The organism is Candidatus Scalindua japonica (assembly GCF_002443295.1).
GTDB lineage: Bacteria > Planctomycetota > Brocadiia > Brocadiales > Scalinduaceae > Scalindua > Scalindua japonica.
Window position 1 is genome coordinate 1 of record NZ_BAOS01000014.1, and the last position, 57,671, is coordinate 57,671.

A 57,671-nucleotide genomic window follows, 5' to 3' on the forward strand; every position below is an offset into this window, starting at 1 on the left:
GGGCGCAGTTGTGGAGTTGGCCTGAACCCCGCACACGTTGATGACAACACAAACTGCCTGCTGTGTGGACAGTGCGTAAAGTCATGCGAACATAATAACCCCGACGCTGAAGGACGTCCTAATCCGGGCTTGTTTGTACGACCATGGTTCAAGGATATTTTTGCACTCAGGCCAATGTCTGCCGCACAGACAGCATTCTGTCTTGTTGTGTCAGGGTTTGTAGTTTACGAAGTATTTACCGAATGGAAAGTTACAAAGGAGCTACTGATCTGGATGCCTGAAAATACAAATATGTTGCTGAGTACAGAGAACACCTGGTCACATGGACTGATCAAATCATTGACACTTTTTATAGTCCTGCCGATACTGGTCTGGCTCCTTCCATACGGCCTGTTCAGGTTGGCAGGAGGAAAACTGTCTATAGCAAAATATCTCTGCATTTTCGGTACAGCATTCATCCCGATCATGGCTGCAGCACACACAGTTAAAGCACTACTCAAAACAACATCACGTATCCCCTACTGGGAAAACGCCTTCACTGACCCGATTGGCATAGAGTCTGCGAGAGGCATCATTAACAAATCCATCCAACTGGCGCCATTACCTGTCTGGCGCGATCCTGTTATAACTGCGCTGTCTCTGGTTTTAATATGCGGTGGTATTGCGGTCAGTGCTGTTGTCATTAGGAAACTTACCGTAACCCATGTTAGTCAATCCTGGAGTCGTGCATGGACACTCTATCTCATTCCAGGCATCTATGGCGGTGCTTTTGCCGTTATGATCATCATATGGCGTCTTTTCTGATTTCTTAAACAATCCAACATCAAACAGATCTCAGCTGCTGAGAGAAGCAGGAAATAAAGGAGTAAAATCTTATTTATTTTAATTACAAATATTCGGAAGCATCCGGTTAGGTTTTTGCAAATACCACTTTTGTCATACCCGAATTCTTTTTCGGTTATCCAGGTAACTCGTTTAATCTGGATTCCCGTTTAAAGCATACCTGCCCGAATATGTATCCGTCCCCCCCCAGAATGACATTGTCGGGCTGGCGAACAGTGGAGCCGGGTGGGCAGGAATGACAGTTTTGGAGCATTAGTGTGTAATATGCAAAAACTTAACCTGACGTTACTGAGTAAATCTAAAATCTATCCAGAAATTCTTTACTTTTCTTGATAGATTCAACGGGATTCTGCATCGTTTTGGAATTGATAACGTAGAATCCATAATATCCTGTGGAGTCAAGTGAAGAGGCGAACTCTTCTACCGGTATAATGCCGTCTCCAATGGGCACCTCGATCTGTCGACCTTCTTCCGTTTGTCTGGTGTCCCATAGATTTGTATGGACTATATATTCGTGTAATTCATATACACCCTTTATCGGGTCCAGATTGTTTGTCATTAAAGAGGCCGGATCATATATTACTTTTACCCCATCAGTGTGCAGGGACTTCAGAAAGTCTTTCAGTGTTGAATAATTAACATATGAAGCTTTGACAGCAAGTCTGCATCCGTAATTTTCAGCATGCTGTCCAATCTCACTGAGGGCGGTATTTAGGGCATGCCAGTGTGTAGTGCCTTGATCTGTTGGTATGCTGCCTATCTGTACGGTTATAATAGCGGTTTGTAAATCCAGTGCAAGATTAATAATCTCTTTTGTCCTCTGGATAATATAATCAAATTCATTGTGATTGGTAAAGCCAGCACCGAGTTCTCCTCTCAGAGCGCAGATACATAATCTGTTCATATCTAAAATACGTTTCAACTCACGCCTGCCTGTCTGAGATATGTTCTCAGGCGCTATCTCTCTCTGTGTAGCATCGATTTGAATGCCTTTAAAACCAAGGGTAGAAGCAACGTTGATACCATCCTTAATCCTTAAACGAAAAGATTCCAACACAATACCGGTTCTTTGTTTTATCATATTATAAAAGAGCTCAGCCGTAACATAGTTTAAAGTGCTTAAGCGAATTCTTTGAGTTCTCTCTAAAGGATATGCAGGAAATAAGCCAGGATTTAGATTTATAGTAATAATTTCGGGTTTCGCTTCATGCCTCATTAGGAACAAGAACAATCTTACCAAACTGTTTTCTCTCCAACATCTTTGTTTGAGCGGCAACCGCATCTTTAAGAGGAAAAACAGAATCTAAGACCGATTTCAATCTGCCTGATTCAATAAGTTCCATAACTTTCATCAATTCGCCTCTGCTCCCCATATAACAGCCTGAAACCGAGAGCTGTTTAGCAAATAAAAATCTTAGATCAAAATTTACTGTTGGTCCGCTTGTGGCACCGCAGGTAACAATTCTACCGCCCCGCTTAAGACATAACATACTCTTTTCCCATGTTTCCGGACCAATATGTTCAAAAATCAGGTCAACCCCTCTTCCACCCGTAATCTCATTAACTTTTTCTGCAAAGTCCTCCCTGGAATAATTTATTACATGGTCGGCACCAAGCTCTCTTGCTTTCTCCATTTTTCCATCACTACCAACTGTTGTAATAACATCCGCTCCACTGAGCCTTGCTATCTGTATGGCAGCACTACCTATACCGCTACCTGCAGCATGAATAAGAACCGCTTCTCCTGTTGTCAAATCTCCACGCGTCTTCAACATATTCCACGCTGTCAAGAATACCAGTGGCACTGCAGCCCATTCATTAAAAGACAACTTATCCGTTACAGGAATAATGTTTACCGCCGGGGTTTTTGCATATTCTGCATAGCCGCCATTTACCTGAAAACCCATAATCCTGAATTCATGGCAGAGACTATCATGAGAATTAAGACAGTATTCACACTTACCACAATTTATACCAGGTGCGACAAGAACACGCTGCCCAATATTTAAGCCTTCAACCGCACTACCAATTCCTGCTATTTCTCCGGCAATTTCGCAACCGAGTATATGTGGCAGCGGTATCGTGATACCCGGCAATCCCTGCCTTACCCAGATATCCAGGTGATTTAATCCACATGCCTTTACTTTAACCAGGACTTCTGAAGAAGAAACCTCTGGTTCCTCAATTTCGGTGTATATTAATTTATCAACGCCACCATGTTCTTTAAAAAGAGTTGCCTTCATTACTCAACTTTCTCAAATGCATCTTTGCCGGCGCCACATGCAGGACATACCCAATCATCCGGCAGGTCTTCAAATGGAGTACCTGGTGCTATATCGTTAACACTGTCTCCTTTTTCCGGGTCATATATATAACCGCAAACTGTACATTCCCATTTTGTCATTTTAATTACCTCCTAGATTATATAATGCCCGTTTCCCAAACGGGCTTACTCCCAGTTATCGGCCCGTTTGGGAAACGGGCGCTACATAGAATTACAGATGGCTGTTGGTGTTAGAAACACACAGCTCATTTTCTTCAAAATATTCTCTTACTCCTGATATTATGTTCCCAATAGCAGTATCAACAGGTTCGTTTATTGACGCACCGGCAGCACGCACGTGCCCGCCACCTCCAAAGTCTGAGGCGAGTTTAGCAACATCTACCGTATGTTTTGATCGAAAACTTACCTTTGTTTTTCTCTCACCAATTTCTCTGAAAATAATTACAACCTCCACCTCTTTTACAGCACGAACAAGATCAATAATAACATCCGTATCCACAAATTTTACTCCTGATGATTTTATCATATCTTTTGTCAACTTGGTCCATACCACTTTCCCATCACATTCCGGACGCAGTATACCAAGCGCAAGGTTCAACAACTTCAAATAGCTCATGTGTTTATTATTAAAAAGTTGCTCATATATTACCTCAGATTTAACCCCGACCTTAATCAGGTCAGAGCAGGCTTTTAACGCTTTTACACTTGTATTACTGAATTTGAACCAACCGGTATCAGTTGCAATTGAGAGATATAGTGGTGTTGCGATCTCCAGACTAATGTCTCCATTCATAAAAGTGATCAAGTCAAATATCAGTTCTCCTGCAGAAGATGCCTCTTTGTCTATTATATTAATGTCTGCATAGCCAGGATTAGACGCATGGTGATCGATGCATATCTTAGTAATTGGACTTGTCTTAATCATATCTGCAAAATCACCCAACTGTCCCCAATCAGCAACGTCAACAATAAATATAGCATCAAAATCATTAAGATTTACATTTATATCCCTGTTTTTTAAAAACTTAACATCGCTATCTGTATCAAAACAATGGTATACGGCAGGAAGTGCCTCATTGTTTACTATTACCGCCTCCTTATCTATACTACAAAGAAATCGTTTTAGCGCAAGTTCAGAGCCGATCGCATCTCCCTCAGAAAAGAGATGTGTGGTTATTATGAACTTCTTACCGTCATTTATAATATCTACAATTTCCTGCCACATTAAAATAATTTAGAGCCTTTCACTCGCCAGATTTATTGAATTCACATTATCAAAAGGAAACGTCTGGTTGAGGCATGATCGGTTACGGAAGGACAATTCACATATCCGGGCTTAAAAGCGCAATGGTCTATCTTAATAGTATTTAGATAACTGATACAAACTTCTTACCAAACTCTTCACATCCGTTCAGCGCTTCTTCAGAAGGGGTCATCCTTAACTTACAACCTTCAACAACTATTTTGAAACGTAAACTTTTTAAGATATCTTCAATTATCTGTACCGCTTCACCACTCCATCCGTAACATCCAAAGACCGCCGCCGCCTTACCCCTGATATTTAGTGTTACCAGGCTTGAAATAATATCAAATATTGGCTTTGGAGCTTTTGCGTTCAGCGTAGGTGTCCCAAGGATAATACCATCAGAAGCATCAATTTCGTCAAGCAAGGAGTCCATATCAACTTCTGCGGCATTTAAAAGTGAAACATCTGTATCTGGAAGGCATGCCCCTCTATAAATAGATTCCGCCATCTTTTTTGTGCTGCCATATGATGATACATATATAATTACTATCTTTTTTTTGTCAGGATATTTTTTTGTCTTTCCTGCCCATTCTCTATAAGCTTCAATATATTTGTCCAGATTTTCCCTTAGTATAGGTCCATGAGACGGAGCAATAATATCTAAATCAATATCCTTTATGTTGTCCAGAGCATCGATAACGTGTTTTTTAAAAGGCCTTAATATAGTATCGTAGTAAAATTCATACGCATTAAATGCTTCTTCCTTGGAATCCAATTCATCGTTAAATCTTTTATCACTGCAATAATGTGAACCAAATGCGTCACAGGGAAAAAGTATTTTATCAGTTTCGAGATAGGTAAACATGGTATCTGGCCAATGGAGAAATGGTGCGGATATGAACTTCAGAACCTTACCACCAAGATCAATAGTGTCACCCGCCTTCACCTCTTTGTAGTCAAATTCTTTGTGCAGAATATTCTTCACAAAAGATCTAGCACCTCTGGAAAACACTGGGATTGCTTTAGGTGCCAACTCCATCAATCTGATCAAACCTCCCGAATGGTCAGGTTCTGTGTGATTGATAATAATATAATCAATGTCTTCCGGTCTAACTAACGATCTTATTTTCGAAATAAAGCCGTCAACACAATAGGATTTCACCGTCTCTATGACAGCGATCTTCTCTCCCCGAACCAGGTAGGAATTATAAGTTGTTCCGTGTTTTGTTGGTATAACAATGTCAAATACTACGAGGCCTGGATCCAGAGCGCCGATCCAGTAGACGTCTTCCTTAATCTTAACCGGTTGATCCATTTATTCTTTCTCCATTTGAAGATGTTTGATTTCTAATCTACGCGGAGAACTGCCGGTGCTTACAGACCAGTTTTTCGGTGGTCTGATATCATCCATACAATGCACCATCTCCTGCTTGTCAAGCTGTACAAAAATTTGATTCCAGACACACGGCACATCTTCCGCGACTTCACACTTACCTTCCATCGACCCGCCACATGGACCGTTAAGCAAACTTTTCGAGCACCTGCTTACAGGACAAAAGCCGCCTGTCTTGTCAAGCACACAATCACCACAACCGGCACATCTCTCCAGAAACAAGCCCGGTTCTACCGGTGCACCCATAAAAGTAGTATTTAATCCAGGCAACACCCTTGCCGGGGTATATTTTTCAGCTAATGTCTGCACTCCCACGCCACATGCTATGGAAACCACTGCATCATAATCATTAATATAATTTCCTATTGGCGTAACATACTCCTGCTCACACTGCCTCAAAACGGTCTCTTCCTTTACCTCAAGCGTGCGGCCATCTCTCTTCGCCGCAATGCGTAATTTAATTGCAAGCTCCTCTACCTGTTTTTGACCACCAGTATGACAAACAGTTACACAATCTCCACAACCAATTACGCAAATTTTACTGAAGTCTTTAACCAATTCATAAATTTCTTTAAACGGTTTTGACTCAGCCACTATCATAATTTTTCTCCCTGGAAATATTGAGACTCATACATATTATCTATTTCCGAATAATAACATAAAATCAATGAAAATGAAGTAAAAAAACACTGTTTATATACAAAATAAATGACCGACAGTAAGAAGCTAATTTATTTGTTGAACAAGAACGGCATTTATGCTTAAAATAAATATCATTATTTTTTCAGAACTTTCAAGAGAGCGCTTTAATGATCAATAAGAATATTGTAGTAGGCCCTTTGGAGGTAAATTGTTATATAATAGGATGTGAGGATACAAAGGAGGCCGCCATTATCGACCCTGGAGATAACGCAGATGCAATTATCAGAACGATTGAAGCAGAAGGGCTCAAGCCAGAATTTATCATCAATACACATGCGCACTTTGATCATATAGGAGGAGTGAAAGAGATACAGGACTATTTCAAGATAGAGTTCTTTCTCCACAAAGAGGACCTGTTTCTTGTTTCAAATGCGAGTGAACAAGCTGCATCGTTTGGACTTAAGCCTATTCCCAAACCTGAGGTTAATAAATATATCAATAACGGTGACACAATTTCTTTAGGTAATAAGACTATTACGGTTATTCATACTCCCGGGCATTCACCAGGATGTGTCTGCTATAACGTAGATAGTAGTGTCTTCGTTGGAGATACTCTGTTCGCAAGCTCTATTGGCAGAACGGACTTGCCGGGTGGTTCTTATGAAACACTAATTAATTCAATAAAGGAGAGGCTTTTCCCTCTGGGTGACTCTACCACTGTATATCCCGGACACGGTCCTTCTACAACAATAGGAAATGAAAAAGAGCACAATCCGTTTCTGAAATAATTAAAAAAAAGAGAGAGGAAATTATTTATGAAAAAGATAGGTATCTTAACAGGAGGAGGAGACTGTCCCGGATTAAACGCGACAATCCGCGCAGTTGTTAGAAAAGGGATCAAAGATAACAACTACAAAATGTATGGCATATTGGAAGGATGGAAAGGTTTAATTGAAGGAAATATAAAAGAACTTGATATGTTTAGTGTTTCCGGAATTCTTCCCAGAGGAGGCACCATACTTGGAACAAGCAGGACAAACCCCTTTGGGGAAGGCAAAGAAAAGGACCAAGAACGAATTCTGGATAATATTAAAGCACTCGGCCTGTATGCCATTGTCGCTATTGGAGGTGATGATACCCAGGGCGTGGCATACAAGTTATCAGAAATGGGCGTCAATGTTATTGGCATCCCCAAGACAATAGATAATGATATTTTGTGTACCGATTACACATTTGGCTTTGATACGGCCGTAAATATTGTAATGGATGCAATTGACAGGCTGCATACTACTGCTGAATCACACAACAGAGTGATGGTAGTAGAGGTCATGGGAAGGCATGCTGGATGGATTGCAACATTTGCAGGTATTGCCGGTGGTGCGGATATCATAATGATACCGGAAAAACCGTTAGATATGGAAGACGTCTATAAATCAATAATTAGAAGGCATAAGAGTGGCAAAAATTTCAGTATAGTCGTTGTGTCAGAAGGAGTAAAGATATCTGTAGCAGATAGAGAAAAAGAAGGGTTTGCACTTCAAAGTAACAATAAAGATGATTTTGGGCATGTTATGCTGGGTGGTATCGGATCAGTACTGGCAAATTTAATTGAGAAAAGAACCGGGTTTGAGACCCGAAATACCGTTTTGGGCCATACTCAAAGGGGTGGCTCTCCCACAGCATTCGACCGTATTTTATCCACCCGCTTTGGAGTAGCTGCCATGGAATCAATAGACAAGGGTGAATTTGGAAAAATTGTTGTTTTAAAGGGAAATGAAATTATATCCGTAGACCTTAAGGATGTAATTGGACAAAACAAAATAGTTGATGACTACTGGTATGACATTGCAAAAGTGTTTTTTGGCTGACAAAATAATTTTATTTAATAAAGGGCTAAACCTATGAATGCAGTAATTCTTGCTGGCGGCAAGAGCAGCAGAATGGGATCCAATAAGGCATTTCTCAAATTAAAAGGCAAAACGTTCATAGAACTGCAGATAGAATTACTCAGAGAGATATTTGATAAAATTTCTATTTCAGCTAATACACCATCAGAATATGAGTATTTGAATTTGCCGGTTTACAAGGACATCGATCCCGGTAGAGGCCCATTGGGAGGAATATATACCAGCCTGATAAGCTCTAGCAGTTTTCATACATTTATGCTTGCTTGTGATATGCCATTTGTAGAGACGGAGCTGATAAAACATCTTAAATCTCTTACAAAAGAGTATGATGTCGTTATTCCAAAGAGTGAAAGAGGATTGGAACCATTACACGCATTTTATTCAAAAAACTGTATTGATCCAATCAAGAGAGAACTTGACGCGAACAATCTCCGTATAATCAGTTTCTTTCCACAAGTTAATGTTAAAATAGTAGAGTTGGACAACCTGGCATCATCGAATAATTTCAAAAGTGCAATTAAAAACCTGAATACCAGGGATGAATATGAAGATGTAATAAAAAAGTAATTGTATCCGCTGATGAATACAGGAAACTCAGGAAGAAGTGTATCTTTTTGCAGAATTTGAAAAGTTTAATCAATTAAAAACTTTATTATTTGCCAAAAGCCAAGATCGAGCCGAACCACCACAAGAAAATGCTAAGGCATATACCCTCTTTTATTCATTTCCTGCTTCATGATTGTTAATCTATCTTCTATTTTTTTTATCTTGTCAGCATCATTGCTGCTATAATCGCTTTCTGTGCTGCCGGACGCACGTTTCACCATATAGAGATTAAGGTCGGTTTTATAGTATCTATCTATCAACTCCTCGTCAGTCAGCTTATCTACAGGCTTTAATGCGGTACAGGCAAAAAGTAATAACGGTATTAAGATTAATAATATATTTCTTAACTTCATTATCGAAAATGGTACATTATTGACCTGTTTTTTTCAAGCAGAAATAAGATATAAGGGTTATAAAAATGGGTTTAGAATCTGTTTATCCATTTCAGGGAATTAATAAAATATTTGAATATAATCTGTTAATACATACACTGTTCGGTATAGACATTCCTTAATCCAGCCATAACAGCTTTCGGAGAAATGATGTTTTTCTCGCTTCTGATTTTAGCTCACGTACGGCAACATCTATTTTCTTTTCTAAACTATCGATTCTACCGTTAATTTCATCTATTTTAGATATTAAATCCCTATGTTTGCCTGCAACCACTACCTCCGTTGCCGTAATTTGAGAAGTCATTTCTGTGATTATTTTCCTTGCTCCTTCTTCTAATTTTTTAATTGTACCATCCTGCTCTTTTACGGACGAAACAACTGTATTCATCACTGCTTCTACATCTTTAAGGCGTCTGATTTCATCATTCAACCTGCGCAGGTCATCCACTATTGTAACAGGCAGACTTGTATCTATTTTCTCCTCAAGACGCTTTAACTCACAATCCAGGCTCCCAACCAAATCATTACTATCGTGTAATAACTCCATTCCGCATACCTCCTGGAATACCGGAAAAAAAACTAAAGCCATAATCCACGTATAGGTGTTCGCAATAAATATGCCATGATCCAGGCAATACCACATATTGCCTTAAGCCCTTTCATTATCCGATGATAGAAAACAACTGGAAACATTCAAAACGAATTGGTTTTTGCAACACAATTCCCCATATCTGACAATTTGTCCATATTTATGATAGGAACTATTTTGCAAGCAGACACAATGTCAGAATAAGTTGAAACTGCTTAAGTTTGAAGTGAGCTAAAGTAGCCAGCCTGTGCATGGCACACAAAGCTTAAGGATTTATTAGCTTATAAAAGATTTCTGGTTTCATGACGTTCTTGACTATGCGGCAGGTGAACTTTCTTTTTACCAGGATCTTAAAATCCAAAAACCCTCTTCACCCACATTCCAAAGTCGTCAATCAACGAATAGATTGTAGGCATAATTACCAGAGTTAATATTGTAGACGTAACTAAACCTGAAATCATAACAAGCCCTACCGGCGCCCAGATGCTCTCCCTACCCTCAAACGGCCCAAACAGAAAAGGTAAAAAAAGCGGAAGTACCATTGGCAAAAGCCCAAGGATAGTTGTAAACGTTGTCATCAGGACAGGCCTCATCCTGTCCCTCCCAGCCTTGACAATTGCTTTACTCTTCTCCATACCTCCTCTTCGTAAACGGTTAACATAGTCTATGAGAACAATCGCGTTATTCACTGCAAGACCACATAAAAGCAATAATCCCAGACGGGAAACACTGTCAAGAGGCACTCTCAAAAAATAAAAGACAATTGCCACACCAGTAAATGCAAATGGTATTGTAAGCAGGATTGCCAGTGGATGAATGTATGATTCAAACAGTGACGCCATTATCAGATAAATCAGTATAATAGCCAGTATCAATCCAAACCTGGTTTCTGCCTCTTCACTCTCAAATCTTCTAAATTCCTCTCCCAGACTCCACTCATATCCGGCAGGAAGGTTAAATCCTGCCATCTTCTCCATAATATCATCTCTAATCTTTTTGAGTCCTGTTTTCTTATACTGAGCAGTGATTATCACTATTGGTTTTCTATCTTTTCTTTCAATAGCCTCTGGGCCCCTCCTCTGTTCAAAGTCAACCACTCTCCCTAACACAACACTCTTTTTTTCACTATTTTCTGACTCAAGGTTCTGTAACTGGTCAAGACGCTGTCGATCTTTCTCCTTAAGCTGAAGTACTATGTCAATTTCATTATCTTCTACTTTGAACTTACTCACAGCCCTGTTTCCCAGAGAGCCAGCAATACCATACGCGACTCTCTCAGATGTCAATCCATATCTCCTTACTTTATCTCTATCAATTGATACAATGATTTCGTCTTTACCCTTTTCCAGATTCGTTTGAACATCATACAGATCGGACATATCTGCTAGCCTGTCCTTTATATCGTCTGACAACCTGGTCAGCGTATTAATATTTCTCCCTTTTATTTCAATACTTACCTCTCTTCCGCTACCACTACGACCGTGTCCAAACATCTTCCTGTATTTAACACCGGGAATTACCGGAAACAGAGATCTCATCTCTTTTTCCAAGACAGAAACCGCCTTTTTTGCCACTTCCTGTTTTGCAAAGTAGACTGCAAGAGAACCTCCACTCCTCTGGAAATTGCTGGAAACAGTTTCGATCTCCAATTCCTCTTTGTTCTCCCGGAGAATTCCTTCTAACCGCTCAAAGAGTTCTTTTGTGTCGTCAATGCTGTAACTCTTCGGCACATCCACCTGCACACGTGACTCTCTATAAATACCTCGCCTGACAACCTCCGTCTCAAGTCTTCCAAACAGATAGAGTGCTAAAACCACAATGAATATCGTGGCTACAACCGTGATCCACCTGGAGCGCAACGTCAACTCAACAAATTTTGTATAACAGATAGTCAGTTTCCTTATTAGAGAAGACTCTGATTTCCTGACAGGTTTACTATGTTCTCTCACCAGACCGGATAACTCAGTCAAATTGAGAAATCTTGACGCGACCAATGGTATCAGGGTCAATGCTACAAATAACGAAGAGACCAACGCAGAGCATATTGATACTCCAAAGTCATGCATAAAGACACCCATCCTGGATTTTGAAAGAAACACCAGCGGTATAAAAACACATATGGTCGTGGCTGTTGCGGCTATGATCGCCACACCGACCTCCCTGCTCCCTAAAACAGCCGCCTCCCTTAAACTCAGACACCTCTCCTGTTTATGCCTGAAAATGTTCTCAAGGACTACAACTGCGGGATCAACCATCATTCCTATTGCCAGCATCAATCCCGTAAGTGAAATAATGTTCAGGGTCACCCCTGAACCGACAAATCTTCTCATCAGAAACATCAGACAAAATGTACATAATACTGAAATCGGAATTGCCGCAGTTATTAACAACGCGCTTCTAACGTTGTGAAGAAAAAAGAACAGTATGGCAACAACAAGCGCACCACCCAATAATCCGGCATTCCTTAAACTCTTCAGTCTCTCCAGTATTGCCTGGGACCGGTCACGATATACATGTATAGCCAGATTTTTCATTCTGGGGTCTGCCTTGATCCCGTTAACGGTATTAATAATTTCTCTGGCCACAGCCACCATATTCGCGTCAGACGCTTTCATTACTCTCACCTTAACTGCTTCCCGGCTGTTGAGCCTCTGATAACTCTCCTTGACAGCATATCCATATCTGATATCAGCAACATCAGAAAGCTTTATACCTTTTCTGTTAACCGGTAAAGATGCTACTTCATTTACATTCTGAAACTCCCCTATTACACGCACTAAATACTTTGACGACCCCTCAATTAAGTCACCCGCTGATACATTTATATTATTTGTTCTCAAATATCTTCTTAAAGAAAACGTATCAATGTTATGAGATTTGAGCCTGGCGAGGTCCAGTTCTACTAACAACTTCTTCTTTTCAATACCACGGACATCTACGCTCGCAACACCATCTATCCTCTGGATCTTCGGCTTAATAACATCTTCAACAATATCGTATAATTCACCGATATCACCATGTACAGACACACTAAACTCCACAACCGGCAGATCTCCGGACTTGAAGCGAAAGATGCGTATATTATCAACTTCATCCGGTAGATTATTCCTTATCTGTTCTATCTTGTCTCTCACCTCCAGAGTGGCGATATCCATATCGGTACCCATCTTAAACTCTAAAGACACCTCCGAGTTCACATCTGTTGACCTTGATTCAATTATTTCAATGTGCTTGACAGTCCCGAGAGCGTCCTCTACCTGCAGCGTAATCAAATCCTCAACCTCCTGCGGAGAAGACGACTTATAAGGTACGTTTACTCTCAGGGAATGGCCTGTAATCTCCGGTATGTATAAAAGAGGTATTCTGTATAATGATATCCAGCCAATAACCAAAACACTAAGGATTATCATTAATGTCGTTATCGGCCGTTTAACAGCAAATTCAGGTATATTCATGATGCTGGTATTATTGGAAAACAAAATTAAGTCGCTATCGCTACAAGAACCATCATTCGACTCCCCGTCCGTACCGGCCCGGGCCGGTACGGACGGGGAGTCGAAGTGTTATCAAACATTGCTCTGTACACCAAGTTACTTTTAAGAGAGGACAACAGGTTACAATATCTGTAGGGTTGTTCCCCGAACAACCTTAAAGACTTTACAAATTCTACATCTAATAACTTTAGATAGCTACGGGTTTTTTCGACTGAAAAGAATCGTATGGAATCAGGGAAAAGCAGGTGTACATTTTTACTGTCGAACACGAGGACGTCAGAGTTTTACTCTCTTAACATACTCTGCTCAATCAGGTAATTTGTGAAAATCACGGACAAACAAGTTCCCGCCGGGCCTTGCCGTTCGCCAACCCGACAAGACTGTTCTGGCGCGAAGGGGTATCCATGCCACCCATTTACACTGTAAAGGCTATTACCTGACAGATGCTTAATGTATCTACTCTTTAAAAACTTTACATAAACTTTCCCTTGATTTTATTGTTACAATCTATTAAAAGAGAGAGCTTCATAAACACACATTATTCTCAATTGCCAGGTTATGACAAATAATTCCTTGGAACACTCTATTAAGATAAATTTGTTACGTAAGAAAAGATGGCGGTTCTGGCTTGGAACACCTATCTGCTTTGCCATATTCTGCATAGTTTTTACAATATGTCTGTATCTGGACGTCCCACATCTGGAATTTATACTGGTAGTGCCATATCTTATATCCTGCATATACTGCCTGTGGGGTGTCATTAGCGGTCGGTGCCCTGAATGCGACAGAAGGCTACCGGCACTATGGCACTGGTCAGTTAAACCCAAATGCCGGGTGTGCGGTCCCTTTTCTTTAACAGATAAATCTTCAACTCATAAAGTCCGACATACCTTAAATCAATAATTATCTATTTTCTTTGACTCGAAAACCCATTTTCGTTACTATTTGTTTGTTTAGTACGCATATATAAACGATTAAAACTAAAATTGGTTATGCCTTAATTGAGTTTACAGAACATTAAAAGTGTTGCCAGGTATTTGTTATTATTATTTTGTTAATAACCTGGTTTAATTCAGTTAAGCTCTGACAATCTATTGTTTTAAAACAACTACTAATAATCTCAACAACAGATAATTTAGGAGAATTTGTCATGAAAATTCTGATAGTAATTCTTGCAACATTATTACTACTTACAATTCCGACTGCTGTCTTCGCTCAGTCTGATGAAGACCATGATGGTATTCCAGACTGGGTGGAGCTGGGTTGTGTCGATGAGACCATGACCGATTGCCCTCCGGCACAGCCTGACAATGATAATGACGGAATTCCGGATTATCAAGACGTAGACGATGATGGTGACGGAATCCCCACCATACTTGAGGGAGATATTGATACAGATGGCGATGGTATACCTAATTATCTGGACGAGGATTCCGACGGTGACGGTAAGCTTGATATCGATGAAGGTTTAAATGACGATGACGGAGATCTCATACCAAATTTTCTTGATGCCCATGACGAATCTCCATGCCCGGATGAACTATTTGAACTCGACTCTGATGGTGACGGGCTATCAGATGCTGCTGAAATGGGACCTGATTGCGAAGAGCTGGACACTGATAATGATGGTATCCCAAACCACCTTGACACAGATGACGATGGCGACGGCATTCGTACATCTGATGAAATAATAGATGATATCTTTGCTGGTTACTTTGATTTGGATACTGGTGAATTCATTTTATATAATGATGTTGATGGTGACGGCATCCCAAATTATCTAGATACAGATTCTGATGGTGATGGGAAATCAGACGAAGAAGAACATAATCCCGCTTTAGGTACTCACGGCACAGACTCAGATTACGATGGTATTCCAAACTTCCTTGACCCTGATGATCATGATGGTCCGCATGGAGATCCGGATGGTGACGGATTGAGCAATGGACTTGAGATATCTATCGGGAGCAATCCTTTTTCATCAGATACTGATGGTGATGGTATTGGAGATGGTACAGAATTTGGTAATGAAAACCCCAATAAACCGAAAGATACTGACAAGGACGGGGTGATTGATATCCTGGACACTGACGACGATGGAGATGGTATCCTGACTGAAGACGAGGGCAGTGTTGATAGTGATAGAGACGGTATTCCTAATTATCTTGATACAGATTCTGATGGCGATGGTATTTCTGATGCCGATGAAGGTTTTGGTGATAAAGACTGCGACGGCATTCCAGACTATGTAGACCCTGATCAAACTGATGGGCCTTGCTATGATCCTTGTGAATTTATATTTCCCGATTCCGTTTGGATGCAGGAGTGGTGTCGTGACCATTTAAATTTTTCTGACGAAAGAGTCATACACCATAAAAACAGTAAAAATAAGCGTAGAAATTCAGCCAGAAAAGTTAAGAAAAACTGAAAGAGCGCAAGATATTTAAAGATTGCCAATGAATAAGCGCTTGTGGCAGATTTTTGGTTTACAGGCTAACCCTTAGCCGTAAAGTTTTAACCATTTCAGGCAACCTGTTTCAGGTTGCCTGAAATACACCATTCCATGTTTCTTCTTTTTCCTTAACATGAGAAGCAGCAATAGTATAAATCTATAAATCGGGCGGACACAAAACCTATCGAAAGTGAAGAAATGTTCTTACTTTTGCCTGACTTAATTTTACTTATACTTCTCATTCAACAGTTTCTGGTGCTCTTCTCTGTTTTTTATAAGCCCTGCTTCGTATAAGAACAGTGACGGGTAAAACCTCAGCTTTTTTACTTTGTCTACTTTTGCGTAAGAGAGCCATAAGCCATCTTTTGCTCTTGTTACTGCCACGTAGAAAAGCCTTCTCTCTTCGTCTATGCTACCACCTTTATTAGCTAATTTCCTATTGGGAAAACGACCGTCCATTAAATCGAGAATATAGACGTCTTTAAACTCCAGGCCCTTACTTGCATGAACGGTTAAGAGGTTGACACCCTCACCTTTTGTAAGTTCATTTGAGCCGAGTATCATGGAGTTGAGGAAGCGTTGGTTGTCTGTATAATTTTTTGTAAGGTCTTTAATGAGAGAAACTTTTCTTTTAATATTTAAGATAGCCCTCTCTTTTACCTCTTCATTGATTTTCTTGTTTCTGTCTAAAGCCCTTTGATCAGCTAAAATATTGGTAATATATTTATAGATCTTCGATTCACTTATTGCTTCAACCATGGAGATTGGTTTTTTGGTCCTGACTATCCTTTTATACAATAGATAAAAATCATTCAAAAACCGGACACTCTCATCTGTTAATTTTGGATGTTTGAGTATCGGACTATTCGCAATCTTATCATCTAACTCCAGGTGTGAAAATTTGGACCCACTTTCCAGATGGACAAAATCATCAAACAGGGCCAGTTGATAATTCACTTTTCTTTTTTCAAATGGGTTTCTGATACTAGTGTCAGGATGGAGGATACCCTGGTAAGCGGAGCCACGTCCCAATCTTTTCAAAGCTTCAAAAATGTCTTTCGCTGTCGCGCTGCCGATGCCCTTCGCGTATTCGAAGATATGAATAAAGGCCATCATGTCTTTGGGGTTTACAAAAAACGAGTACATATCAAAAAGTATTTTTACCTCTTTCGCGTCGAAAAAGCTTTTTCCACCTCTCCTTTTACAGGGTATACCAAGTTCTCTTAAACTTGCCTCTATTCCATCTGCCGAAGAGTTGTTCCTGAATATCACAGCCACATCTTCATAATTTGAGGGGTTCCCTTTTATCATATAAGAAACTTTACTGTACTGCTCAAAAAGCTCATTAAATTCCAATAGTGATGGACTTACCGGATCGTCCTTTCTCACCACTATCAGCTCTTTCGGATATATCCTGTCATTAAAGTTTATCACTCTGTCCGCCAGAGAGAGGATCAATGCAGTTGATCTATAATTCTTTTTAAGAGAAAACACTTTTGCGCCTGGAAACTTTTTAGAGAAAGAACCTATCAGATTTATATTGGCGCCATTGAACGCGAAAATACTCTGATCATAATCTCCAACACAGAAAAGCGAAGAGGGGTCCATTTTATCTATCAGTGAGCCTTGCAGAGAGTTTGTATCCTGATACTCATCCACTAAAACTTCTTTATAATTTACAAACAGGTCCGCGTTTAAGAGGTCTCTCGTCTTGATCAGCAGATCGTTAAAATTTATGTAGCCGTAGCTCTCCTTCATCAATTCATATTCATTAGATATGTCTTCATATATATCAGAGTAGAAGTCATGATCAGGATAGTTGTCACGCATCCAGTCTCCAAAGCCAAGCTCCAGTTCTGTGTTCTGGTAAAACGAATATATATCATAAAGATAGTTAGCTGAGTATTCAGCTACCTTGTACGCAAGTTTTTTAAACTCACGTTTTTCATAAATGCTTCTAAAAAGTGTTTTAAGTTCTGTCTGTTGTTTCAGCAAAAGACCGGGATTGTGCTTTTTCAAAAGCTTATAACAGATTGCATGAAAAGTACCAGCTTCTATTCTTGAAGTAACTTCATTAGGAAAAAAGCGTGTCAGCCTCTCCACCATTTCAGTAGCTGCTTTATTGGTAAACGTGAGTAGTAAAATTTCCTGAGGTGCCACATTAGAATTGAGAAGATGGGCAATCCTTCCAACTATTGTTGAAGTCTTTCCCGTTCCGGCAGACGCAATAACGATATTACGTCCGGTTTCAGCAGTAGCAGCGTTTAACTGTTCTTCGTTTAAGAGGCTTAATGGCATTTCTATCTTTAAGAGTCCAGATCTGGAAATCTTGTTTCATTGAGAAACAATGCGTTTTGGTGACAGGCGACTATTTTCAAGAGGGGGAATGGTAAAGCAAAAAGCGGCAGAATGCAACAGGTTTTTGTAACTCAGTTGAGAAGAAGAACATACATCGTCCCACAATTATTATGTTAGTACAATATTATTATTGCAATATCATTTATAATCAATAGTTATACAAAAATTTATACTATCCATTAAATGAATCACAAATTGCATGGCACGTTTTTCCACCTGAATGACAAATCGGGCAGGCCAGACGGGCCGTGTGAAAAAGGTTTTTGACCGCCCGGATGAATCCGTTCGCCAGCCCGACAAAGCGGTTCTGGCGGGGACGAGCGAAACATCCCCCTTACATTTCTGGTCAAGAATCGCCCAATTTTGGTATTAATTTTACGGTTTAGTCTGGTGTTTGAATCTAACTTTCAAGAAACACCCTCCCAATACAGCCAGACCAATAATCAAAAGTACAACAGTCTGAGGTTCCGGGACTGCAGCAATTCCAAGCGTCACAGTGAACTCATCAAAGCTGAATCCATTACCTGTGTTATAAGCCAGCATGACTGATTGCCCGATAGGAATAGTGTTAGTTACCGGAAAGTTATACACGTCTGCTAAAGGGACGGTGCCAACCAGCGTAATTGGTGGCCCACCGGCAATAGTCAGAATTGCATCTTCCGCATTGGTAAACGATGACAGGATCAGTTGGTCGAACGTGACAAGTTGATCAAATGTGATGGTAATCAATTCGGTAACACCGGAGCCGTTATCAATTGTATCGGTGTCATCACCAGCTCCCAAAGCGTTAATTCCGAATCCACCCGCAGTCTGGTTTAATACGCCGTCATTGGATGACAATGTTGCGGTCAATCCATTCTTTGTTATAGGACCTGTAACTAAACCATCCACAAAAGTACCCTCTGCTCCGCGCAAGTCAAATGTAATGGAAAACGCGTTTGCCGGTACAGACAAAGCACAAACTGAGGTCAGAACCATAGACATGAAAAGCAAATATTGAATTGTTTTATACCGTAACACTAGAGCAGCCTCCTCATCCATAAGGTTTAAAATAGAAACAAAAACGAACTAATTTACGTTAATAAAGTTTCTATTCAGAAAGTCCGGCCTCCATGCCAGACTGCCACTTTGTTTCTTACATTTTAGTGAAACTCGTGGCATTTGTTAGATATCTCAACATCGGTGAGAATAATCAAACCATATTTTTCTTATCAGGTCAAACAAATATTCAAAAAACTACGATTTCTTTTTCTGTGAAACAGCGACTTTTTACTCTGAAAAAAAACTAGACAATTGAAGGCATAAGTTGTAAATTCTTTTGAGTTCAATAAATCATCATACGTAAGGTACGTTGTCCTCTGTCCTATAGAATAACTTTTTCAGTTTGAGGAGAATATCTATGTTTGTTTCGATAAAAACCCATGTCATAGTATTACTGATTTTTGCTACGATGACTCCTTTTGTTTTACTAAGAATTTTCGCGTATCCAATAATACAATCGGATCTCAAAACAGTGATTATGGATAACCTGGAAGCAATCGGACACAAACAGGCAGAGTTGGTGACCACCTGGATGCATGAGAGAATGAAGGACGTCATTGTTGCAGCAAGCAATCCTAATGTGGCCAATAGCATTATATTTACAAAAGAGGAGAAGGAGTATAGAGACACCGTCAAATATCTGGAAACATTTGTGACTGAGTATGGCTACAAAGGAGCATTTGTAAGTGATAATAAAGGTACAATCATACTTGCAACATCAGAAGAACGTATTGGCATGGATATTTCAAAAATGAATTTTTTTAAACAGGCAATTCTGGGAAAGACTTTTACGTCAAGTATCATGCCTTCAAAAATCCCTCTTACAAATGAGTTTGAAGAGAAAGAATTGGGATTACCTACAATGTTTATTGCATCACCCCTGAAGGATGAAAACGATGTCATAACAGGCATTATCACATTAAGGATTCATGTAGGCATACTGAGTAATTTAATGCATAGCTACGCATATGGAAAGACTGGAGAATCTTATCTTGTTAGCAAAAAAGGATACATGCTCACAGAATCGAGGTTTACTGAACATTTAAAAAAAACCGGTGCGGTTAGTAAGAGGAGTGCTATGGAAGTCAGGTTGATTGACCCGGAAACAGGCAAATTAACCTTAGGTGCCAGGCAGTGTATTGCAGGTAAGAACGGTTCTAATGGAGTCGGCTATAACGACTATGGGGGTATCTCTGTACTGGGAGTATGGGAGTGGGTACCTGAGTTTAATTGGGGAGTTATTACGGAAATAGATAGAGCCGAAGCTTATGGGCCTGTTTACAACCTTAAATACATTGTCCTTGCTTTGATACTGTCGATAGCATTTCCATTCTTATTAGTAGCTTATTTTCTTGGCAGCAGATTTTCCACTCCTATCATCCGGCTTAAAGAATTTACCGAAGAGATAACTTCAGGAGATTTAACCAAAAAAGTGGAAATTAAAAACCATAATGAGATAGGTGAATTGGCAACTGCCTTCAACATTATGACAAAAGCCCTACATGAGAAGACAAAAGAGACAAAGGAATCTGAGGAACGCTACAGAAAAATGTTTGATTCTCTCAAGGAAGGTGTATATCAATGTGAACCAGAAATCGAAGGAGTGTTTACATGGGTAAATCAGGCCTGTGCGGAAATGTTTGGCTACAATTCTCCGGAAGAGATGGCTGGTACAAAGGTCAAGAATATCTACGTAGACCCTGGAGATAGATGGCGGCTTCTGGAAATACTGGAAAACCACGGAATATGGAGAAACTTTGTCTCTAATTGTAAAAAAAGAGATGGTGAACCTCTTTATACAGAACGTACAACAAATATGATCAGAAACGAAGCAAATGAGCCTGTCCTGATTGAAGGGATAATCAGGGATATCACTGAGCGAAAAAGGCTGGAGGATGAGTTACATGAGTCTGTTGAACGCGACAGAGAGCTGTTTAATTCTCTTAGAGAAGGCATTTATCAATGTGAACCAGGATCTGAAGGAGCATTTACATGGGTAAATCAAGCCTGTGCTGAAATGTTTGGTTTCGAATCTCCAGAGGAGATGATGGGTACAAAAACAAAGGATATTTTTGCTGATCCTGAAGATAGATGGAAATATCTTGAAAAGCTGGAAAAATATGGATTTTTGAGAAACTTTGTTTCTAATTGTAAAAAGAAAAATAATGAATGTTTTTTTACCGAACGCACTGCCAATTTAATCAGAAATGAAGATGGTGAACCTGTCACTATTGAAGGTATAATCAGGGATATCTCTAAACAGAAGATGCTGGAGGAAAGACTGAAAAACTCCGAAAAATATCAAAATGATAAGGGTTGATATTTCTCAAACAGACAGATAATATTCTATAAAAATTGATAACCCCCAATCCTCTTTTCCGTTGACTTTAACAGTTAAAAGACTAAAATTTAAATTTCAAACCGTCTATTTTAAATCAACGTTTTTGAAAGGGAAAAATTGTGAAGCGAACTGTAACCTCTATAGTACTTATTGTTTTTATCGGTTTGGTAATTGGATTTTGTACGAACAGTGTAACTACCTTCGCCAATGACCATGCAACTGGCAACTGCGCACAATGTGGAGAACCGAATGACGGTCATGTCGGTGCGATAACAGTTGAATATGATGGTGAGCATCAGACTTTCTGTTGTCCAAGTTGTGCCACTAAGTACGCAAATGCGCATCAAGAAGGAATACACCATCAAGGCAAAGGCCATCACGAGCACGATGACCATGGTAAACACAAAGGACATGATGAGCACCAAGACCATGGTAAACACAAAGGACATGATCATTAGAACGAATTAGTTATATATTGCGTAATATAAAAAGACATTCTTGTTTTAGCAAAAAGCAAGAATGTCTTTTTTTGTAAAGTAAGGGGACAAAATGATTCATAAAACTGCTATTATTGATTCGGGCGCTGAGCTGGCAAGTGATGTAGAAGTTGGCCCATATACCTTTATTGAATCGGATGTAACTATTGGGGAAGGCACTGTTATTGGCCCTAATGTCAATATCAAATCATACACTTCAATAGGTCCACGCTGCCATATCCATACCGGAGCTGTCCTGGGTGGAACACCTCAGGACTTAAACTTCGATGGCGGAAAATCATATGTTACTATCGGAGCAAATTGTCAGATACGCGAAGGCGTAACGATCAATCGCGGAACCCAGCCAGATTCGACAACAGAGATTGGTGATGACTGCTTTCTAATGGCGTTATCGCATTTTGGCCACAATGTCAAACTCGGCAACAAAGTTATAGTAGCAAACGGTGCATTATTAGGAGGTTATGTTGAAGTTGGAGATCAGGCTTTCATCAGTGGAAATTGTATTTTACATCAGTTTGTAACAATAGGTCGATTGGCCATGCTGGGTGGCGGTTGTGGCGCATCCAAAGACGTTCCTCCTTTCTGCCTGATGAAACCGTTAGAGGCAAATAAAATCATAGGCTTAAACTCAGTTGGCCTGCGCAGATCAGAATTATCAAAAGATGATCGGCAGGAAATCAAAGAGGCATTCAAGATCCTTTTTCTATCAGGTTTGAATATAAGACCCGCTGTCGAAAAAATCAAATCAGCATATCCCTCAGGTCCGGCTTATGAGCTTGCAATATTTATAGATGAGTCAGAACGTGGTATCTGTGTGATGTAAGTATTTAAAAAAAGGATGACCTTGCTTTGATGATGCTTCGTAATTTTTCTGAATTAAGTGATACATCACCAATACGAGGCGGCCCATTGTCCTCCTCATGACGCATTCTACCATGTAATAAACCGGGAGAGTACCCTCCCCTATCCAACACATACTTACCTATTTCAAAAAGGCTCCATCTCCTTTCTCCTCCTAAATGGAATAGACCTCTCAACTCAAGTGTAAGCGCGGATATCACTACCCGGCCAACCTCTTCACATTCAACACAGCTTCTGTATTCATCATAAAAGAGCGTTACCGGCAGGTCTCTCCTGAACCTGTTCTCTATCCAATCAATCGCTCCTTTTTTGCCAACAATTGAATCTCCAAGTGGCAAAGCCAGTCTGATAATACAATAGTCTCTGCATTTCTGAATATATCTCTCCGCGCTGACAAACGTCTTTCCTACAACGTTAATAGGACCAGGCGCGTCATCTTCGGTATAACCGTTTGTGGGTGCATTGTAACCGGAAAATACCAGATCAGTGCTCATATAAACAACAGGTACGTTTTTGCCAAACACATCTACCACCGCCTTTGTTCCCAGTACATTCAGTGAATGTGCCCATTCCGGTCTCTCTTCACATACATCCAGATCACAGACACCCGCACAATGGATTATGTGAGTTGGTTTGAATTCATCTCTTATTTCTTCCAGTTTTACCCGTTCTGTAATACAGAATGATTCAACATTTTTCGCATCGGGAACAACGGAATTTGGAGGCTTTAAACCAAATAATTGATTATCCGGCAACAGATTACGTAATTGCGTGAATATAGGCCATCCATGTATTGATGTGACTCCTGTGACCAATATTCTCCAAGAATCAGGAATTATCATTATGTAAAGATTAAAGCCTTGAAACCTCGTGCATTAAGTGTAAGTTGAATATTGGCTATACTCAGGAGTTGTCAAGTCTAAGCTGTATAAAAGAACTACTCATTCGTTGGATTAGCACGGACAAACGAGTTCCCGCCCGGCCTTGCCGTTCGCCAGCCCGACAAAAATGTTCTGACGGAGACGGGTATTCATACAACCCGGTCTGGCAATCTCTCTCTGCGATTTTTTTCTGAAGTTATTTATACGGAATCGTAACCAAAAAATAGCAAGCCTCTCGAAAGAGAGGCTTGCTATCTGGCAACCGAGTTTGGAGTATCTGAAGTCAAATATATTTATCACTAACTTTAGTCCACTTCAAACTTAAGGCACTTTTACACTTCTCTACTTAGAAACCTGACCAAACTCAACAATCGCGTTGTATTTGTAGCCACTACCAAAGTCTTTATCAGAAAACAGTACACCCTTTATAGTTACTGTGTCTCCAACCGATGGAAGGTCCATAGTAGTGACAACCATATCATTGTCCCCACTCTGTGCGCTACCAGTCCCATCCTGGATATGCAGCCAGTTTTTGTTCATGATCCGCGGAGTAACCTTGACTACTTCTCCCGTAAGAATAATATCTTTATTATCAAGCTCTTTTCTCTTCGCAAAAAGCTCTGAAACCGTATATGAGTTAGCCCCATCTACCTTTTCGACCTTTATGTCCTTATGAGCAGAAGGCTTGGCTCCACTACTGCCTAAAGTCTTCTTTTGAGGTTTTGCATCTTCTGGTGCTGACCCTCCCTGTGAAATCAGCCCCTCAGAGAAGAGAATTGAATCAAAAGTACGGTTCAGGGACGGGCTCTTGTACTCAATCATTTCAAAACCGGCTGCCAGGACTACATCCTCTCCAACAGAGACCTTGCTTTCAGGTATTGCAACCCATACCATATCTTTCTTAGTTTGAAGAAGGATATAGGTGTAACCGGCGCTGTTCATCGTCTCTGCTACTGAACCCACAAGCGGGTCCTTTGACATAGCCTGAGGTGACACAGACTGAGGACTTTTATGTGTATCCTCATTAGATAATGAATACTGAGAAGCATAAGTTAAATTAACAAACGCAATAGTTGCAAACAGCAAAATAAGAGACAAAACAGCTACTGATCTTTTCATTTCTTAATACACCTTTCTGATTTTATAGTTTATTACAAAATAAATTTAACAGGGTTTATAAATAGTTTAACAAAAAGAGAGTTATCAATTGTTCCCATTGTAAAATAAAAGTAAAATATAGTACTTTTATATAAAAAGAAGTGGATTATTCAAAGTAAATTTTTTTTAATGCAAGATATTATCCATAACATGAAAACGTTCCTGATATGTCATCGTGGCGCACTTGGTGATTTTATACTTACATGGCCGGCACTCCTTTGCTTGAGAAAGACATTATCTGATTATCATTTTCTTGGCATTGGAAGACCAGAATATATGCGACTAGCCATAACCCTTGACTTGTTAGACACTTATCTTGACAATGAATCATCTGAACTACTTGATTTTTTTTGTGGAAAGCGTATTCCTGAAGAGATTGGAACTCCACAGGGAGCCGTACTCTGGCTGACAAACGGACAGGAAACAGTAAATATATTAAAAAAATCGGCTTCACTACCGGTTATCTGTATACCCCCCTTTCCGACAAAACAGATACACTTGTCACACTATTACAGATCAGTCATTCAAACTCATTTTAACATGATAATACCTCCAGGTCACTCAGATTATCTACCTACCAGGACTACGGAAAATCAATATGCACTTATTCATCCAGGAAGTGGAAGTTTAAAAAAAAATTATAATACACTCCTTTATAGAGATTTGGCGAAGCTATTGAGACAAACCGGTTATCAAAAAGTTAGTTTTATTTTTGGACCGGTTGAAGATGAAAAAATGAATAAAGAAGACTTTGCCGGAGAGTGTATAGAACGTCCAAAGGATGTAGAGGCGCTGGCAGATTTATTATCATGCGCGTCACTTTATATTGGAAACGATTCGGGTGTAAGCCATCTTTCCGGATTCCTGGGAATACCAACAATTGCCCTCTACAAATCTACAGATCCAGAGGTATGGGGTGTTTTAGGTAAAAAAGTTGTTTATATTCGGTCTAATGAAGAGAAATCAGCCTTGCATATGATAAAGGAGTGTTTGAGATCTTTATGACTGTTGACTATTAGATTTGTGAGTCAGAATAAGGGTTTCAGTAGTAAAAAGAATGCAATAAGAATCATTAACCCTTTTTATTCATCAGTTCTTTTCTTTATCTTGTCATATACATTTTTTCTATGAATAATGCCCAATACCAATACTTCACTTTTCGCCACTTTGAAATCAACTCTATAATCTCCTACCCTTAGTTTCCAATAACCTTTGAGGGTTTTTCTTAAAGGTTCCCCGTATTGATGTGGAGCGGTCATGAGGCGTGTTTCTATTGCTTTTTTAATACGCATTCTCGATCGCAGATCAATTAATGGTATGTCCGTTTCCTTTACATAAGGATGATTGATAAGGAACTGATATCCATCTTCTTGCTCCTTAAGATATAGATGCTATAAATATGGAGAAATAATATCCGCTCTAAGACCTTCGCTTGGATCGACGTTACAGTAGAATTGCCACTCACCGGTTGTATTCGGTTGTTTGAGTTCCTCTTCCAGCCAGGCAATACTTTCCTTGTTAATCCGCCCAAAGCTGAATACTCTCTTCTCTTTTTTACTTATAAAAAAATCTCTATCATCCTCTACATAACTATTATCTTTAAGAAGCTGATGCTTGTTCATCTCAACAAAATCAAACTCTATCACTTTAAGATCTCCTCATATTCATCTATTCTGTTAGTTTTTTATTAATAAAAAACTAACAGAATAGTATAGAATGTCAACTAATTTCGATGACTCAGTGACTCCAGGACATGAAAATATATCTCCCTTTTATAGAGCACAGCGGCCATGTCACTGCTTATAAACACATCATCACGGCCGTCTGCCATTAGTCGGGCGGGGATGATGCACTCCATATTACCCTTTTGAAATAAGCGGGATATACCTGTTTTCCAAAAACTGTACTGAAATCCTACAACAAGAGCAGCGAAGGCGGGCAAACGTCTTAATCTACAATAGCGCCTTATCGAGATCATCAATTAAGTCATCAACATTTTCAATTCCAACAGAGATTCGGATAAGTTCGTCTGATATTCCCAGTTTTTCTCTGACCTCTTGCGGAAGTGATGAATGCGTCATTATTGCCGGATGTTCTATGAGCGACTCCACACCGCCAAGACTTTCCGCCAATGAAAATATCTCTACCCTTTCAAGGAAACTCCTTGCCGACTCCAACCCTCCTTTTATAAAGAATGTAATCATTCCTCCAAAACCTGACATCTGCCTCTTTGCGAGTTCATGTTGAGGATGAGATTCCAAGCCGGGGTAGATAACGTTTGTTACGTTGGAATGTTTTTCCAGAAATTGCGCTATCTTCATTGCATTGTCTGCATGTCTCTCCATCCTGACGGCAAGGGTCTTAATTCCCCGTAAGGCCAGAAAACAGTCAAAGGGGCCCGGTGCCGCGCCTGTTGCGTTCTGAAAGAAATGAACTTGATCATATATCTTTCTGTCATCAGTTACCACAGCACCTCCAATCATATCACTATGCCCGTTCAGGTACTTAGTAGTGCTGTGCACTACAATATCAACTCCGAGGTCCAGGGGATTCTGGAAGAAAGGGGTCGCAAATGTATTATCAGCAACGGTTAATATATTATTACTCTTTGCAATGTTTGTAATTGTTTCAATATCCGTAATCTTAAGCAACGGGTTTGAAGGGGTCTCAATCCAGATTATTTTTGTGTTGTCTTTTATATGTTTTTCTATGAATTCCGGTCTGCTTAAGTCTACAAAATCAAATTCAAGGTTCTGTTTTGATAAAATCTTTTCAAACATCCTGAACGTACCGCTGTAGACATCATCACAGCATATTACGTGATCACCTGTGCCCAGAATGCGGATAACCGTAGAAATGGCAGACATTCCGGAAGGGAACGCCAGACCATATTTTCCCTCTTCCAGAGACGCGATATTTGTCTCCAGTGCAGTTCGGGTAGGATTATGACTTCTGGCATAAACATATCCTTTTTTCTGGCCTGGAGATTCCTGCACAAATGTACTTGTCTGGAATATCGGAGTCATCACTGCACCGGTAAATGGTTCAGGTTCACATCCGGCGTGAATTGCCCGTGTTTCAAATTTTTTCTTCATATATTTCTGAAAAATTATCAGAGTTAGATAAGAGTTACAAATCCTGACATCGGCAGGGAATATATGCTTAAATCAAAACGCCCATCAGTTCTGTATTAGAAGAACTGATGGGCGTTTTGATACTTTGCTTATCCTTGTGAAACTTTAAATCCAATATGTTTCAATGCATCTATACGAAAGCACAATGAGAGAGCCTACAACTACAAAAACAAAACTACTAAATTTGAAAAAGTTAAACATCTTGAAAGCCTTCATTAAAAGCTAATTTTTTGAAGAGAAATTTTTCCAGATTGCAATTGTTTACCCATCCACACCACTTTAACGGTGTGAATGGGTTTTTTAGAGTTCTCATTATCCTTCAGTAACGTTATATCCTAACTTTTTTACTGCTTTTATGAGATCACCAACACTTGTCTTTCCTTCTTCCAGATGTAATTCTGCCTTACCATCTTTATGGCTTACGTTAACATCACTGACACCACTGCATGCAGACAAAACTTTTTTTACCTTGCCTTCGCAACCACCACATGTCATACCCTTAACATTTAACGTTACATCTTTTTTCTTCGGATGTTTTTCAACATCTTCGCAAACGGTACAGGAAGCCTGCACAACTGTATAAGAAAATGCAAAGGTAAACATCACAGCAGCGAAGATTATACAACTCAATTTTAAAGGTTTATTCATAACTTATTCCTCCTTTTAAAAAAACACATAAAAGTAAAAAACCCTTTTACCAGGGCAAAACTTCCAACTCTACTTTTCGTTTAATATATTTGATATTTCTTCCAAATCATTATCCGGAATTCCCCAACCTACAGCGCCTATATTTTGTTCAACCTGATCCGGGTTTTTCACCCCGACAATTGCCGTAGTCACTCCTTTTTGATGAAGCAACCAGTTAATGGCCAGCTGGGCCAACGTCTTACCATGTTTCTGCGCAATCTTTTCAACTCGCCTGACTTTTTTAATATGTGAAATATATACATCACCGGTAAAATTACCGATAATTTTCTGTCCACGCCAGTCATCAAATCTGGTGTTTTCATCGTATTTACCAGTTAATACTCCGGATGCAAGCGGGCTGTAGCAGATTACTCCTATATTATTCTCGATACAAAAAGGAAGACCTTCTTCCTCAATATCTCTCTCCAGCATACTGTACATAGGTTGAAGTGATATTATCTGTCCGCATTTAAGACTCTCCTGTATTTGACCGACTGAATAATTGCTCACACCTATATAGCGGATCTTCCCTTCCTTCTGTATCTGCATGAGAGTACTCATCGTCTCTTCAACAGGCGTATTTTCATCCGGCCAGTGAATCTGGTATAAATCTATATAATCTGTTTGCAGTCTTTTCAGGCTCAGATCTATCTCTTCTAAAATAGATTCTCTTGTAGAAATTTTCTCTATAGCCTTTAACTTTTCTTTTTTCCATTTTAGACCGCATTTTGTTGCAATTATGACATCTCTACGTTTTGATTTCAGACAACTGCCTAATAACTTTTCAGAAAACCCAAACCCATATACCGGAGCAGTATCAAAAAAATTAATGCCAAGATCAATTGCCTTTTCAATGGAACGAATAGAGTTCTCTTCACCTTCTGTACTCCAGAATGGTTTGCCCCCTATCCCCCATGCACCGTAGCCTATGGTGGAGACCTTTAAATCACTTTTTCCAAGTTGTCTGTATTCCATTTTTTTAAGACCTGCTAAATTAATTTCTAAACTGTAATTATTACTCTTTATTTATTCTAATAAAAACACATCTAAATGAAAGGATATTTTACAAAATTTACGGTAAGGGCAATGCCATAAGGTTCTTATTTCAGATGTGTTTTGCAAACTTAAATACTGTATTAGTAGAGAGTTTAAGTTTTTGTTAAAGATAAAAATCTATTTTTCTCTCTAATCTCCTTCTACTAGAGGAACAAATCGAACGGGAATAGTATTTTTTGTTTCGATGTTTCCGTCTTCATCTTTTTCCACAATCAGCAGATCCTGACTAAGATAGTCATTATCAACAGGGATAACCATCCTCCCTCCCGGTTTGAGTTGTTTTATTAATGGATCGGGAATCTCTGGTGCAGCGGCTGTAACTATTATTGCATCAAATGGTGCTTTTTCCGGCCAGCCGAGTCTGCCATCTGATATCCTCACTTTTACATTATCATATCCAAGATTTTTCAAACGTTCAGATACCTGAACCCCTAATTCTTCAACTATTTCTATAGTATATAATTCCTTAACAATTGAAGACAGGACAGCGGCCTGATAACCCGAACCGGTTCCTATTTCCAGAACAACATCCTCACTATCAACTTCGAGCATTTCAGTCATCAGCGCCACAATATATGGCTGAGAAATTGTCTGTCCTGATCCTATCGGTAGCGGCTGGTCAAAGTAGCTACCTCGCCTGTATCTTTCAGGGACAAACAGATGCCGCGGAACGCTATTCATTGCATCGAGAACTCTTTTGTTTTTTACTCCTCGCGCCGCTATCTGCTGCTCGACCATCATCGCTCTTTTTCGAGCGAAATCCTTATCTGGAGATTCTACTTCCTTACCGTTTGCAATTGAAAGATCTCCTTTCTGTATAAAAGGACGGAAACTGTAAAAGATGCATAATATAATAACTACTATCGTTATAAAGGCTAAAAATTTCATTTTTTCCCATAGGTTGAAAATGCTTATACTTCAATTATAACACCACAGTAAACCATGTCAAGAAAGGTATGCGCTTCTCAATACACAGGTTTTACTTGCATCAGGGTCATTTAGAAATTATACTCACAGCCGGAATATCATTAAGCCAGATACCCTTCAATTAAAAATGGAAAAAAACAAGAAAACAAAGAGCCTGAAAGAAGAATGTTTTGTTATAGACACAAGCATTTTTACTAATCCGGATGTATATATTACTTTCGGTAGAACACCAACTACCGCTCTGAAAAATTTCTTGAAACTCATAACGAAACTGGATGTCCCTAATTTTTATATGCCTCCATCAATTTATGAAGAACTCATGAATTTTGTAGATATTGACAAGGTACCTAAGGATCTTCAGATCAGGATTTTTCAGAAACCTCCAAAAAAGTATCAGATGAATGTACCCTCTTTTCTGCTCTATGAATTAATAGAAGATGTGCGCCATCGAATAGATAAGGGGCTAAGAGTCGCCGAGCAGGCGGTGAGAGAAGTAATAACCGATAACGAACCGGACACGATAAATAATCTCAGGAAAAAATATCGCGCCGCGTTAAGAGAGGGAATAATTGACAGCAAGGAGGACGTCGACTTAATTTTGTTGGCAAAGGAATTAGATGGTATTCTTGTTACTGCTGACAAAGGAATAATGACATGGGCAGATAAGTTGGGAATTCGTTATGTTGAATCACGTAATCTTCGTGGGATTATAAACAGTTTAGGGTCCGAGAAAAAATAATCTTACACTCTCACACCCCATCTTCAGGCCATCTTTGTCCTAACTTCATTCACCGAATCCTCAACGCAGCTTAGGCTGGGCTTGCGGTTTGACTCATTAAGATCGACCAAATCTGACCTAAAAGTGAGTGCGACAGTTTATAAAGTTATTTTTTTATCGGACCCTAGTCAAAGTGTGAACTACCGTCCCAGTGTTTCCGTATCACTTCATATGAAGGAAAACACCTCCTGACAATTTCTACATGCCATTGTCGTCCAACTTTATCCTGCCGGACCAGATTGGCGTCTACTTTACATTTATGAAAATGCTCAAACAATTTCTTGATGTTCTGCTCTTTATTGAATCTTACTTTAAATCTTTCAGTTATCATTTTTCCTTCCGCTGCCTTCTTCAGATTTTCAAAAAGCGGCAGCAGCAGGGCCTCTCCTGTTTTTTTAAGAAATTCATCATTCAGAGGTAAGTCATTCTCCAAAAGATAAAAAAGCGACCTTAACATTCTATGCGTAAAAAATTCTGCCTGGTACTCTATCATTAGTGGAGAAGTTATCTTCATATCCCTCAAACACGATCCAACGGTAACATATTTCACGGTTTTTCCAGATGGATCTATTGGTTTAAAGACAAGGCCCTCACAACCTTTTTCGTTCAAACCCTGAATGTGTCTCTTTAAATCTATTATGTCAGAAGGTGCATAACTGCCAAATCTGGTAACTGTTGGTATTCCATATCTATCGAAAAACTCATATCTCTTTTCGATAGGCATTTGATGCTCACTATTCATCTCTTTAATGTCAAATGCAAAAAAACTAACATCCTCGGTCACATAAGGAGGTGATTCTCCATTGTATGGATTTTCCGGCCCTGCTATTTCACCACATACAATCAGTTCAGGGTTTTTTGTAAAAAAACTTTCATAGTTAAAAAAATCTCCCAATCTATCGGTACTGAAAGGACAGACATAACTACCTCTGGTGAAAGCAAATACCTTGCCCTGGACCTTAGCAATTCTAACATTATAGCCGTCCACCTTTTCCTCTACGTAAAAAGAATTTCCAAAAGCCAGTTTGATACCATTTTCCAAATGCATAATTCTTGCTATACGCGGAAAGTCATAGATTATTCCCGAATAAGTTACCACCGTACCCTTTCTTAACTGTCCGGTTCTTTTCACTACCCTGTAGTAAGTAATTCCGTCAAACTCATCGGGTATTATACTGTGATCCTCTAAAGACTCATTCCATAAGTCTTCTGTCATATTTACCTTTGAAACAATTTGCGGAATTCTCATAATTTAAAATCATTTTTGAAAAAATATTTTTGTTATTATACTGCTCTTATTATATTATTAAACTTGTAACCTTCAACTTTTTTAATATTGACAGTATTGCCAATCAAAAGTATAATTCTAAAAAATTCTTAATATATTGCATTTCTTAAAAAAACACATACGTAAAAGTATTTTACATATAGAGCAAGTCATATTATCCCAGTCTCCATATATATTAAATAAATTAGCATAATAGCTAGTTTGTTTTGTCATATTTCAAAATAACTGTAAAAGAATAGAATGAGATTACCATACTACACATGGAAATAATGTCTGGTATGGCATAATATATGCGGTTACAATTTACATTGGCATATTAAGTTTTTCGTAGTCGGAGATATTTTATGTACATTATTTTTGGTTGTGGTGTAACAGGAAGTGCAGTTGTCGACTCATTACACAAGTCCGGAAAAAAGTTGTTAATTGTTGATAAGGACGAGAATGCCTTGGCTCCGTGGAGGGAACAACAGGTTAATGTAGCTGTATCAGACATGGAATCCTTTGATGTGGACTCACCGATCTACAAAAACTCTAATATATTTGCAATCCTCACGGGTGATACCGATGGCAACCTGTCAATGGTAAAAAGGATAAAGGAGAAGACGCCTGATAATTTTATCATTGTAAAAGCGTCTAATAAGGAAGAAGCAGAAGCACTGGAATCAAATGGCGCTGATGAAATATTGCATACAGGTAATGTTCTGGCTAAAACGGTATTATCTACTTTCGATACTTTCGAAATGGACCATTCCGCTTTTACATTAGTTAACACGATAAAGGAATTGAACGGTAAAGAGATGGCAATCTTCCTGCAGGACAATCCGGACCCTGATGCAATAGCATCGGGACTTACCCTTAAATACATATGCAAGTACTGTGACGTCGAAAGCACACTCTATTATGGAGGAAATATCAGTCACCAGAAGAACAAGGCATTGATTAATTTGTTAAATATGGATTTAATAAGCATAAAGACGAAAGAAGCCGTTATGGAGGTAGTACGGTCTGCAGGCAAAATAGCACTGATAGAAGCATCAATTCCCTCAAGAAACAATGTCTTACCTGAAGATGTTACGCCCAATTTAATATTTGATCATCACCAGGTAGATATTAGTGCAGTTAAGGGAGATTTTGTTGATATCCAAACTAACATAGGCGCAACCTCCACAATTATGACTAAATACATTCGGCAACTAAACCTTAAACCCGATACATCGCTTGCTACGGCTTTATTATATGGAATTCGCACGGACACAAAAGAGTTTACCAGAAATACTTCTCCAGATGATCTGAACGCAGCATCATATCTATCACCATTGGTAGATAACCATATTATGAGCCTGTTAGAACACCCCCCTATGAGCCTGGAAACACTGGATATCATCGGCAGAGCTATTAGAAATAAAGAAATCAGGGGTTCATACCTTGCATCATTTGTAGAATTTATTAATGACCGGGATGCTTTGCCACAGGCAGCAGAAATGATGCTGCAGTTAGAGGGTGTATACACTGTTCTTGTTTTCGGGATAAATGATGATAAGGTTCAGTTATCAGCAAGAAGCAGGGATTCAAGAGTAAACCTGGGACTGATTCTGCAAAGCGCATTTGGCGAATTAAATTCAGGTGGTCACGCGACAATGGCAGCCGGAGCAATCAATCTTGGAATCCTTGGTGATGCGAACGACAGAACATCTCTTTTAAAAGTAACTTCTGATGCGGTCAAAAAAAGATTTTTTTCCTCAGTTGGAACCGAGTTTGAAGCGGAAACAATGCCAACAGATGAAGAATCTCAGGTGAACTTAGTCTGATCGAAAATAGCAAAACTCAAATCACAAACTATCTTCTTCACTCCAATTTGTCGACTGGCGGTTCGAATAGTATTGAAATTGACCGGACTTAAACTTCCGTCTCAAAATATTCTTTAACCGTTTTTTCAACCAACTTCTAAAAAGCGGGACCATTAAGACAAAACCAGATACATCTGTTATCATTCCAGGTGTGATTAACAGTGCACCGGCAATGAGAATAAAAAAACCGTCGATAAGGCTATCTGTCGGAATTATACCATTTTGCAAGTCTGCTCTTATTTGTCTTTGAACACTTAAACCCTGACTTCTGGCGAGCAAACCCCCTATTATACCGGTTATAAGCACTATAATTATCGTCTGGAAAGATCCCAGATATCTTCCGACCTGTATTAAAAGATACAGTTCTATTAAGGGTATAACCGTAAATAGTAAAATAAGTCTGAATAGCATATTATTTTATATATACATACATAATTACTGAATAAATTCGAAAAAAGCTTGACTTAAAGTTTTTATATCACATAACATAGCAGCATACAATAATTCAGCAAAACTCAGTCTCACTTTGTAAAACAATCTTTTTTAGAAATATTATGACAAACTTTGTAAACAAAACCGGGAAAAAACTGATAATCAGGGAGTTAGACCCAGCTACTGACTTGTTGAAAATATTTCGCCAGACCCAGGGTAACTCTAAAAACTTTTTTCTTGATAGCGCTGACAACAATGAAAAGACCGGAAGGTACTCATTTATAGGCTATGATCCATTTCTTACCGTCATGTCAAAAGGCTGTAATATATTAACACAAAACGGCCATAGTATTACCAGAAAAACCGGAAATCCATTTGATGAACTGAGGCGTCTGTTAAGCAGCTTTCATATGGAGAACAGTTTTGAGTTTGTCCCGTTTACGTGTGGCGCTGTCGGATACTTTGCCTACGATCTGTGCCATTTCATTGAAAAGCTACCTGATACTACCATTGATGATATTGAATTTCCGGAAATGTGTTTCAGCTTTTATGACACAATTATAGGTGTTGATCATCTTGAGAACCGATATTTTTTACTATCTGTAAATATTAATCAGAATTCCCAAAAAAGTACAGCGAAAAGAATTGACCATGTGTTAAGAATGATTCGTAATGGATTGAACTTACCTTATGAAGAAGAGTCGCGAATTAAAGGAAACAAGATAAAACGAAAAATAATAAGTAACTACTCTAAAGAAAACTATTTAAAGGCTGTAGACCGTGCAAAGCAATATATCAGTGCGGGAGACATTTATCAGGTTAATCTTTCACAGCGTTTTCAAACACAGATTGAGACATCACCCTATGACATATATAAAAGATTAAGAGAAATAAACCCCGCATCATTTTCATCTTATTTGAAATTTGACAATAAATACATAGTCAGTTCATCTCCGGAAAGATTTCTATCTCTGAAAAACACACCGATTGGTACTGGTAAACAGAGTGATAAAATAGAGCGAATTATTCAGACAAGGCCAATCAAAGGTACCCGGCCCAGAGGCAAAGAAGAAGATATTAACAAAAGAATGAAAGAAGAATTACTCTCAAGCAAGAAAGACGATGCGGAATTAGCGATGATTGTAGACCTTGAACGAAACGATCTTGGACGGGTGTGTAATTATAATTCAGTAAAAGTAACAGAGAAAAAAATACTGGAGACACATCCTACGTTGTATCACCTTGTCGCAACAGTGGAAGGAAATCTGCACTCACGGTATGATACCATAGACTTACTAAAGGCTACATTTCCGGGAGGTTCAATAACCGGTGCGCCGAAGGTAAGGGCCATGCAGATTATTGATGAATTAGAACCAACCAAACGAAGTGTATACACCGGTGCAATAGGATATCTGAGTTTTAATGGAAATATTGATCTAAACATTGCTATAAGAACATTTTTAGTAAAAGACGATCATATCTTTTTTCAAGTTGGAGGTGGGATAGTCGCAGATTCCAACCCGGAAGACGAGTATCAGGAAACACTTCATAAAGCCCGGGCATTAATAGAGACGCTTGAGTAGTGCTTTTGGAATGCGGTGACCGTGTCACTGTTTTAATATGCATCATCACACCCGCCCGGCCAAGTCCTTCGGACGGGGATGATGCGCTCCATATTGAAACGCACTTTCCATATTCAATATTATGACAAATTTCATATTTTTAAATGGCAAAGTAATGCCGGACACAGTGGGAAATATTTCATCTGGAGACAGGGGGTTTCTCTATGGTGACGGCATTTATGAAACACTTCGTTCGTATAATGCGAAGCCTTTTAAGCTTTCTGAGCATCTGGAACGTATGCGACACTCTGCAAAGCAGCTCAGGATTTCTTTCGACTATACTAATGCAGAAATAGGCGAGTGGATAAATAAACTGATAGAGAAGAACTGTGGCCAGGATGCCTACATCAGAATTACACTTTCAAGGGGCACAGGAGGAGGCAGGCTTCAAATGGCTGATAATATTGATTCAACTTGTCTGGTCCAGGTCAAACCATTTACACCGTATGAAAAAAAGCTTTACGACGAAGGAATGTCTCTGATTATTTCAAATTGTCGAAGAAGTACTTCAAACCCGATTTACTGTTATAAATCAACGAATCTATTGACAAGTATTTTGCTGAAAGAAGAAGCAAACAATAAATTTGCCCATGAGGCGATTATACTTAATACAGACGGACATGTTGCCGAATGTGTGGTAAGCAACATTTTTTTGGTACACGGTGGGAGTGTTGTTACCCCTTCACTTGACACAAATATCCTTCCGGGAATAACAAGGAGGACAGTGCTTGATATTTGTAATGACAACGATATCTCAGTCAGCGAAAACCGTTTTACAATAGAAACATTAGTCAAATCGGATGAAATATTCATTACCAATTCTCTGATGGAAATAATGCCGGTTTCAAGGATTGAAAATTATAAAATAGGAGAAACAATACCAGGAAAGATTACGAGACTGCTTATGAATGCTTACAAACGCTTGATTTAAATTTATACATCAACGTTTTATATCAACAGCCACCTTTGAGCAATACTTACAATTGAGGTTGCAGAAAGTAAATTATTTTATTAAATCCTTGAGATTCAACATGGCGAAACTAATTGACGAATTTAGAGAAATTATTGGCGATCAACATTTTTTATCACTCCTCGCATTCTTAAAGGACATTGGTCCTGACGCACGTACGCATAGAATATGTGTAGTAATTGCATCAATATTGAGATTTGCGGTCAAGCAATTACCAGCCCATTGCGAAGATGGGTCTCTTTCTCAAGCATTGCTCATGCTTGATGAACAACCACATCTTGCCAAGGAACAATCTGATGAGTTTGAAATGGTTTTTGGGTTGATAGACGGCCTGTGTTGTGAAGCAGGCATATTGAACGGACGGGAATCCGCACAAGGCGAGAATTACAGCATATCAGAAAATGCAATCTTAGAGTATGCCGCATGGTACAACATGCCATGGGAAGATTACTAATCCAACCAATCGAAACAGATTGATTTACTCCCATTCAATGGTACTTGGAGGTTTTGAACTGATGTCGTAAACGACACGGTTAACACCTCTGACCTCATTAATGATACGACTCGAAATACGGGCCAGTACTTCGTATGGTATCTTTACCCAATCTGCTGTCATAAAGTCGGTTGATTCAACCGCCCTGAGTGCAATAACATTCTCATAGCTTCTCTCATCTCCCATAACACCAACAGTACTCACCGGTAAGAATACAGCAAAAGCCTGGGCAATTTTTCCATACAGACCCGCCGATTTTATCTCCTGTATCATTATTTCATCCGCAAATCTGAGAGTTTGTAATCTATCTTCTGTAATATCCCCTATTATCCTTATGGCAAGGCCCGGACCGGGAAAGGGATGTCTCCATATAATATCATCCGGCAGCCCCAACTCAGAACCCATTTTTCTAACTTCATCTTTAAAAAGCTCCTTTAGGGGTTCGACAAGTTCGAAACCCAACTCCGAAGGCAACGCCCCCACATTATGATGGCTTTTAATAGTAACAGTAGGCCCTCCATGCGCAGAAACACTTTCTATAATATCCGGGTAGAGAGTGCCCTGTGCCAGGTATTTGATATCAGCAATTTTATTTGCTTCATCCTTAAATACATCAATAAATTCATGACCGATAATTTTCCGTTTCTGCTCCGGGTCGGTTACCCCTGACAATTTCTCTAAAAACCTCTCCCTCGCATTCACAAAATGTAAATCTACCTTGAAATTCTCTTTAAAGGTTTTAATCACACTTTCTGATTCGTTCATTCTCAGCAATCCGTTGTCTACAAAAACACATGAAAGATTACTGCCTATCGCATTATAAATAAGGGCTGCGGCAACGGCAGAATCAACGCCACCTGATAAACCACATATAACTTTTTCTTTCCCCACCTGCTTTTGTACTTTCTCTACAGCACTCTTTATATAGGAACTCATCTCCCAGTCTCCGGAACAGCCGCAGATTTTGAAAAGGAAATTATTCAGAATTTGTTTACCGGATGGAGTATGCGTAACTTCCGGATGGAATTGTACACCGTAGAAATCCCTTTCTTTATGTCTTGCCGCAGCGTATGGACAATTATCAGAATACGCAAGAGACTGAAAATCATCAGGAAGTTCCATTGCCTGATCGCCATGGCTCATCCAGACATCTATAGAATCATCCAGTGAAGAGAATAGAGTGGAATGGTCCTTCACGGTACATCTGGTATTTCCATATTCTCTATTTTCCGAAGAATTTATTTCAGCACCTAATATCTGGCTACCCAATTGAAACCCATAACATATTCCCAAAACCGGTATATCCATATAAAGCAGCTTCTCATTACACCTTGGTGCGCCTGAAGCATAAACACTGGCAGGACCACCGCTCAAAATAATTCCTTTAGGATTCTGTTGTTTGACGTCTTCAGGAGTTATTTTATGTGATACTATTTTACTATAAACGTTTTGCTCCCTGATTCTCCTTGCAATCAGATGAGAGTACTGTGAACCGAAGTCAACAACAAGTATAGCTTCGTGTGTTTTACTATGCATTTTTCCTGAAATTATAAAAATAATTTTTCTAACTCTATGAAACAGAACAACATTACCGCTTCTTTTTTGCGGTTAATAGTATATTCAAACCTGGATCTCTTTTTTTTAGACTGTACACGTAATACAATATATCATTGAAATAATCAAGTCAGTTTTTTTTTATATACAAAAAACTAAAATCATGGCAGTTTCAGGGTGTTAAAAATCCCTTGACTTTATTTTTTTATTGGGTATATTCAATCCGAAATTCAGGCAAAATACTCTTTTAAAGATTAAGGGAGTATGTTATCATGGAGCCCGTTTAATTCAGCAAGCAGGCAAAAGGAGGAATACATTGAAAGTAGCAGAATTAGCGCAATACAAACAAATACTTTTAGATCTCAGGAAAAAACTGGTTGGCAATGTGACCTTTATGGAGGATGAAGCATTAGGTAAATCCAGACAAGATGCATCCGGAGATCTATCAAATGTCCCTATCCACATGGCAGATGTAGGCACCGATAATTACGACCGCGACTTGACGATTGGATTGATCCAAAATGGCGAAGAAGAGTTGAAGGCTATTGATAATGCACTGGAAAGAATAGGCAATAAAACATATGGCACTTGTGAGGAATGTGGAAAGAAAATTGCCAAAGCACGTCTTGCGGCATTGCCTTATGTAAACAACTGTATAGAGTGTCAGAGGCTGGAAGAAGAGGGAGAAGAGGGAGAAGAAGAAACTGGCTAATAGTAAGATATCGAGAAATACTACGCTGTTTTTGATTGTTACTTTTTGTGGTATTCTTCTTGATCTTATAACAAAATGGATAGTATTCGAGAAATTAAATGGCACCGGCAGGCTTGTCATTATAAAAAGATTTTTAGGATTTGTTTGCAGTCGAAATGAGGGTGTTGCCTGGGGCTTTGCCCAAGGCCGAAACAACATACTCATTTTTTTTTGTATAACCGCTATAGGTGCAATTCTGTGGTTTTATAAAACCTTCGACAAATCTGGAATAATCCCCCATATTGCTTTTGGCATGATACTTTCAGGTGCTATTGGGAATTTATGGGACCGAATCTTCCATCACCATGTCAGAGATTTCATAGATGTCCATTTGGGGTTTGGGTATCATTGGCCAACATTTAACATAGCAGACGCTCTCATATGTGTGGGAGTATGCCTGATTCTTTATGATACATTATTTACAAAGAAACAGGAAAATCCGCTTACACGGAAGAATGCGATCTCGTAAGCTCCTGATATTTGTTTAATAAACGTAGAGTAATTTTACCGGGGGTTCCCGTAGCAATTTTTCTACCGTCTATATTAGCAACGGGAATTATCTCCGCGGCAGTTCCAGTCAAAAAGCACTCATCAGCATTAAACAGATCACCCTGAGCCAACTGCTCTTCTCTCACGGTTATACCGTCTTCTTTTGCAAGATCGATAACAACGTCTCTCGTTATACCTATCAGAATTCCCGCGGAAGCAGGAGGTGTAAAAATCTCATTATTTTTAACAATGAAAATATTATCTCCGGTACACTCTGCAACATAACCTTCTGTATTTAACATGATACCTTCGGCAGCACCGGCATTAATACATTCTATTTTTGCAAGAATATTATTAAGATAATTCATAGATTTTATCGAGGGACTGAGTGCTTTTGAATGATTGCGTATAGTCCGGACAATAATTGCATCAAGACCCTTCTCATATAGCTCTTTAGGATACAGCTGTATGGTGTCTGTTATAATTATTATTTGTGACTCCTCACAATTAAAAGGATCAAGCCCAAGTTTTCCCTCTCCCCTGGTTACTATCAACCGAATATAAGAGTCTCTTAAATTATTTGCCTTTAGTGTATCCAAGACAGCATTTTTAAGCTCATCCCTGGTCAACTTTATTTCCAGAGAAATCGCCGCTGCAGAATCGTAAAGTCTGTCAATATGTTCTGAATGTTTGAATACAGTACCATTGTAACACCTGATCCCTTCAAAGACCCCATCACCATATAACAACCCGTGGTCAAAGACAGAAACCTTCGCCTCTTCTTTTGGGTATAAATTTCCGTTTATATATACCTTCGGCCCCATCTACTACAATGCTCCTTTTAATTCCTGGAATAATTAATAATTTTACCATCAGCCATTCTCACTACATGACTGGCCAATTCCGCAAACCTTTCATCATGAGTAACTATTACCACTGTCTGCTTCGTATTTTCATTCAAATCCCAAATTAATTTCTGAATTTCACTTCCTGACTTTGTATCAAGATTACCTGTTGGTTCATCACATAACAATATCTCAGGATCATTCATTAATGACCTGACAATCGCCACTCTCTGTTTCTCTCCGCCAGAGAGTTCGTTTGGTCTATGATTTATTCTATCCTTAAGACCCACACGTTCTAAAAGCTGAATTGCTTTTTCCGTATGATACTTCTTCGATGTTGATTTAAAAAATCTTCTGCCAATCAGGCGAGGCATCAAAACATTTTCTAATGCGTTAAAATCCGGTAACAGATGATAAAACTGAAATACAAACCCGAAAATCCTGTTCCGCTTTTCTGCCAACTTTTTCTGCCCCATAATACTCAAATTTTCACCTTTAAAACTCACATGACCTGAAGTAGGAGTATCTAATATACCCAGAATATGGAGGAGTGAGCTTTTTCCAGCACCAGAAGCGCCTAAAATGATTAATATCTCACCCTTTTTTATATCCAGATTTACACCATCGAGCACACGGATAGACGTTTTGCCAATTGTATATTCCTTGCAAATTTCTTTCGCACACAGATAACTGTTATCAATCTCTTCTATCATATCTTAAAAAAACAAAAAATTTGGTGTTTATAACACTTCGACTCCAGTCAGTGTACCGAATTTCCTGGTTCACTGCGAAATGTCATCCTGAGCCGAGTCGAAGGATAACTTTGTATCAACAACACCCTGCTTTATCAAGACTGTTGCCGCAGCAAAGGAAACAAAATTACATCTCTAATGGAAGTACTGTTTGTCAGGACCATTACCAACCTGTCAATTCCTATTCCTAAACCACCGGCAGGTGGCATTCCGTACTTAAGGGCCTTTAAGAAATCTTCGTCTATCTTACCTTCAGTATCTTCATCAGCTACTTGTTCACGAAATCGTTTACTTTGTTCTAGCGGTTCATTGAGCTCTGAATAGGAATTGGCGAGTTCCATTGTCGCAATGTACAATTCAAACCTCTGTGCCAGGTGAGGATTATCTTCACAGGATTTCGTTAATGGACAGATGCTGACAGGATAGTCAATTACGAATGTCGGGTCCCACAACTCTTTTTCAACAAGCTCTCCGAAAATATGTTCAGCAATAACATCCTTGTGAACATCTTCAACCTCAATACCTAATTCTTTGCCTTTTGCTTTTAATCCTTCTTCATCGTCTAAATCCACAGAAGCGTACTTAGACAACAGGTCAGAGAATGTACACCTCTTCCAAGGAGGTGACAAGTCAATACTACGTTCACCATAAGGAATTTCAAACTTGCTATACATATCTTGCGCTAAACCGGTAACAAGGCTTTCGGTCAACTCCATCATCCCGTTATAGTCGCTGTATGCCTGATATAGCTCCATCATCGTAAACTCCGGATTGTGCCGTGTCGATAAACCTTCATTCCGGAAATTACGGTTAATTTCATAAACCCTCTCCATCCCTCCAACAAGAAGTCTCTTTAAATACAATTCAGGCGCTATCCTCAGAAACAGATCCATATCCAGCACGTTATGATGAGTAATAAAAGGCTTTGCCACCGCCCCCCCCGGAATGGACTGCATCATAGGAGTTTCAACTTCAACAAAGTTTCTTTTATCAAGAAAATTCCTGATTGATTTTATGATATTAGACCTCTTTAAAAAAAGGCCCATTACATCGTCATTTGACGAGAGGTCAATATAACGCTGCCTGTACCTGATCTCAACATCCTTTAAACCATGCCATTTTTCAGGTGGAGGAAGCAGCGCTTTGGAAAGAACAGTAAAGTCATCAGCAAAAACGGTTATCTCACCAGTCCGAGTCTTAAATACTCCACCCTCTACACCAATAATATCTCCGAGGTCAAGCAGACGAAAAATTTCATATTTTTCTTCTCCCACATTATTCAGTTTAACATAAACCTGGAGTTTGCCGGTCCAATCCTTAAGGTGAAGAAAAGAAGCCTTACCCTGGCGCCTCATAGTCATTATTCTGCCTGCGCACTTCACCTTCTTACCTTCCTCTTCCTCCGAGTAAGCGTCTATAACTTCCTTTAAAGGTGTGGCGTGGTCATAACCTGCACCATAAGGATCAACTCCTTTTTCTCTGAGTCTGTTTAATTTTTCAATCCTGGTCTGTTCAAGAGTTTCCAATGTGTTCCTTTAACGTATTAACATTATGATGTCATACATCCAATGCTATTGTCTTCCCTTAAGATGAGTTTGGGGATTTGATGAGAAAAATAGTGAGTTAAACTTAAGAGAATATTTTAGCAACAAAGAATATACTGTCAAGTTAAAACGCAAATCGAATAACTTTATAGCCGTTAAACCGTTTTTGGTACCAAATTCATGTCTGACACCTTATACGAAGTGAGAAAATTATTCAATTTCTTTCTCATTTTTGTTCCGACTGGTGCCTGTTTGTCTTTCTCCTTGAATATATGATTTAAAACTATTAATATTGAAAAAATGGATCAAGGTTTTTCCAAAAAAGAGCGATTGTTGAAACGAAAAGAATTTCAGCATGTCTTTGATAATGGAGAGAGATATGGAAACGATCAGTTAAAGATATACGCGTTATCAAATGGCGGATCTGTATCCCGACTGGGCCTCGTTGTGGGAAGAAAATTTGGCAACGCACCCAGGCGTAATAGATTTAAGCGAATTCTTCGAGAAGCATACAGATTAAATAAAAGTTTATTGAGCAGTGGAGCAGACATAGTTGTAATTCCAAGGCAGGGTTTAAAAGAACTCACATTAATGACAATCGAAGAAAAGTTCAAAATAATCCTGACACAAATTAACAATAAGTTAAAGAAATGAAATATTTAATTGTTAAGTTCATACGAACGTACCAGATAATTCTGTCACCAATTTCACGCCCATCGTGCCGCTTCTACCCAACATGCTCACAATATGCTGTAGAAGCAATTGAGAAAAAAGGAATTATTGTAGGGTTATTAAAGGGAATCTGGAGAGTTGTAAGATGTAATCCTTTTGGCGGATCAGGATATGATCCGGTTAAATAAAATGATCAATACGGACAAAGAAATCATTGAATGTGTACCAAACTTCAGTGAAGGACAGAACACCGGTATTATAGATAAAATCGCATCATCTGTACAATCAACCAAAAACGTTAAACTCCTGAATGTGGAACCTGACAGGGATTACAACAGGACGGTAGTCACCTTTGCCGGAGAACCGAACAGTGTAAAGGAAGCGGCATTTAAAGCAATATCTACTGCATCTGAGCTTATTGACATGTCACGGCAGAGAGGAGAGCATCCAAGGATAGGAGCAACGGATGTCTGCCCCATAATACCTGTCGCAAATACAACAAAGGATAAATGTGTAAAATTATCAAATGAACTTGGAAAAGATGTAGGCGAAAAGCTTGGCATCCCTGTATATCTGTATGAAGATTCTGCAAAGTCAACAGAAAGGAAAAAACTTGAAAATATCAGAAAAGGTGAATATGAAGGTCTGGAACAAAAACTGAAAGATTTAATACCTGATTATGGACCTGCAGAATACAATGATACGGTCAGGAGGTCCGGCGCCACAGTGATTGGGTCGAGATTTTTCCTGATTGCTTATAACGTGAACCTGAACACCAGGGACGTGAGTATAGCAGACAAAATAGCAAAAAAGATAAGAGAGTCAGGCTCTATGATAGTTGATAAGACTGGCTTAAAAAAGAGGGTCCCGGGAATATTGAAATATGTAAAGGCAATAGGCGTAGAGCTAAATGAATACAACATAACACAGGTTTCCCTGAACCTTACTAATTATAAAGAAACTGCTATTCACAAAGTATTTGAAACCATAAAGGCCCAGGCAAAAATATATGGTATAGAGGCGACCGGAAGTGAGATAATTGGCCTTGTTCCAAAAGAAGCTCTTTTAGAGGCCGGTATCTTTTATACTGATGGTAATTCTGAGGACAATCTTATAAAGGCGGCAATAGAACACCTTGGCTTAAGTCAATTAAATATTTTCGAACCGGAAAAGAAAATAATAGAAAACCTGTTATGATATACATTGTCAGGCTAAAAACCTTTTCTTTTTATACATGGTATCATTATACAATTGACATCTTCTGAAAGGTTTGTTAACCTGCAAAGCCGTCAGTAAATATTAGATTAAAAAGTAAAAACCAGAAAATGATTTTACTTTTTTTCATATTATATAAACTTTATCCACGACATACGAGGAGCCCTGAAACGGTTTACCTGGCTTTTGCTTTTGGTTTTATTGTAATTGTCTTTACCAGCTTTGGTATTGAAAGACTGTGGTCGAAGTATCTGAACACAAAGATCGTCAAAACGTTTCTTCTACCGGGTACTATAATCCACGAATTAAGCCATACCTTTCTATGCCTGATTACAGGTACTACCATTAAAGAGCTTAATATTTTCAAGATCGAAAACAGTGGTATACAACACGACAGGCCAAAAGTCCCCTATCTATTTGATTTCTTCATAGCAACTTCCCCTATCTTCGGCTGTGCTTTTGTGCTTATCTTAACCTCCATAATCCTTAGAAATCCCATTCAAGTGCATGAATCCTTACCAAATGAGATGAAATTCTCTATGAAACTGGTATTTGACTACGCAAAGAATTTTCTGGATATAATATGGCTGACACTTGATACATTCTGGAAAAGTGGATTTAAGAGTATAAGTTCCATTTTATTCATAATTGCATCTATCATTTTTGCTGTATCCATGGCACCACACAAAAGTGACATAAAGTATATAGTGTTAGGGTTTCTTATCATTGGAACAGCTCTATTTTCTCTTGAGATGTTTGGTATATCACTTCTAGACTATAAATGGTGGGATCAGGCGTTACAGAACTCCTGGAGAATAGTCACTTATATCATTTCACTATTGCTAACTATCCTATTTATAACCTCCGTGATAATCGGATTTATAAAAGGAATCAAGTTGACTTTGGGACATAAAAGCTGATGACAAAAACAATCTACTATTCCCACTTCAACTCACCATTCGGTACTGTCTTTATTGCAAAAACGGCCAGTGGCATTTGCTTTATTCATCTTTCGACAACCTCAGAATCTCAATTTCAATCACTTCTGAAAAAAAGATTCAGAGAAAATTATTTTAGGGATGATGACAAACTTGATAATGAAATAGATGAACTGATTGATTACTTTAATGGAGATCAAGTAAATTTCAAATCCGCGTTAGATTTAAGCATCGGAACAGAATTCCAGAGAAAGGTCTGGGAAAAAATAGGTGAAATACCTTACGGAGAGCTCAGGACCTATAAATGGATTGCCAGTAAAATAGGCAATCCAAATGCGGTCAGGGCTGTTGGCAATGCCGTAGGACAGAACCCGGTACCTCCAATAATACCATGTCACCGTGTAATACGTTCAGATGGAAATCTCGGGGGATTCTCTTCGGGAATTTCACTGAAAAAGTGGCTATTAAAACTGGAGAAATAAATCGTTAAATGGCGGAGAGGCCGGGATTCGAACCCGGGGTCCCACTATCAGCGAGACAATGGGTTAGCAACCCACCGCTTTAAGCCGCTCAGCCACCTCTCCAAACACAATGGTTTAAAACACTTCTCTTAAGTCTATATTTAAATCCGTTATAACTTGAGAAGTCAAGATATCGATCTTATCATAAGTCTTGACTGTTTCAAACGAGCCGTCTTTTAACAACCTGAATTCGACGTTACCTACAATCGGGTTTACTATCCAATACTCTTTAACACCGTATTTCGAATAAACCTTACTTTTTGATCTCCCGATCTCTTTTTAAGGATGAAGAGGAGACTATCTCTACTACCAAATCCGGAGTACCACTAACGTTATTCTCCGTAACAATATTAAAACGTTCATGATTGATACTTACCTCTACGTTAATTTGGCGGAGGGAGTAGGATTCGAACCCACGGTCCCGTTGCCAGGACTGCAGTTTTCAAGACTGCCGCCTTCGTCCACTCGGCCATCCCTCCTGAAATATTACCCCGAGAAGCGGAGCTTAGCTCTGTAAAAAAATGTTTTTATTCTTTAACCTTAGCCCACTTTGGATACTTTTAATATGAAACTATTCGCATTAAAATTATAAGTTATCCCACTTACAGACCTCTTCAAGGACTGTTTTTGCTACATATATTGGAGTATTACCCTGCATAGCAAGAGCAATTGCATCACTTGGTCGTGAATCTATCTCTAAAGCGCTACCATTTTGTCTTATTATTATTTTCGCATAAAAAGTATTATTCTTTAAATCACTTATTTCAATCCTTTCAATACCTCCACTTAACTGCACTATCACACTTGTGAGCAGATCATGTGTAAGCGGCCTCGGGGTTGGTATTTCTTTTACCGCCCTGTCAATGGCCCATGCCTCGTGCAAGCCGATAACGATCGGAAAACTTCTCTGTCCGTCTTTTTCCTTAAGAACAATTATCTGATGGTCGCTTGTTTCAGATATCATTATCCTTGATAATTCCATATGAACCATCACAGTATTTTCCTCGAAAAATATTGATAATACCACGAAAATTCTAACATACACGGTATCTTTGTCAACATTATTTTAAAATACGGAAAAGCAAATAGAATTAAAACGTGTGTAGGCATTATCCCCCTATTCACCACCTGTACTGCATTGTGTTTGGCATTGATTGTACTTCTATTATCTGGACAATACCTATTGACACTAAATGTGGTGACTGCTATACTTCCACCACTTCATCAATCTTATTTTAACCGATAACCGTAACATTCTAACATAAGTGTATGTTATTAAAATCAATAATTCTGGGACTAATACAGGGGTTGACAGAATTTTTACCGATCAGCAGTTCCGGACATCTCGTAATCGTTGAAAATTTATTAAATATGGAAACCCAGGGTGTTGTTTGGGAGATAGCATTACATTTCAGTACGCTTTTGGCCATATTCGGTGTTTTCTACAAAGATATATTCTCAATCTTAAAAAGCGCTTGCCTGTCCTTCAAAAAACTCTTCTCTGGTGAAAGTATTATTAATATTTTTAATAACGACCCCGATACGCGCATTTTTCTTCTGATAATAATTGGAACAATACCTACCGTCTTAATAGCGTTCTTCTTCAGGAACTCGTTCGAAAGTCTTTTCAACAAACCTGGAGTTGCAGGGTATATGCTAATCTTAACCGGTACGCTACTATGGTTTACCAAGTATAATTTAAGGAGAAAAAGCAATAAAGAACATTTGGGGATTTTTGATGCCTTGATAATTGGAACGGTACAGGGGCTTGCAATAACCCCCGGTATATCACGTTCAGGTTCAACAATAGCAACAGCTACTTACAGGGGAATTGACAGAGAGACATCTGCCAGGTTCTCCTTTCTGTTAGTCATACCTGTGATTCTTGGGGCAATGACAATGATGGCAAAAGAGACCATTACTCTTAAAAGTGATGAAATGTTATTTCTTGTAATCGGAAGTGTTGTTGCCGGCATAACCGGCTACATTTCTTTACGCATCTTAATGAGAATTGTTACGAATGGAAAGTTACATCTTTTCTCTTATTACTGTTGGTCGGTTGGGTTGTTTGTAATCATTTATTTCATATGAATGACTATCTGACACGATCCAGGAATCTACCGAAAAGTTTTCTTTTTATTTTGCCACTTTTAGTGTTTTATGAAATTGGCTTAGTCCTATATGGCACTGAAACAAAAAATACTGCCGGCATTATCGTAAAAAAACCATTTGAGATTTTTGGAGATAACGCAGCCCTGGTATTCAACTCCTTAATTATCATCATCTCCTTCTGCTCGATATTTTATATTGAGAAAAAAAATCACTTGAGTTACAGAATTTTCATTCCTATGTTTTTTGAAAGTGTGGTTTATGGTTTTGCCATTGGGTACGTTACACTGTTTTTTGTACATGGATATTTACCATTTGATATTAGTAACTCATATGTACAAAGTTTCATAAAAGGAATAATTATCTCTTTAGGCGCAGGTATATATGAAGAAATACTCTTTCGGATGCTTCTGTTAAGCGCTCTTTACTTTATAATAATCAAGGCTTTGAGGATCAACCCGATAATAGGTTCTTTTATAAGCATACTAATATGCGCTTTCATTTTTTCTATCATGCATTATATAGGACCATCATCTGATAATTTCTCTATAAGCAGTTTCTCATTTCGTCTGGTTGCCGGGATTATTTTATCTGCTATCTTTGTTTTTAGAGGCTTAGGGATTGCAGTGTATACACATGCAATTTATGATATTCTGGTAATCCAGAAGGCTTATATCATAACATAGACAAACAAACCAGTTAAGCAGTATACCCTAAATAGACCATTCTCTCTCAAAAGCTGCAAAAAATAAATTAAAGAGAGTAAAAGATTAGAAATTTATGTTATAATACCTTGTTTTTACAAATTAACAATTTGATTCGGTATCGTTAAATGGAAAATATAATAGTGGGCATTACAGGGGCCAGTGGTGCAGTTTATGGGCAACGCCTCTTACAGGCTTTGAGTGACAAATCATATCCAATTCATTTAAGTGTATCAGAAGCAGCCATAAAAGTGATTGAGAGTGAATTAAACCTCACTTTAAACCTGGACAAGTTCAATATCAGCAAATTTATTGATAGGGAAAACCACAGCATAACTTATCACCATATATCAGATATTGCAGCATCCATCTCAAGCGGCACATTAAAAACTAAAGCAATGATTATAGTGCCATGCAGCATGAACACGCTCTGTTCAATAGCAAATGGTATTGCGTCAAATCTCATTCAACGCGCGGCAAGTGTTACTTTAAAAGAGGGAAGGAAATTAATTGTCATGCCTCGTGAAACGCCTTTAACGTCAATACATCTTGAAAATATGTTGAAATTGTCAAAAGAGCAAACCTGTATCCTGCCTGCCATGCCAGGATACTATTACCACCCGAAAACTATAGATGATCAGGTTGATTTCATGGTAGGAAAAGTCCTTGACTATCTTGGAATAGAGTATCTACCGTACACTAAAAAGAGTTATGAAGTGTGGAGAAATATCAATTCTGAATTAATGACTACTTAGAAATAACATTATGGATGACAATAAGAAAAAAAGTAGAACAGGCTTCTGGATTTCAACTTCACTGGCAATATTCTTTTTTCTTTGCTGTGTTGTATTATTCATTTCGTTGATAGGACTATTCGTTTTAAAAGGCGCTATTACAACACAGGTTGAAGACAAAAGCACCAAAAAGCTTGCTGAGACTATAATAGGGGGAACGGGCACCGACAAAATTCTTCTTATTCCATTAAAGGGTGTTATTACCGGACAATCATCAAAGAAACTTTTTCAGGAAACGCCCAGTATCGTTGACAGTGTAAAACATCAACTCGAACAAGCACGGAATGATAACAACATAAAAGCGGTCATACTGGAAATTAACAGTCCTGGAGGCGGAATAACAGCAAGCGATATTATTTATAAAGAAATCCTGGAGTTTAAAGAGGAAACAAATAAGAAGGTAATTGTCAGCATGCAGGATGTTGCGGCATCAGGCGCTTATTATATTTCAGCTGCAGCAGACAAAATCATCTCCCATCCCACTACAATTACCGGAAGTATTGGAGTCATCATGCCCCTTATCAATTTTGCCAATCTAGCAGAGAAGTACGGCATTGAAGATAATTCTATAAAATCAGGTGATATGAAGAGTATTGGCTCACCTCTTAATAAAATGTCTGATGCTGAGAAAAAAGTGTTATATGACATTGTAGACGAAATGTATACAAGGTTTGTGAACATTATTGCCGTTGGTAGAAATATGGAAATAGAAGATGTTAGAAAGCTGGCGGATGGAAGAATATATACAGGGAAACAGGCATTGGATAACGGGCTGGTAGACCACTTGGGCTATGTCAATGATGCAATCACTTTAACCAAAGAGATAACAGGTCTAAAAGATGCAAAAATTATAAGATACAAAAGGATGTTTAATCTGGCAGACGTCTTTACTGGTTCAATGGATCGTCTATTGTGTAACCCAACAATCAAGTTTAGTTTAAATGTCTCAACAGAAAATGATTCCCCAGGATTTATGTACTTATGGACAGGGTACCAACAAAACTACCTCTTCAAATGGCCCACATTCAATTGAACGCAACAATTCATATTGTCAAATCATCAAAACGCCAAAATGACAAAAGACTAAGATAACCGATAGATATAGAATTCTGATATCGGAGAATTAATGTTACAAGGCAGAATTATGAAAAATGACACTCTTCACAATAGACAGAAGGAATCTAAACGATCTTCAGGACCAGGACTGATAAAACAGTTGATTGTATTGGCACTGATCCCGGCCCTTATAGTAGGCGGTTTCATGGCAATTCTGCTGTTTGGTGAATTTGATGCGAAAAAAAAGGCTGAACAGATCAAGAGTATCACTGACTATATGGTAGTAGCCAACCAGGTCGTTCACCAGTTACAGAGGGAGTGCGGAATATCTGCCGGATATATTGCCAGTAATGGAAGTAATATGAAAGAGGCGATGAAGAAGCAGAGACGACTTACAGACAAGTATTACACGGTTATGGACAAAGACACAAAATCATTGAATATGGCAAAGCTTGGTTATAAATTTGCCAGACGCGCAAATATCTCATCAAGAAAACTATTGGAACTGCCTTCTATCCGAGAAAAAATTTCTTCATTAACAATCGAAAATAATGAATCCAATGCACACTATTCTGAGATAATAGACGACATCATCGCGACATTTCAAGAGGCAAGCGTTATTATTAAGGACTCTAAACTTTCATTTCCATTTACGGCCTGTATAAATCTCATCATGGCGAAAGAAATGGCAAGCAGTGAAAGGGCAATTTTAACCGGGTTTGCAACAGTAGACAAACCTGTCACTGAGGCAGAAATACATACCTGGATGCAAGCATATAAAGGACAGAATGCTTTACTCGCGGTTTTTAAATATCAGATTACAGAAGAGCAACAGAATGAGTTTCATACAAAAATGAGTGAGTCAAATATAACGGCGGTAAAAAATATGCGTAAACAAATCAGTAAAAATCTTTCAAACGGTAATTTTGGACTGAAACCAGAATCTGTTATTACTGCTACAACCGGACGGATTGATGATCTGAAACAAGTTGAAGATGCTCAACTCCAGGAACTCCTTAAAAAAGCAACAGTATTATCCTCGGAAAAAATAATTTCTGTTATTATTTATTCCGGTTTGACTGGTGGGTCTGCAATCGCAATGTTTGTGCTGTGTTTTCTTATAGCAAGGAGTATAACCAAACCTATAACTACACTTTCAAAAGCAGCAAAAAGTGTCGCGGCAGGAGAACTCAACCACAATATTGAAATAAAATCCGGAAGAGAAATTGAAGAATTAGCGGATAGCTTTAACGATATGATATCCAACTTACGCCTGACGATGAAAAAGAATGACACCCACAACTGGCTCAAAACCGGCCAAATGGAACTGAATGTAAAAATGCGAGGTGAGCAGGATACTGAAACATTGGGCAATAATATCATTGGATTCCTAACCGAATATTTAAACGCACAGATTGGGATATTATATATGTCTGATAAAGATAATCGCCTTAAACTAATAGGTAGTTATGCATACTCCCAACGAAATAGTATTTCGAATGAGTTTATGCCAGGTGAGGGACTGGTGGGTCAGGCGGCAATAGAGAAAAAACATATTCTTTTAACAAATTGTCCTGATGATTCTATCAATATTAACTCTGGCATAGTAGCAGCGACTCCAAAACATATCCTGATTTTTCCATTAATATTCAATAACAAGGTAAGAGGTGTTGTTGAAATCGGATCTTTACACCAATTTCATGATATTTCAATTACCTTACTGGAACAGGTTGCGGAGGGCATTGCTATTGCGTTGAATACTGTTACATCCAGAAATCGTACTGAGATCCTTCTTAAACAGACACAGCAACAGTCAGAAGAACTACTGGCACGTGAAGAGGCTCTACACCAAAGCAATGAGGAACTTGAAAAAAATACCATTGCTTTAAAAGAATCTGAAGTAAGACTGCAGAACCAACAAGAAGAGCTTCGTCAGATCAACGAAGAGCTTGAGGAACAAAAAGAGTATGTAGAAAAAAAGAACAAGGACCTGCAAGATGCAAGAAAGACTATTGAGGAACGAGCCAGGGAACTGGAACAAAGCAGTAAATATAAATCTGAATTCCTTGCCAATATGTCCCATGAACTCAGAACTCCATTAAATAGCATCCTCCTTTTATCAAGGCTCCTTGCTGAAAACAAAGACGGCAGTTTATCAGAGGACCATGTAGAATCAGTTCTATCAATTTATTCATCAGGTAACGACTTACTTGGGCTTATTAACGATGTGCTGGACCTGTCAAAAGTAGAAGCAGGCAAGATGGATCTCCAGATAGAAGATATGTATTTACAGGATTTTTGTAACAATATAAAACGAAATTTTCAGCATACTGCCAAAGAAAAAGGTATCAGCTTGAATATTGAGATCACAGATGGGTTACCGGAGTATATTCGTACTGACGAACTGAGAGTTGAGCAGGTTGTGAAAAACTTCCTTTCTAACGCATTCAAATTTACTTCAGAAGGAAGTGTGTCATTACAAATTAGCCGTACAAATGAATTACAAAAAAGTAAATCAGACCAGATTAAGAGTATTTCATTTTCCGTTATAGATACAGGAATTGGTATTCCGGAAGACAAACAAAAAGTAATCTTTGAAGCATTTAAACAAGCTGATGGCACTACAAGTAGAAAGTATGGTGGAACAGGGCTTGGGTTGTCCATTTCAAAAGAGCTTGCCCACTTGCTTAATGGAAAAATTCAGATGAAAAGTACATGTGGAAAGGGAAGCACCTTTACGCTTTATCTCCCGGAAACATTTGACCCGGAAACTAAAATAATAAAAAAAGACCCAGTATCATCATCAGTAAATATCGAACCAGAAACATACATCAGTAACAGACGGGAAATGCAAGCAAACCGGAAAGAGATAGAGGAAAACATCAAAGATGACAGAAAAACAATTTCAGAAGAAGACAAATCCGTACTTATTATTGAGGACGATCCTGCATTCTTAAAAATCCTGAGGGATTTAACACGTGAACATGGCTTTAAGTGTCTAGTCGCAGGAGATGGGAAAACAGGTCTTCAATTCGTGGATTATTACAAACCCAGTGGTATAATCCTGGACGTAAACCTTCCTGGCATCAACGGATGGACTGTTATGGCAAGGCTGAAAGACAACCCGGAAACCCGTCACATACCTGTTCATTTCATATCCGCATCTGACAATAAGTTCGATGCTATAAAAATGGGAGCAATAGATTACGTGACAAAACCGGTAAGCCCTGAAGTGATTAACCAGGTATTTGCAAAATTTAATAAAATAATATCAAAACCCGTAAAAGACCTCCTTGTCGTAGAAGATAATTCGGAACAGGCAGATATGATATCAAGTATAATTGGCAGTGGAGATGTCAGAGTCACGATTGCCTCAACTGCCGTAGAAGCCTATAACAAAATATTATCCGGTGTGTTTGACTGTATGGTGTTAGACATTAGCCTTCCTGATATGCCGGGTGTAGAATTACTCAATAAGATCAGAACAAATGAAGAACTCTTTCAACTGCCTGTCATTGTTTATACCGGCAAAGAACTTACGAAAAAAGAGAAAAAATTAATAGATGAATTCGCAGCAACAACTATTACTAAGGGAGCAGGTTCTCATCGAAAGCTCCTGGATGAGACGACTCTATTTCTACACCGTGTCGAAGCAAACCTTCCTGAAACACAACAAAAGATACTTCGAAGAATTCATGACAAAGAAGCTATTCTGGCCGGGAAAAAGATACTGGTTGTAGACGATGATATGCGAAATGTTTTCTCAATCAAAAAGGTCCTTGAAGACAAAGACATAAAAATATTAATTGGAAAAAATGGTAAAGAGGGATTAACATGCTTAAACGATAACCCGGATATTCACCTGGTACTCATGGATATTATGATGCCTGAAATGAACGGGTACACAGCCATAAAAGAGATTAGAAAACAGGAAAGATTTAAGAACCTCCCTGTTATTGCACTAACAGCAAAGGCGATGAAAGGAGATCGTGCCAAGTGTATAGAAGCTGGCGCCAACGACTACCTGGCCAAACCATTTGATATTGACAGGCTATTCTCAATGTTAAGAGTATGGCTGTATTAATTACTATTATCACAGATTTGAAAGGTTAGTCATGAAGCTTCTAAGCAAAACAATAGAAAACATTGAGAAAATCTCAATAGATGCAGATGGTAATATAAAAAACAGATTCAGCAAATTAGCCATTCCAACAGGAAGCCTTGGAAGACTCGAAGAGTTTGCAACTATTTATGCCTCAATAAAAGGAGCACTCGACGCCACAATAAAAGATAAAGTTGTTTTTACGATGGCTGGTGATCATGGTGTATGCAGTGAAGGTGTAAGCGCTTTCCCACAAGAGGTAACCGGGCAGATGGTAAAGAACTTCCTTGATGGCGGAGCAACGATAAGCGTTTTAGCAAAACATGTGGGTGCAAGGGTTGTGGTTGTAGATTGTGGTGTTAAAGCAGATTTTAAACCTGTTGAAGGTTTAAAGATTAAAAAAGTAGGATACGGAACAGGTAATATTGCACATGGTCCAGCTATGTCCAGAAACCAGGCGATAAAGTCTCTGGAGACGGGAATTGAGGTATTTAACGAAGAACTCGTGAATGGCATGGATATTATTGCTACCGGTGACATGGGTATTGCTAATACTACGCCAAGTAGCGCAATAATCGCATGTTTAACGGGAGCAGATTTATATAAAGTAACAGGACGAGGAACAGGTTTAGACGATATTGGTGTTGAGAAAAAAATAAAAGTTATAAAAACGGCTTTAGATGTGAATAAACCTGATCCTTCTGATCCAATAGACGTCCTTTCAAAAGTAGGTGGATTTGAGATAGGCGGCATTGCGGGTCTGTGTCTTGCTGCGGCAAGACACAGAACTCCGGTCTTGATTGACGGATTTATCTCTACCGCCGCAGCATTAATAGCATTTTCAATAGAACCGAAGGTCAATGATTACCTCATATCATCTCACAAATCTACAGAAAATGGCCATAAAACTGCATTGGAAAAACTAAAGAAAAGAGCAATTTTAGACTTGGATTTAAGGCTTGGGGAAGGTACCGGGGCCGTATTAGCAATGAGTCTGATCGAAGCCGGTGTCAAAAGCCTGACACAATTGGCAACATTTTCAGAAGCCGAAGTCTCTACACCATGTGTTACGAAGTAAAGTGGAACAGAGTAGTTTAATAAACTACTGGAAAACGCTATAGCAAATTAACAATGAAAATAGAATTAATATCTGTTGGTTCAGAGCTTGTTTGTGGGCAAATCAGAGATTTAAATGCGCCATTTGTCGCATTAAAACTCACTGAACTTGGCTTCAATATTGTTAATCATACTATTTCAAGCGACAATTCTATTCAACTGAAATATTCACTCCAAACTGCATCAGAAAGAGCAGAGTTGATTATCATGACAGGTGGGCTGGGACCAACGAATGATGATATCACAAGGGAAGTTGTTGCCGATTTCTGTAATGTAGCATTAGTATCAGA

At 38.8% G+C, this 57,671-nt stretch carries 55 protein-coding genes and 2 tRNA genes (1 of these 57 running past the window's edge); 28 read left to right on the top strand and 29 right to left on the bottom strand.

All coding sequences use genetic code 11. The features are described from left to right. Positions 1–804 (top strand): hypothetical protein (locus SCALIN_RS22090; RefSeq protein ID WP_162532229.1); only part of this gene is annotated, 804 nt, incomplete at its 5' end. A gap of 337 nt (positions 805–1,141) precedes the next feature. Here the strand turns inward: SCALIN_RS22090 and SCALIN_RS08790 are convergent. The 6 genes from SCALIN_RS08790 to SCALIN_RS08815 form a co-directional block, all read right to left on the bottom strand. Next, positions 1,142–1,924, bottom strand: coding sequence for a sugar phosphate isomerase/epimerase family protein (locus SCALIN_RS08790; protein ID WP_162532230.1), 783 nt, complete (start codon positions 1,922–1,924; stop codon positions 1,142–1,144). Positions 1,925–2,048: 124 nt separating this feature from the next. After that, positions 2,049–3,086 carry a zinc-binding dehydrogenase gene (locus tag SCALIN_RS08795; protein ID WP_096894137.1) on the bottom strand — a complete coding sequence of 346 codons (1,038 nt, stop codon included), beginning with the start codon at positions 3,084–3,086 and terminating at the stop codon, positions 2,049–2,051. Further along, complete coding sequence (rd, locus tag SCALIN_RS08800) at positions 3,086–3,247, bottom strand: rubredoxin (RefSeq protein ID WP_096894138.1); 162 nt, start codon at positions 3,245–3,247, stop codon at positions 3,086–3,088. Before rd ends, SCALIN_RS08795 begins: the two co-directional genes overlap by 1 nt. A gap of 91 nt (positions 3,248–3,338) precedes the next feature. After that, on the bottom strand, positions 3,339–4,352 hold the full coding sequence (locus tag SCALIN_RS08805; RefSeq protein ID WP_096894139.1) for a DHH family phosphoesterase: 1,014 nt from the start codon (positions 4,350–4,352) through the stop codon (positions 3,339–3,341). Positions 4,353–4,494: 142 nt separating this feature from the next. Then, positions 4,495–5,688 (bottom strand): FprA family A-type flavoprotein, encoded by a 1,194-nt coding sequence (locus tag SCALIN_RS08810; protein WP_096894140.1) that lies wholly within the window; start codon positions 5,686–5,688, stop codon positions 4,495–4,497. Then, positions 5,689–6,366 (bottom strand): methylenetetrahydrofolate reductase C-terminal domain-containing protein, encoded by a 678-nt coding sequence (locus SCALIN_RS08815; protein WP_096894141.1) that lies wholly within the window; start codon positions 6,364–6,366, stop codon positions 5,689–5,691. A gap of 209 nt (positions 6,367–6,575) precedes the next feature. On the opposite strand from SCALIN_RS08815, the gene SCALIN_RS08820 reads away from it, so the two are divergent. From SCALIN_RS08820 to SCALIN_RS08830, 3 genes are read left to right on the top strand one after another with little or no spacing between them, the layout of a single operon-like run. Beyond that, complete coding sequence (locus tag SCALIN_RS08820; protein ID WP_096894142.1) at positions 6,576–7,196, top strand: MBL fold metallo-hydrolase; 621 nt, start codon at positions 6,576–6,578, stop codon at positions 7,194–7,196. 27 nt (positions 7,197–7,223) lie between these two features. Next, on the top strand, positions 7,224–8,276 hold the full coding sequence (locus SCALIN_RS08825) for a 6-phosphofructokinase (protein WP_096894143.1): 1,053 nt from the start codon (positions 7,224–7,226) through the stop codon (positions 8,274–8,276). A 33-nt stretch (positions 8,277–8,309) separates the two neighbouring features. Continuing rightward, a complete protein-coding gene (locus SCALIN_RS08830; protein WP_096894144.1) occupies positions 8,310–8,882 on the top strand; it encodes a molybdenum cofactor guanylyltransferase in 573 nt (190 codons plus the stop codon). Positions 8,883–9,013: 131 nt separating this feature from the next. Here the strand turns inward: SCALIN_RS08830 and SCALIN_RS08835 are convergent, their stop codons facing one another. From SCALIN_RS08835 to SCALIN_RS08850, 4 genes are all read right to left on the bottom strand, one after another. Beyond that, the gene (locus SCALIN_RS08835) at positions 9,014–9,274 is read right to left on the bottom strand and encodes a hypothetical protein (protein WP_096894145.1); all 261 of its coding nucleotides are present in this window, start codon (positions 9,272–9,274) and stop codon (positions 9,014–9,016) included. Positions 9,275–9,431: 157 nt separating this feature from the next. Next, positions 9,432–9,860: a hypothetical protein gene (locus SCALIN_RS08840; RefSeq protein ID WP_133111791.1), complete on the bottom strand. Its 429-nt coding sequence runs from the start codon at positions 9,858–9,860 to the stop codon at positions 9,432–9,434. 392 nt (positions 9,861–10,252) lie between these two features. Then, positions 10,253–13,357, bottom strand: coding sequence for an efflux RND transporter permease subunit (locus tag SCALIN_RS08845; RefSeq protein ID WP_096894147.1), 3,105 nt, complete (start codon positions 13,355–13,357; stop codon positions 10,253–10,255). Positions 13,358–13,896: 539 nt separating this feature from the next. Next, on the bottom strand, positions 13,897–14,136 hold the full coding sequence (locus tag SCALIN_RS08850) for a hypothetical protein (protein ID WP_133111793.1): 240 nt from the start codon (positions 14,134–14,136) through the stop codon (positions 13,897–13,899). Between the two features lie 410 nt (positions 14,137–14,546). On the opposite strand from SCALIN_RS08850, the gene SCALIN_RS08855 reads away from it, so the two are divergent. Then, positions 14,547–15,824 carry a hypothetical protein gene (locus SCALIN_RS08855; protein WP_096894149.1) on the top strand — a complete coding sequence of 426 codons (1,278 nt, stop codon included), beginning with the start codon at positions 14,547–14,549 and terminating at the stop codon, positions 15,822–15,824. A gap of 249 nt (positions 15,825–16,073) precedes the next feature. On the opposite strand, the gene SCALIN_RS08860 is transcribed toward SCALIN_RS08855, so the two are convergent. Together SCALIN_RS08860 and SCALIN_RS08865 are read right to left on the bottom strand one after the other, a co-directional pair. Beyond that, entirely contained in the window at positions 16,074–18,146 is a 2,073-nt protein-coding gene (locus SCALIN_RS08860; protein WP_096894150.1) for an ATP-dependent helicase, read from the bottom strand. Between the two features lie 435 nt (positions 18,147–18,581). Beyond that, positions 18,582–19,226: a PEP-CTERM sorting domain-containing protein gene (locus SCALIN_RS08865; protein WP_096894151.1), complete on the bottom strand. Its 645-nt coding sequence runs from the start codon at positions 19,224–19,226 to the stop codon at positions 18,582–18,584. Between the two features lie 379 nt (positions 19,227–19,605). On the opposite strand from SCALIN_RS08865, the gene SCALIN_RS08870 reads away from it, so the two are divergent. The 3 genes from SCALIN_RS08870 (at position 19,606) to lpxA (ending at position 22,908) form a co-directional block, all read left to right on the top strand. Further along, on the top strand, positions 19,606–21,567 hold the full coding sequence (locus tag SCALIN_RS08870; RefSeq protein ID WP_096894152.1) for a PAS domain S-box protein: 1,962 nt from the start codon (positions 19,606–19,608) through the stop codon (positions 21,565–21,567). Positions 21,568–21,707: 140 nt separating this feature from the next. Further along, positions 21,708–22,046, top strand: coding sequence for an eL24 family ribosomal protein (locus SCALIN_RS08875; protein ID WP_096894153.1), 339 nt, complete (start codon positions 21,708–21,710; stop codon positions 22,044–22,046). 91 nt (positions 22,047–22,137) lie between these two features. Then, positions 22,138–22,908 carry an acyl-ACP--UDP-N-acetylglucosamine O-acyltransferase gene (gene lpxA, locus SCALIN_RS08880; RefSeq protein ID WP_096894154.1) on the top strand — a complete coding sequence of 257 codons (771 nt, stop codon included), beginning with the start codon at positions 22,138–22,140 and terminating at the stop codon, positions 22,906–22,908. Positions 22,909–22,912: 4 nt separating this feature from the next. On the opposite strand, the gene SCALIN_RS08885 is transcribed toward lpxA, so the two are convergent. After that, positions 22,913–23,761, bottom strand: a complete 849-nt coding sequence (locus SCALIN_RS08885) for an SDR family oxidoreductase (RefSeq protein ID WP_162532231.1) — start codon at positions 23,759–23,761, stop codon at positions 22,913–22,915. A 408-nt stretch (positions 23,762–24,169) separates the two neighbouring features. After that, positions 24,170–24,946, bottom strand: coding sequence for a DNA-binding protein (locus tag SCALIN_RS08890; protein ID WP_096894156.1), 777 nt, complete (start codon positions 24,944–24,946; stop codon positions 24,170–24,172). Between the two features lie 168 nt (positions 24,947–25,114). Between SCALIN_RS08890 and SCALIN_RS08895 the strand changes: the two genes are divergently transcribed. After that, positions 25,115–25,990: a glycosyltransferase family 9 protein gene (locus tag SCALIN_RS08895; protein ID WP_096894157.1), complete on the top strand. Its 876-nt coding sequence runs from the start codon at positions 25,115–25,117 to the stop codon at positions 25,988–25,990. Between the two features lie 77 nt (positions 25,991–26,067). Here the strand turns inward: SCALIN_RS08895 and SCALIN_RS08900 are convergent, their stop codons facing one another. From SCALIN_RS08900 to SCALIN_RS08925, 6 genes are all read right to left on the bottom strand, one after another. Continuing rightward, positions 26,068–26,277: a type II toxin-antitoxin system RelE family toxin gene (locus SCALIN_RS08900; protein WP_096894158.1), complete on the bottom strand. Its 210-nt coding sequence runs from the start codon at positions 26,275–26,277 to the stop codon at positions 26,068–26,070. 99 nt (positions 26,278–26,376) lie between these two features. Continuing rightward, positions 26,377–26,631, bottom strand: coding sequence for a hypothetical protein (locus SCALIN_RS08905; RefSeq protein ID WP_096894159.1), 255 nt, complete (start codon positions 26,629–26,631; stop codon positions 26,377–26,379). Between the two features lie 306 nt (positions 26,632–26,937). Next, positions 26,938–28,080, bottom strand: a complete 1,143-nt coding sequence (locus tag SCALIN_RS08910; RefSeq protein ID WP_096894160.1) for a cystathionine gamma-synthase — start codon at positions 28,078–28,080, stop codon at positions 26,938–26,940. 351 nt (positions 28,081–28,431) lie between these two features. Then, on the bottom strand, positions 28,432–28,767 hold the full coding sequence (locus tag SCALIN_RS08915; RefSeq protein WP_096894161.1) for a heavy-metal-associated domain-containing protein: 336 nt from the start codon (positions 28,765–28,767) through the stop codon (positions 28,432–28,434). Positions 28,768–28,836: 69 nt separating this feature from the next. Beyond that, complete coding sequence (locus SCALIN_RS08920) at positions 28,837–29,781, bottom strand: aldo/keto reductase (RefSeq protein WP_096894162.1); 945 nt, start codon at positions 29,779–29,781, stop codon at positions 28,837–28,839. Between the two features lie 210 nt (positions 29,782–29,991). Further along, positions 29,992–30,750: a protein-L-isoaspartate(D-aspartate) O-methyltransferase gene (locus tag SCALIN_RS08925; protein WP_203415409.1), complete on the bottom strand. Its 759-nt coding sequence runs from the start codon at positions 30,748–30,750 to the stop codon at positions 29,992–29,994. 166 nt (positions 30,751–30,916) lie between these two features. On the opposite strand from SCALIN_RS08925, the gene SCALIN_RS08930 reads away from it, so the two are divergent. Further along, positions 30,917–31,528, top strand: a complete 612-nt coding sequence (locus tag SCALIN_RS08930) for an RNA ligase partner protein (protein ID WP_096894163.1) — start codon at positions 30,917–30,919, stop codon at positions 31,526–31,528. 163 nt (positions 31,529–31,691) lie between these two features. Here the strand turns inward: SCALIN_RS08930 and SCALIN_RS08935 are convergent, their stop codons facing one another. After that, positions 31,692–32,816: an RNA ligase gene (locus SCALIN_RS08935; RefSeq protein WP_096894164.1), complete on the bottom strand. Its 1,125-nt coding sequence runs from the start codon at positions 32,814–32,816 to the stop codon at positions 31,692–31,694. 383 nt (positions 32,817–33,199) lie between these two features. Between SCALIN_RS08935 and SCALIN_RS08940 the strand changes: the two genes are divergently transcribed. Continuing rightward, on the top strand, positions 33,200–34,663 hold the full coding sequence (locus SCALIN_RS08940) for a DHH family phosphoesterase (protein WP_096894165.1): 1,464 nt from the start codon (positions 33,200–33,202) through the stop codon (positions 34,661–34,663). 21 nt (positions 34,664–34,684) lie between these two features. Here SCALIN_RS08940 and SCALIN_RS08945 read toward each other — a convergent pair whose 3' ends face one another. Then, the gene (locus SCALIN_RS08945; protein ID WP_096894166.1) at positions 34,685–35,113 is read right to left on the bottom strand and encodes an FxsA family protein; all 429 of its coding nucleotides are present in this window, start codon (positions 35,111–35,113) and stop codon (positions 34,685–34,687) included. 143 nt (positions 35,114–35,256) lie between these two features. On the opposite strand from SCALIN_RS08945, the gene pabB reads away from it, so the two are divergent. The 3 genes from pabB to SCALIN_RS08960 all read left to right on the top strand — a co-directional run bounded on the left by pabB (position 35,257) and on the right by SCALIN_RS08960 (position 38,180). Continuing rightward, positions 35,257–36,717 carry an aminodeoxychorismate synthase component I gene (pabB, locus tag SCALIN_RS08950; RefSeq protein WP_203415410.1) on the top strand — a complete coding sequence of 487 codons (1,461 nt, stop codon included), beginning with the start codon at positions 35,257–35,259 and terminating at the stop codon, positions 36,715–36,717. 154 nt (positions 36,718–36,871) lie between these two features. Next, the gene (gene pabC / locus SCALIN_RS08955; RefSeq protein WP_162532232.1) at positions 36,872–37,687 is read left to right on the top strand and encodes an aminodeoxychorismate lyase; all 816 of its coding nucleotides are present in this window, start codon (positions 36,872–36,874) and stop codon (positions 37,685–37,687) included. A gap of 100 nt (positions 37,688–37,787) precedes the next feature. Further along, positions 37,788–38,180: a hypothetical protein gene (locus SCALIN_RS08960; protein ID WP_096894168.1), complete on the top strand. Its 393-nt coding sequence runs from the start codon at positions 37,788–37,790 to the stop codon at positions 38,178–38,180. Positions 38,181–38,204: 24 nt separating this feature from the next. On the opposite strand, the gene guaA is transcribed toward SCALIN_RS08960, so the two are convergent. Continuing rightward, positions 38,205–39,755: a glutamine-hydrolyzing GMP synthase gene (gene guaA, locus SCALIN_RS08965; RefSeq protein WP_096894169.1), complete on the bottom strand. Its 1,551-nt coding sequence runs from the start codon at positions 39,753–39,755 to the stop codon at positions 38,205–38,207. A 334-nt stretch (positions 39,756–40,089) separates the two neighbouring features. Here guaA and SCALIN_RS08970 point away from each other — a divergent pair, with 334 nt between their 5' ends. Together SCALIN_RS08970 and lspA are read left to right on the top strand one after the other, a co-directional pair. Further along, positions 40,090–40,485, top strand: a complete 396-nt coding sequence (locus SCALIN_RS08970; protein WP_203415411.1) for a TraR/DksA family transcriptional regulator — start codon at positions 40,090–40,092, stop codon at positions 40,483–40,485. Positions 40,486–40,492: 7 nt separating this feature from the next. Then, positions 40,493–40,993: a signal peptidase II gene (lspA, locus tag SCALIN_RS08975; protein WP_261341014.1), complete on the top strand. Its 501-nt coding sequence runs from the start codon at positions 40,493–40,495 to the stop codon at positions 40,991–40,993. Here the strand turns inward: lspA and ilvE are convergent. From ilvE to lysS, 3 genes are all read right to left on the bottom strand, one after another. After that, on the bottom strand, positions 40,968–41,837 hold the full coding sequence (ilvE, locus tag SCALIN_RS08980; protein ID WP_096894171.1) for a branched-chain-amino-acid transaminase: 870 nt from the start codon (positions 41,835–41,837) through the stop codon (positions 40,968–40,970). The two genes, lspA and ilvE, sit on opposite strands and share 26 nt — an antisense overlap. Positions 41,838–41,854: 17 nt before the next feature. Next, positions 41,855–42,571 (bottom strand): ABC transporter ATP-binding protein, encoded by a 717-nt coding sequence (locus SCALIN_RS08985; protein ID WP_230406585.1) that lies wholly within the window; start codon positions 42,569–42,571, stop codon positions 41,855–41,857. Positions 42,572–42,705: 134 nt separating this feature from the next. Beyond that, on the bottom strand, positions 42,706–44,136 hold the full coding sequence (gene lysS / locus SCALIN_RS08990; RefSeq protein ID WP_096894172.1) for a lysine--tRNA ligase: 1,431 nt from the start codon (positions 44,134–44,136) through the stop codon (positions 42,706–42,708). A 318-nt stretch (positions 44,137–44,454) separates the two neighbouring features. Between lysS and rnpA the strand changes: the two genes are divergently transcribed. The 5 genes from rnpA (at position 44,455) to SCALIN_RS09015 (ending at position 47,461) form a co-directional block, all read left to right on the top strand. Continuing rightward, positions 44,455–44,808: a ribonuclease P protein component gene (gene rnpA, locus SCALIN_RS08995; RefSeq protein ID WP_096894173.1), complete on the top strand. Its 354-nt coding sequence runs from the start codon at positions 44,455–44,457 to the stop codon at positions 44,806–44,808. Further along, positions 44,805–45,014: a membrane protein insertion efficiency factor YidD gene (gene yidD, locus SCALIN_RS09000; RefSeq protein ID WP_096894174.1), complete on the top strand. Its 210-nt coding sequence runs from the start codon at positions 44,805–44,807 to the stop codon at positions 45,012–45,014. The genes rnpA and yidD overlap by 4 nt, the downstream gene beginning before the upstream one ends. 1 nt (position 45,015) lies before the next feature. Further along, positions 45,016–46,023, top strand: coding sequence for a glutamate formimidoyltransferase (ftcD, locus tag SCALIN_RS09005; RefSeq protein WP_096894257.1), 1,008 nt, complete (start codon positions 45,016–45,018; stop codon positions 46,021–46,023). A 128-nt stretch (positions 46,024–46,151) separates the two neighbouring features. After that, positions 46,152–46,961, top strand: a complete 810-nt coding sequence (locus SCALIN_RS09010; protein ID WP_096894175.1) for a hypothetical protein — start codon at positions 46,152–46,154, stop codon at positions 46,959–46,961. After that, complete coding sequence (locus SCALIN_RS09015; RefSeq protein WP_096894176.1) at positions 46,961–47,461, top strand: methylated-DNA--[protein]-cysteine S-methyltransferase; 501 nt, start codon at positions 46,961–46,963, stop codon at positions 47,459–47,461. The genes SCALIN_RS09010 and SCALIN_RS09015 overlap by 1 nt, the downstream gene beginning before the upstream one ends. A gap of 9 nt (positions 47,462–47,470) precedes the next feature. Here SCALIN_RS09015 and SCALIN_RS09020 read toward each other — a convergent pair. From SCALIN_RS09020 to SCALIN_RS09030, 3 genes are all read right to left on the bottom strand, one after another. Next, positions 47,471–47,563, bottom strand: a tRNA-Ser gene (locus tag SCALIN_RS09020). 326 nt (positions 47,564–47,889) lie between these two features. After that, positions 47,890–47,979, bottom strand: a tRNA-Ser gene (locus SCALIN_RS09025). A gap of 107 nt (positions 47,980–48,086) precedes the next feature. Then, positions 48,087–48,464 carry a bifunctional nuclease family protein gene (locus tag SCALIN_RS09030; protein WP_230406586.1) on the bottom strand — a complete coding sequence of 126 codons (378 nt, stop codon included), beginning with the start codon at positions 48,462–48,464 and terminating at the stop codon, positions 48,087–48,089. A gap of 305 nt (positions 48,465–48,769) precedes the next feature. On the opposite strand from SCALIN_RS09030, the gene SCALIN_RS09035 reads away from it, so the two are divergent. The 7 genes from SCALIN_RS09035 to SCALIN_RS09065 form a co-directional block, all read left to right on the top strand. Then, positions 48,770–49,591 carry an undecaprenyl-diphosphate phosphatase gene (locus tag SCALIN_RS09035; protein WP_096894178.1) on the top strand — a complete coding sequence of 274 codons (822 nt, stop codon included), beginning with the start codon at positions 48,770–48,772 and terminating at the stop codon, positions 49,589–49,591. Then, positions 49,588–50,295: a CPBP family intramembrane glutamic endopeptidase gene (locus SCALIN_RS09040; protein WP_096894179.1), complete on the top strand. Its 708-nt coding sequence runs from the start codon at positions 49,588–49,590 to the stop codon at positions 50,293–50,295. Before SCALIN_RS09035 ends, SCALIN_RS09040 begins: the two co-directional genes overlap by 4 nt. Positions 50,296–50,441: 146 nt before the next feature. Then, positions 50,442–51,068 (top strand): UbiX family flavin prenyltransferase, encoded by a 627-nt coding sequence (locus SCALIN_RS09045; protein WP_096894180.1) that lies wholly within the window; start codon positions 50,442–50,444, stop codon positions 51,066–51,068. A 10-nt stretch (positions 51,069–51,078) separates the two neighbouring features. After that, positions 51,079–52,140, top strand: a complete 1,062-nt coding sequence (sppA, locus tag SCALIN_RS09050) for a signal peptide peptidase SppA (RefSeq protein WP_096894181.1) — start codon at positions 51,079–51,081, stop codon at positions 52,138–52,140. Positions 52,141–52,233: 93 nt separating this feature from the next. After that, on the top strand, positions 52,234–56,247 hold the full coding sequence (locus SCALIN_RS09055; RefSeq protein ID WP_096894182.1) for a response regulator: 4,014 nt from the start codon (positions 52,234–52,236) through the stop codon (positions 56,245–56,247). A gap of 31 nt (positions 56,248–56,278) precedes the next feature. Beyond that, on the top strand, positions 56,279–57,343 hold the full coding sequence (gene cobT / locus SCALIN_RS09060; RefSeq protein ID WP_096894183.1) for a nicotinate-nucleotide--dimethylbenzimidazole phosphoribosyltransferase: 1,065 nt from the start codon (positions 56,279–56,281) through the stop codon (positions 57,341–57,343). Positions 57,344–57,396: 53 nt separating this feature from the next. Beyond that, positions 57,397–57,671, top strand: partial view of a competence/damage-inducible protein A gene (locus SCALIN_RS09065; protein ID WP_096894184.1) — the start only. The gene runs 991 nt beyond the window's last position; the window shows 275 of its 1,266 coding nt (coding positions 1–275); its start codon is at positions 57,397–57,399; its stop codon lies off the right edge, out of view.

Coding starts and splice junctions, on each gene's coding strand:
- rnpA (WP_096894173.1), top strand. CDS start 44,455: ATGGATCAAGGTTTTTCCAAAAAAGAGCGATTGTTGAAACGAAAAGAA.
- SCALIN_RS08795 (WP_096894137.1), bottom strand. CDS start 3,086: ATGAAGGCAACTCTTTTTAAAGAACATGGTGGCGTTGATAAATTAATA.
- SCALIN_RS08985 (WP_230406585.1), bottom strand. CDS start 42,571: ATGATAGAAGAGATTGATAACAGTTATCTGTGTGCGAAAGAAATTTGC.
- SCALIN_RS08840 (WP_133111791.1), bottom strand. CDS start 9,860: ATGGAGTTATTACACGATAGTAATGATTTGGTTGGGAGCCTGGATTGT.
- SCALIN_RS08870 (WP_096894152.1), top strand. CDS start 19,606: ATGTTTGTTTCGATAAAAACCCATGTCATAGTATTACTGATTTTTGCT.
- SCALIN_RS08915 (WP_096894161.1), bottom strand. CDS start 28,767: ATGAATAAACCTTTAAAATTGAGTTGTATAATCTTCGCTGCTGTGATG.
- SCALIN_RS08810 (WP_096894140.1), bottom strand. CDS start 5,688: ATGGATCAACCGGTTAAGATTAAGGAAGACGTCTACTGGATCGGCGCT.
- SCALIN_RS08925 (WP_203415409.1), bottom strand. CDS start 30,750: ATGAAATTTTTAGCCTTTATAACGATAGTAGTTATTATATTATGCATC.
- SCALIN_RS08890 (WP_096894156.1), bottom strand. CDS start 24,946: ATGAAAAGATCAGTAGCTGTTTTGTCTCTTATTTTGCTGTTTGCAACT.
- rd (WP_096894138.1), bottom strand. CDS start 3,247: ATGACAAAATGGGAATGTACAGTTTGCGGTTATATATATGACCCGGAA.
- cobT (WP_096894183.1), top strand. CDS start 56,279: ATGAAGCTTCTAAGCAAAACAATAGAAAACATTGAGAAAATCTCAATA.
- SCALIN_RS09030 (WP_230406586.1), bottom strand. CDS start 48,464: ATGATATCTGAAACAAGCGACCATCAGATAATTGTTCTTAAGGAAAAA.
- SCALIN_RS08930 (WP_096894163.1), top strand. CDS start 30,917: ATGGAAAAAAACAAGAAAACAAAGAGCCTGAAAGAAGAATGTTTTGTT.
- SCALIN_RS08830 (WP_096894144.1), top strand. CDS start 8,310: ATGAATGCAGTAATTCTTGCTGGCGGCAAGAGCAGCAGAATGGGATCC.
- ftcD (WP_096894257.1), top strand. CDS start 45,016: ATGATCAATACGGACAAAGAAATCATTGAATGTGTACCAAACTTCAGT.
- pabC (WP_162532232.1), top strand. CDS start 36,872: ATGCCGGACACAGTGGGAAATATTTCATCTGGAGACAGGGGGTTTCTC.
- SCALIN_RS08920 (WP_096894162.1), bottom strand. CDS start 29,781: ATGGAATACAGACAACTTGGAAAAAGTGATTTAAAGGTCTCCACCATA.
- SCALIN_RS08940 (WP_096894165.1), top strand. CDS start 33,200: ATGTACATTATTTTTGGTTGTGGTGTAACAGGAAGTGCAGTTGTCGAC.
- SCALIN_RS09045 (WP_096894180.1), top strand. CDS start 50,442: ATGGAAAATATAATAGTGGGCATTACAGGGGCCAGTGGTGCAGTTTAT.
- SCALIN_RS09015 (WP_096894176.1), top strand. CDS start 46,961: ATGACAAAAACAATCTACTATTCCCACTTCAACTCACCATTCGGTACT.
- SCALIN_RS08900 (WP_096894158.1), bottom strand. CDS start 26,277: ATGCGTATTAAAAAAGCAATAGAAACACGCCTCATGACCGCTCCACAT.
- SCALIN_RS08895 (WP_096894157.1), top strand. CDS start 25,115: ATGCAAGATATTATCCATAACATGAAAACGTTCCTGATATGTCATCGT.
- SCALIN_RS09010 (WP_096894175.1), top strand. CDS start 46,152: ATGATTTTACTTTTTTTCATATTATATAAACTTTATCCACGACATACG.
- SCALIN_RS08960 (WP_096894168.1), top strand. CDS start 37,788: ATGGCGAAACTAATTGACGAATTTAGAGAAATTATTGGCGATCAACAT.
- sppA (WP_096894181.1), top strand. CDS start 51,079: ATGGATGACAATAAGAAAAAAAGTAGAACAGGCTTCTGGATTTCAACT.
- SCALIN_RS08790 (WP_162532230.1), bottom strand. CDS start 1,924: ATGATAAAACAAAGAACCGGTATTGTGTTGGAATCTTTTCGTTTAAGG.
- ilvE (WP_096894171.1), bottom strand. CDS start 41,837: ATGGGGCCGAAGGTATATATAAACGGAAATTTATACCCAAAAGAAGAG.
- SCALIN_RS09040 (WP_096894179.1), top strand. CDS start 49,588: ATGAATGACTATCTGACACGATCCAGGAATCTACCGAAAAGTTTTCTT.
- SCALIN_RS08945 (WP_096894166.1), bottom strand. CDS start 35,113: ATGCTATTCAGACTTATTTTACTATTTACGGTTATACCCTTAATAGAA.
- SCALIN_RS08815 (WP_096894141.1), bottom strand. CDS start 6,366: ATGATAGTGGCTGAGTCAAAACCGTTTAAAGAAATTTATGAATTGGTT.
- SCALIN_RS08850 (WP_133111793.1), bottom strand. CDS start 14,136: ATGCAGGATATAAGATATGGCACTACCAGTATAAATTCCAGATGTGGG.
- SCALIN_RS08855 (WP_096894149.1), top strand. CDS start 14,547: ATGAAAATTCTGATAGTAATTCTTGCAACATTATTACTACTTACAATT.
- yidD (WP_096894174.1), top strand. CDS start 44,805: ATGAAATATTTAATTGTTAAGTTCATACGAACGTACCAGATAATTCTG.
- SCALIN_RS08910 (WP_096894160.1), bottom strand. CDS start 28,080: ATGAAGAAAAAATTTGAAACACGGGCAATTCACGCCGGATGTGAACCT.
- SCALIN_RS08835 (WP_096894145.1), bottom strand. CDS start 9,274: ATGAAGTTAAGAAATATATTATTAATCTTAATACCGTTATTACTTTTT.
- lpxA (WP_096894154.1), top strand. CDS start 22,138: ATGATTCATAAAACTGCTATTATTGATTCGGGCGCTGAGCTGGCAAGT.
- SCALIN_RS08805 (WP_096894139.1), bottom strand. CDS start 4,352: ATGTGGCAGGAAATTGTAGATATTATAAATGACGGTAAGAAGTTCATA.
- pabB (WP_203415410.1), top strand. CDS start 35,257: ATGACAAACTTTGTAAACAAAACCGGGAAAAAACTGATAATCAGGGAG.
- SCALIN_RS08820 (WP_096894142.1), top strand. CDS start 6,576: ATGATCAATAAGAATATTGTAGTAGGCCCTTTGGAGGTAAATTGTTAT.
- SCALIN_RS09055 (WP_096894182.1), top strand. CDS start 52,234: ATGTTACAAGGCAGAATTATGAAAAATGACACTCTTCACAATAGACAG.
- SCALIN_RS08935 (WP_096894164.1), bottom strand. CDS start 32,816: ATGAGAATTCCGCAAATTGTTTCAAAGGTAAATATGACAGAAGACTTA.
- SCALIN_RS09035 (WP_096894178.1), top strand. CDS start 48,770: ATGTTATTAAAATCAATAATTCTGGGACTAATACAGGGGTTGACAGAA.
- SCALIN_RS08860 (WP_096894150.1), bottom strand. CDS start 18,146: ATGCCATTAAGCCTCTTAAACGAAGAACAGTTAAACGCTGCTACTGCT.
- SCALIN_RS08825 (WP_096894143.1), top strand. CDS start 7,224: ATGAAAAAGATAGGTATCTTAACAGGAGGAGGAGACTGTCCCGGATTA.
- SCALIN_RS08845 (WP_096894147.1), bottom strand. CDS start 13,357: ATGAATATACCTGAATTTGCTGTTAAACGGCCGATAACGACATTAATG.
- guaA (WP_096894169.1), bottom strand. CDS start 39,755: ATGCATAGTAAAACACACGAAGCTATACTTGTTGTTGACTTCGGTTCA.